Source organism: Streptomyces albus subsp. chlorinus (assembly GCF_013302895.1).
GTDB classification, from domain to species: Bacteria; Actinomycetota; Actinomycetes; order Streptomycetales; family Streptomycetaceae; genus Streptomyces; species Streptomyces chlorinus.
Genome location: NZ_VJOK01000001.1, coordinates 3468393 through 3526063, shown reverse-complemented (window position 1 = coordinate 3526063; position 57671 = coordinate 3468393). Strand labels below are relative to the sequence as shown.

34 protein-coding genes, 3 pseudogenes and 1 riboswitch (1 of these 38 only partly in view) are annotated in these 57671 nt (G+C 72.5%); of the genes and pseudogenes, 16 read left to right on the top strand and 21 right to left on the bottom strand.

Translation table 11 applies throughout. The features are described from left to right. Positions 1-529, bottom strand: the 5' portion of a protein-coding gene (locus tag FM076_RS15625) for a M28 family metallopeptidase (protein ID WP_345945036.1). 1139 nt of this gene lie to the left of the window's left edge; 529 of the gene's 1668 nt are visible here — the first part of the coding sequence; the start codon lies at positions 527-529; the stop codon falls past the left edge of the window. 468 nt (positions 530-997) lie between these two features. Here FM076_RS15625 and FM076_RS15620 point away from each other — a divergent pair, with 468 nt between their 5' ends. Beyond that, positions 998-2422 (top strand): VTT domain-containing protein, encoded by a 1425-nt coding sequence (locus FM076_RS15620; protein WP_173871263.1) that lies wholly within the window; start codon positions 998-1000, stop codon positions 2420-2422. A 98-nt stretch (positions 2423-2520) separates the two neighbouring features. On the opposite strand, the gene FM076_RS15615 is transcribed toward FM076_RS15620, so the two are convergent. The 5 genes from FM076_RS15615 to FM076_RS15595 all read right to left on the bottom strand — a co-directional run bounded on the left by FM076_RS15615 (position 2521) and on the right by FM076_RS15595 (position 7930). Next, complete coding sequence (locus tag FM076_RS15615; RefSeq protein ID WP_173874775.1) at positions 2521-3666, bottom strand: cation:proton antiporter; 1146 nt, start codon at positions 3664-3666, stop codon at positions 2521-2523. A gap of 526 nt (positions 3667-4192) precedes the next feature. Then, a complete protein-coding gene (locus FM076_RS15610; RefSeq protein ID WP_173871261.1) occupies positions 4193-5692 on the bottom strand; it encodes a tripartite tricarboxylate transporter permease in 1500 nt (499 codons plus the stop codon). Between the two features lie 31 nt (positions 5693-5723). Further along, positions 5724-6281, bottom strand: a complete 558-nt coding sequence (locus tag FM076_RS15605; RefSeq protein WP_428814871.1) for a tripartite tricarboxylate transporter TctB family protein — start codon at positions 6279-6281, stop codon at positions 5724-5726. Continuing rightward, complete coding sequence (locus FM076_RS15600) at positions 6278-7261, bottom strand: tripartite tricarboxylate transporter substrate-binding protein (RefSeq protein WP_173871259.1); 984 nt, start codon at positions 7259-7261, stop codon at positions 6278-6280. The genes FM076_RS15605 and FM076_RS15600 overlap by 4 nt, the downstream gene beginning before the upstream one ends. Positions 7262-7546: 285 nt before the next feature. After that, on the bottom strand, positions 7547-7930 hold the full coding sequence (locus FM076_RS15595) for an STAS domain-containing protein (protein ID WP_173871257.1): 384 nt from the start codon (positions 7928-7930) through the stop codon (positions 7547-7549). 501 nt (positions 7931-8431) lie between these two features. Here FM076_RS15595 and FM076_RS15590 point away from each other — a divergent pair. Both FM076_RS15590 and FM076_RS15585 read left to right on the top strand, forming a co-directional pair. Continuing rightward, positions 8432-8971: a cupin domain-containing protein gene (locus FM076_RS15590; RefSeq protein ID WP_173874773.1), complete on the top strand. Its 540-nt coding sequence runs from the start codon at positions 8432-8434 to the stop codon at positions 8969-8971. Positions 8972-8984: 13 nt separating this feature from the next. Then, positions 8985-9749 carry an SDR family NAD(P)-dependent oxidoreductase gene (locus tag FM076_RS15585; protein WP_345945035.1) on the top strand — a complete coding sequence of 255 codons (765 nt, stop codon included), beginning with the start codon at positions 8985-8987 and terminating at the stop codon, positions 9747-9749. A 113-nt stretch (positions 9750-9862) separates the two neighbouring features. On the opposite strand, the gene FM076_RS15580 is transcribed toward FM076_RS15585, so the two are convergent. The 5 genes and pseudogenes from FM076_RS15580 to FM076_RS15560 form a co-directional block, all read right to left on the bottom strand. Next, the gene (locus tag FM076_RS15580) at positions 9863-12166 is read right to left on the bottom strand and encodes an ATP-binding cassette domain-containing protein (protein ID WP_173871253.1); all 2304 of its coding nucleotides are present in this window, start codon (positions 12164-12166) and stop codon (positions 9863-9865) included. Between the two features lie 208 nt (positions 12167-12374). Next, positions 12375-13166, bottom strand: coding sequence for an alpha/beta fold hydrolase (locus FM076_RS15575; protein WP_173871251.1), 792 nt, complete (start codon positions 13164-13166; stop codon positions 12375-12377). Between the two features lie 51 nt (positions 13167-13217). After that, positions 13218-14210, bottom strand: coding sequence for an NAD(P)H-binding protein (locus FM076_RS15570; protein ID WP_173871249.1), 993 nt, complete (start codon positions 14208-14210; stop codon positions 13218-13220). A gap of 837 nt (positions 14211-15047) precedes the next feature. Then, a pseudogene (locus FM076_RS33845) lies at positions 15048-15575 on the bottom strand (sigma-70 family RNA polymerase sigma factor); the annotation flags it as partial. 35 nt (positions 15576-15610) lie between these two features. After that, positions 15611-16189 (bottom strand): RNA polymerase sigma factor, encoded by a 579-nt coding sequence (locus tag FM076_RS15560; RefSeq protein ID WP_173871247.1) that lies wholly within the window; start codon positions 16187-16189, stop codon positions 15611-15613. A 17-nt stretch (positions 16190-16206) separates the two neighbouring features. Here FM076_RS15560 and FM076_RS34985 point away from each other — a divergent pair, with 17 nt between their 5' ends. The 4 genes and pseudogenes from FM076_RS34985 to FM076_RS15535 all read left to right on the top strand — a co-directional run bounded on the left by FM076_RS34985 (position 16207) and on the right by FM076_RS15535 (position 23481). Further along, positions 16207-18711, top strand: a complete 2505-nt coding sequence (locus tag FM076_RS34985; RefSeq protein ID WP_202034920.1) for a protein kinase domain-containing protein — start codon at positions 16207-16209, stop codon at positions 18709-18711. A 487-nt stretch (positions 18712-19198) separates the two neighbouring features. Continuing rightward, on the top strand, positions 19199-19990 hold the full coding sequence (locus FM076_RS34660) for a DUF4232 domain-containing protein (protein ID WP_173871245.1): 792 nt from the start codon (positions 19199-19201) through the stop codon (positions 19988-19990). Positions 19991-20517: 527 nt separating this feature from the next. Next, positions 20518-20682, top strand: a riboswitch (cyclic di-AMP (ydaO/yuaA leader). A gap of 308 nt (positions 20683-20990) precedes the next feature. Continuing rightward, positions 20991-22430 (top strand): M23 family metallopeptidase, encoded by a 1440-nt coding sequence (locus FM076_RS15540; protein WP_243274941.1) that lies wholly within the window; start codon positions 20991-20993, stop codon positions 22428-22430. Positions 22431-22525: 95 nt separating this feature from the next. Beyond that, positions 22526-23481 (top strand): annotated as a pseudogene (locus tag FM076_RS15535) (aldo/keto reductase). 138 nt (positions 23482-23619) lie between these two features. Here the strand turns inward: FM076_RS15535 and FM076_RS15530 are convergent. Beyond that, complete coding sequence (locus FM076_RS15530) at positions 23620-24324, bottom strand: hypothetical protein (protein ID WP_173871243.1); 705 nt, start codon at positions 24322-24324, stop codon at positions 23620-23622. Positions 24325-24709: 385 nt separating this feature from the next. Here FM076_RS15530 and FM076_RS15525 point away from each other — a divergent pair, with 385 nt between their 5' ends. From FM076_RS15525 to FM076_RS15510, 4 genes are all read left to right on the top strand, one after another. Beyond that, complete coding sequence (locus FM076_RS15525; protein ID WP_173871241.1) at positions 24710-25408, top strand: hypothetical protein; 699 nt, start codon at positions 24710-24712, stop codon at positions 25406-25408. Positions 25409-25414: 6 nt separating this feature from the next. After that, positions 25415-26845 carry a hypothetical protein gene (locus FM076_RS15520; protein ID WP_173871239.1) on the top strand — a complete coding sequence of 477 codons (1431 nt, stop codon included), beginning with the start codon at positions 25415-25417 and terminating at the stop codon, positions 26843-26845. 41 nt (positions 26846-26886) lie between these two features. Continuing rightward, on the top strand, positions 26887-28677 hold the full coding sequence (locus FM076_RS15515) for a DEAD/DEAH box helicase (RefSeq protein ID WP_180218345.1): 1791 nt from the start codon (positions 26887-26889) through the stop codon (positions 28675-28677). Positions 28678-28873: 196 nt separating this feature from the next. Then, positions 28874-30151: a DNA cytosine methyltransferase gene (locus tag FM076_RS15510; protein WP_173871235.1), complete on the top strand. Its 1278-nt coding sequence runs from the start codon at positions 28874-28876 to the stop codon at positions 30149-30151. Here the strand turns inward: FM076_RS15510 and FM076_RS15505 are convergent. The 6 genes from FM076_RS15505 to FM076_RS34980 form a co-directional block, all read right to left on the bottom strand. Beyond that, positions 30092-30520 carry a very short patch repair endonuclease gene (locus FM076_RS15505; RefSeq protein WP_180218344.1) on the bottom strand — a complete coding sequence of 143 codons (429 nt, stop codon included), beginning with the start codon at positions 30518-30520 and terminating at the stop codon, positions 30092-30094. The two genes, FM076_RS15510 and FM076_RS15505, sit on opposite strands and share 60 nt — an antisense overlap. Positions 30521-30605: 85 nt before the next feature. Then, complete coding sequence (locus FM076_RS15500) at positions 30606-31850, bottom strand: PrsW family intramembrane metalloprotease (protein WP_243274520.1); 1245 nt, start codon at positions 31848-31850, stop codon at positions 30606-30608. 974 nt (positions 31851-32824) lie between these two features. Continuing rightward, positions 32825-33724, bottom strand: a complete 900-nt coding sequence (gene trmB, locus FM076_RS15495; protein ID WP_428814869.1) for a tRNA (guanosine(46)-N7)-methyltransferase TrmB — start codon at positions 33722-33724, stop codon at positions 32825-32827. A gap of 478 nt (positions 33725-34202) precedes the next feature. Beyond that, positions 34203-35483 (bottom strand): L-2-hydroxyglutarate oxidase, encoded by a 1281-nt coding sequence (gene lhgO, locus FM076_RS15490; protein WP_243274939.1) that lies wholly within the window; start codon positions 35481-35483, stop codon positions 34203-34205. Positions 35484-35921: 438 nt separating this feature from the next. Next, entirely contained in the window at positions 35922-37475 is a 1554-nt protein-coding gene (locus FM076_RS15485) for a sporulation protein (RefSeq protein ID WP_173871230.1), read from the bottom strand. A gap of 2415 nt (positions 37476-39890) precedes the next feature. Next, positions 39891-40049 (bottom strand): hypothetical protein, encoded by a 159-nt coding sequence (locus tag FM076_RS34980; protein WP_345945032.1) that lies wholly within the window; start codon positions 40047-40049, stop codon positions 39891-39893. An 88-nt stretch (positions 40050-40137) separates the two neighbouring features. Between FM076_RS34980 and FM076_RS15480 the strand changes: the two genes are divergently transcribed. Both FM076_RS15480 and FM076_RS15475 read left to right on the top strand, forming a co-directional pair. Next, positions 40138-42351 carry an asparagine synthase-related protein gene (locus FM076_RS15480; RefSeq protein ID WP_345945031.1) on the top strand — a complete coding sequence of 738 codons (2214 nt, stop codon included), beginning with the start codon at positions 40138-40140 and terminating at the stop codon, positions 42349-42351. Between the two features lie 326 nt (positions 42352-42677). Further along, entirely contained in the window at positions 42678-46997 is a 4320-nt protein-coding gene (locus FM076_RS15475) for a BTAD domain-containing putative transcriptional regulator (RefSeq protein ID WP_345945030.1), read from the top strand. An 857-nt stretch (positions 46998-47854) separates the two neighbouring features. On the opposite strand, the pseudogene FM076_RS33825 reads toward FM076_RS15475, so the two are convergent. Together FM076_RS33825 and FM076_RS15470 are read right to left on the bottom strand one after the other, a co-directional pair. Then, positions 47855-48370, bottom strand: a pseudogene (locus FM076_RS33825) (RNA polymerase sigma factor); the annotation flags it as partial. 1426 nt (positions 48371-49796) lie between these two features. Continuing rightward, entirely contained in the window at positions 49797-50666 is an 870-nt protein-coding gene (locus FM076_RS15470; RefSeq protein WP_428815156.1) for a TetR/AcrR family transcriptional regulator, read from the bottom strand. Positions 50667-51486: 820 nt separating this feature from the next. Between FM076_RS15470 and FM076_RS15465 the strand changes: the two genes are divergently transcribed. Further along, positions 51487-52977 carry an FAD-dependent oxidoreductase gene (locus FM076_RS15465; RefSeq protein ID WP_243274937.1) on the top strand — a complete coding sequence of 497 codons (1491 nt, stop codon included), beginning with the start codon at positions 51487-51489 and terminating at the stop codon, positions 52975-52977. Positions 52978-53710: 733 nt separating this feature from the next. Next, positions 53711-55513 (top strand): ATP-binding SpoIIE family protein phosphatase, encoded by a 1803-nt coding sequence (locus FM076_RS15460; RefSeq protein WP_243274936.1) that lies wholly within the window; start codon positions 53711-53713, stop codon positions 55511-55513. Positions 55514-55542: 29 nt separating this feature from the next. Here the strand turns inward: FM076_RS15460 and FM076_RS15455 are convergent, their stop codons facing one another. After that, positions 55543-56901: an MFS transporter gene (locus FM076_RS15455; protein WP_173874767.1), complete on the bottom strand. Its 1359-nt coding sequence runs from the start codon at positions 56899-56901 to the stop codon at positions 55543-55545. Between the two features lie 167 nt (positions 56902-57068). Here FM076_RS15455 and FM076_RS15450 point away from each other — a divergent pair, with 167 nt between their 5' ends. Continuing rightward, positions 57069-57605, top strand: coding sequence for a MarR family winged helix-turn-helix transcriptional regulator (locus FM076_RS15450; RefSeq protein WP_173871222.1), 537 nt, complete (start codon positions 57069-57071; stop codon positions 57603-57605). The last annotated feature ends 66 nt before the right edge of the window (positions 57606-57671 follow it).

Genomic DNA, 57671 nt, shown 5'->3' with positions numbered 1-57671 from the left:
CCGCGTCGACGGGGACGACGGCCACGGGCGCCTCGATGCCGCCCTCCGGCGTGCTCTTGGTGTACGTCATCAGCGTGAGCGGGACGTCACGCTGCTCGGGAGAGAGCACCGTGAGCTTCTCCGCGAGGGTCTCGCGGTAGGTGAAGTCGAACTTCTGGAAGGAGACCTTGTAGCCGGCCGCCTTGAGGAGGGCACCCGCGTACGCGGCGGAACGGTCGTGGCCCCGGGAACCCGCGCCCCGGTGGCCGTCACTGGCCCCGGCGATGGCGCTGAGCGCCTTCAGGTGCCGTGCGGCGCCCTTCGCGGTGGTGCGCCGCACCAGCTTCCTGGCGAGCTTGTCACCCTCCTGGACCCGCTTCCCGGCCTGGGCCGCGGCGCTGTCCCGGGCGGGGGAGGCGTGGGCGGCGGCCGCTTCGGTGGTGGCGGAGGCGAGGGCGAGCGGGGTGGCGAGGGCGGTCGCGGCGAGGGCCGCGACGGATCTCCTGCGGAAGGCGCGCAGACAGGAGGCGGAACGGAGCGGTACGGACACAGTCGTGGTCCTTTCGAGGAACGGCTGTTCGGCGTGTGGTGCTCCATGTCCGGGTGCGTCCGGTGACGGACCCGCGGACTCGGTGAGAGGGAAGCTAGCGGGCGCCCGGCCCCGAGGGAACGCCTGTGCGCGGTGCGTCCGCCCGGAGACGCCCGGGCGGACGCGGCGCGGATGCGGACCCGGGCACAGACGGGGACGCGAACTCCGGCAACAGACGCGGACGAGACGCGGGTGCGGGTACGGGTACGGGTACTGGGCGCGGACGCCCGGTGGGCGGACGGACGTGGACGGGACGTGGACGCGACGTGGACGGGACGGCCCGGTGCTCGTGGGCTCGGGAACGGTGGGCGGCGGGGGCACGTTGGTAGCGTGTAGCGTCCGATACAGCCTCACGTGCCGTCAGCGCACCCTCCCCAGCCCCCGGCCGGGAGGCACCCCCGACTCGCGCCCCTGCTCAGGAGCCCTTCTGTGACCAATCTCGCACTTGGACCCAGCTGGCTGGATCCGGACTTCCTGATCCAGACCTTCGGCCCCGTCGGGATCCTGGCGATCGTCTTCGCGGAGTCGGGCCTCCTGATCGGCTTCTTCCTGCCGGGCGACTCGCTGCTGTTCACCACGGGGCTGCTGATCGTCACCGACCAGCTGCACATGTCGCTGTGGCTGATGTGCCTGCTGATCGTGCTCGCGGCCGTCCTGGGCGACCAGGCGGGATATCTGTTCGGCAAGAAGGTGGGACCGGCGCTCTTCCGGCGGCCGGACTCGCGGTTCTTCAAGCAGGAGAACGTCGAGAAGGCGCACGAGTTCTTCGAGAAGCACGGCCCCAAGTCGCTGGTGCTGGCCCGGTTCGTGCCGATCGTGCGGACGTTCACCCCGATCATCGCCGGTGTCAGCGGCATGCGGTACCGGTCGTTCGTCCTCTTCAACATCATCGGCGGCACGCTGTGGGGAGCGGGCGTCACCTTGCTGGGCGCCGCGCTGGGACAGGTCGACTTCGTGCACAAGCACATCGAGATGATCCTGGTCGGCATCGTGCTGCTGTCGGTCGTCCCGATCGTGATCGAGTACCTGCGCAGCCGCCGCAAGAGCCCCGCCACGAGCGCCGACTCCTCGCACGGCCCCTCCGACGACGACAACACCCACCCCCCGACGCCGGGCAGCGCCCAGCACACCGCCTACGGCCCCGGCTACGGCACCCCTGGCGCACCGGGTGCCCCCGGTGCTCCCGGCGCCCCGGGCGGTGCCGGTGCCTACGGAATGCCGGGCACACCGGGCACCCCGCCCGCCCCTGGCACTGCGCACACTCCCGGCACCCATGGAGCCCCGGGCACCCATGGAGCACCGGGCACACCGGGCGCCCAGGGAGGCCCGGGCGGCAGCACCCCCGGCCCGTACGGCGAGCAGGCCCACGGCGGCCAGGCCCACGGCCATCCGGGACAGATGGGCCAGGGTTACCAGGGCCACGGCGGTCAGGGCGGGGCGGGCCAGGGTTACCAGGGCCAGGGTGGTCAGGGGCACGGCGGCGGCCAGGGATACGGGAACCACGCCCACGGCGGCCAGCACCACGGCCACCAGCACCACGGCGGCCAGAACTATGGAGGCGCCCTCCCCCCGGAGGGCATCGGCGCGCCCTACGGCGACGGCGGCCCCATACAGCCGGGCCCGTACGGAGGCGCCCGGCCCCAGCAGACACCCGCCCCGCAGGCACCGGACCCGTACGACGGCGGGCCGGCCCACCAGGGCGCGCACGGCGGCGCTCCGCAGGAGAGCCCCTACGGCGGGGAGGTGCCCGAGGCGCCGTACGGCGGTGACGAGGGCACATACCAGGGCCCGTCGGCGCCCCAGGACCCCTCGGACCAGAACCGGCCGGGCCGGGGCCGTCACGCCCGTCGCTGAGCGCTCCGGCCGCGGCCCCCTCCGGCAGACGACAGCTGACCCCCGCCCGATGTGAGGGCGGGGGTCAGCTGTACGAGGGACGGGGAGAAAGGGAGGCCCTAGACCGCCCGCACCGGGGCGAGGTGGCGGGTGAGGCGGTGGGTCTGGCCCGTGGCGAGGGGGGAGAGCACGGCGAGGATCAGCACATACCCCGCGATGAAGGGGGCCAGGCGGTGGTCGAGGCCGGCGGTCGCGGCCATGGTGGCGAGGACGAGGGCGAACTCGCCCCGGGCCAGCAGGGTGGTGGCCACGTTCGCCGTGGGCCCCGGGCCGAAACCGTAGATCCTGGCGGTGCCGATGCCCGCCAGCAGGTTCGTCACGAGGGTCAGCGCCACGGCCGCCAGTACGGGAACCAGTACCTCGGGCAGGTCCCCGGGGCCGATGGACAGGCCGAAGGCGAAGAAGAAGATGGCGCCGAACGCGTCCCGCAGGGGGTGGACGAGTTCGCGTATGCGGTCGGCGGAGGTGGTGTTGCCCAGCATCAGGCCGACCATGAAGGCGCCGATGGCGTCGGCGACGCCGAACTCCTCCGCGACGCCCGCGACCAGCACGGCGGCGCCCAGGAAGGAGATGACGAGCAGTTCGTTGTCCCGGGTGGCGAACAGCGTACCGATCAGGCGCGTGCCGAACCGTGCGGCCAGCCCCAGCACCACCAGGAAGGCGAAGGCCCTGGCGATGTGCCCGAGCGCGGTTCCCATGGTGTCGGCACCGGTCAGCACGGGCTGGAGCGCGGCCAGGTAGAGGGCGAGGAAGATGTCCTCGACGACGATGATGCCGAGGATCGGCTTGGTCTCGGGATTGCCCAGGCGTCCCAGGTCGACCAGGGTCTTGGTGACGATCGCCGAGGACGAGATGCCCAGGACCCCGGCGAGGACGAGGGCCTCCGAGGTGCCCCAGCCGAGGGCGAAGCCGAAGCCGAGGCCGGCGCCGACGTTCAGCGCGAGGTAGAGGCCACCGGCGAGCGCCATCTTCCGCCCGCCCGCCTTGAGGTCCTCCAGGTGGAACTCGAGGCCGAGGTAGAAGAGCAGCAGGACCAGTCCGAGCGCGGAGAGCATCTCCAACTGGTGCGGGTCGTCGACGAGGACGTAGCCGGGGGTGTGGGGGCCGAGGAGGATCCCGGCCAGGATGAACAGGGGGATGGTCGGCAGGCCGATGCGGTTGCCGAGGCGGGCGAGGACAGCGGCGGCGACGAACGCGCCGCCCATGGCGAGCAGGGTGTCGGCATGGCCCATCGTCACGGCCCCGGCGGCGCGACGAGCGGCAGGCCGCCGTCCCGCGCCCGACGACGGCGTTCCGTTCGGCACCCCCACCCGGGCTGAGTCCCGGGGCCGGGCCGGGGCCGGCGGTCGAGCTGGGGCCCGTCGGCGTGCGGTGCCAGGGGGGCGGGTTGGGGCCGGTGGCCGGGCCGGAATCGGTGGCCGTTCCGGGGCCGCTGCTCGGGGGGTGTGCGGTGGGTGGGTCGGGATATGCGGTCGGGCGTCGGCAGGCTGATGGCTCCTCCAGGCGTCCGGCCTCTTGTGCGCACTGCGGCAAAGAGGTGGTCAAGAAAACGTCAATAATTACTTTACCAAACCAATACTCCCGACCAATACTCCCGACCAATACTCCCGACCGATGCCCCGAACCGACGCCCCGGACCGACGCCCCGGACCGACGCCCCGGACCGACGCCCCGACCGACGCCCCAAGCCGTTTCCCGGACCAGTTCCGGAGCCCCGAAGGAGCGCGCGTCTCAGCCCTCGTTGCCCGCGCGTCCCCACGGCAGCACCCGCTTCAGCCACGGCCACACCAGCAGGCAGGCGATCACGGCGTAGACGGTGACGGCGAAGGGGGTGTCGACCAGCCCGGTGAGGCTGCCGTCGCTGATCTGGAGCGCCCGGCGGAGCTGCTGCTCGGCGTTGGGGCCGAGGATGACGCCGATGATCGCGGGCAGCACCGGCAGTCCGAACCGGCGCATCATCAGACCGAGGAGGCCGATGACCAGCAGGATCACCAGGTCGATGGCCTCGCCGCCGACGGCATAGGCGCCGACCGCGGCGAAGAACAGGATGCCCGCGTACAGGTAGGGGCGCGGCACGCGCAGCAGCTTCGACCAGACCGGGGCGAGCGGCAGGTTGAGGACGAGCAGCATCACCATGCCGACGAACAGGGAGGCGATCAGCCCCCACACCAGCTCGGGTTCGCGCTCGAACAGCAGGGGCCCCGGCTGGATGCCGTACTGCTGGAAGGCGGCGAGCATCACGGCGGCGACCGCCGTGGTCGGCAGGCCGAGCGTCAGCATCGAGACGAGGGTTCCGGCGGCGGAGGCCGAGGCGGCCGACTCCGGCCCGGCGACGCCCTCGATGGCGCCCTTGCCGAACTCCTTCTTGTGCTTCGAGAGCCGCTTCTCGGTGATGTACGAGAGGAAGGTGGGGATCTCGGCGCCGCCCGCCGGGATCGCGCCGAACGGGAAGCCGATCAGCGGTCCGCGCAGCCACGGCTTCCAGGTGCGCCGCAACTCGTCCCGGCCCAGCCACGGGCGGCCGACCGGAATGCTCTTGCTGCTGCCGCGCCGCTGGTGGGCGGCCACCCACAGGGCCTCACCGATCGCGAAGAGGCCGACGGCGACGATCACCACGTCGATGCCGTCGGAGAGTTGGAGGCTGCCGAACGTCAGCCGCTGCTGGCCCGTCATCTGGTCCAGGCCGACCAGTCCGAGGGTCAGGCCGATCAGCAGCGAGGCGAAGCCGCGGACGCGGGAGGAGCCGAGGACGGAGGTGACGGCGACGAAGGCCAGCACCATGATCGCGAAGTAGTCGGGTGCGCCGATGTCCACGGCCAGGCTCGCCACCGTCGGGGCGAGGACGACGAGCAGGACGGTGCCGATCATGCCGCCCGCGAAGTGGCCGATCGCGGCGGCGGCCAGCGCCTGCGAGCCGCGCCCCGCCTTCGCCATCGGGTTGCCCTCGACGGCGGCGATCACCGACGCGCTCTCCCCCGGGGTGTTGAGCAGGATCGAGGTCGTCGAGCCGCCGAACATGCCGCCGTAGTAGATCCCGGCGAACATGATGAAAGCGGCCGTGGGATCGAGCCCGTAGGTGACGGGCAGCAGCAGGGCGACGGCCATCGCGGGCCCGATGCCCGGCAGGACGCCGATGGCGGTCCCCAGCAGCACCCCGGTGGCGGCCCACAGCAGGTTGAGCGGGGTGAGGGCGGTACCGAAGCCGTCGAGCAGGGAGGTGACGGAGTCCATGGGTTACAGCACTCCCAACAGGTCCATGGGGTTACAGCACTCCCATCAGCGGGCCGCCCGGCAGGGGGACGCCGAGAAGCAGGTGGAAGACGGCATAGGTGGCCACGGACAGTCCGGCCGCGATCAGCGGGTCCCGGGTCAGCGCGTGGGTGCGGCTGCCCAGGGCATAGGCCGAGCCCCAGAACAGCAGGGCTCCGGCGACGGGGAAGCCGAGCGGGTCGATCAGCGCGGCGAAGGCCAGGAAGACGCCGGCGAGCAGCGCGACCGTACGCCAGTCGCCCGGCTCGGCGAGATCGACGTCCTCTCCGGCCTCGGCCTCGCCGCGTCCGCCCCGCAGCACGTCGAGGGCGAGCAGGACGGAGACGACGAGCAGCGCGACGCCCACCACGACGGGCACCGTGCGCGGGCCGACGGGTCCGCGCGCCGAGGCGACGGTCTCCATGGTCAGGGCGTCGGTCAGGACGAGGACGCCGACGGCCAGCAGCAGGGCGCAGACGCCGAGTTCGGAGCGGTCGCGCAGTCGGCCGCGCGGTCCTCGGTCCCGCCGCGGGGTCTCCTGCGCGTCGTCCGGGGCCGCGGGCGCGCTCACTGGCCCAGCTCCTTCAGGACGGAGTCGACGCGCCGGTCCTCGCGCGCCAGGAAGCGGCCGTACTTCTCACCGGGCAGCCACGCGTCGTCCCAGCCGTTGGTGCGCAGCGACCTCTTCCACTCCTTCGAGCGACGCAGCTCGCGCAGGAACCGGATCAGCTTGTCGCGCTCCGCCGAGGAGAGGCCGGGCGGGGCCATGATGCCGCGCCAGTTGGTGAACTCGACGTCGAGGCCGGACTCCTTGAGGGTGGGCGCGTCGAAGCCCTTGACGCGGCGCGGGCCGGTGACGGCGAGCAGCCGCAGCTCGCCCGACTCGATCTGGTCGCGGTACTCGCCCAGGCCGGAGACCCCGAACTTCACCTTGCCCCCGAGGACGGAGGCCAGCAGTTCGCCGCCGCCGTCGAACGGCACGTAGGTGACCGCCTTCGGCTCGATGCCCGCGGCCCGCGCCATCAGCATCGGCGCCAGATGGTCGGGGCCGCCCGCCGAGGAGCCGCCGCCGACGGGCAGGGCACGCGGGTTCTTCTTCCAGTCGGCGAGGAGCTGGCCGAAGGTCTTGTACTTCGACTTCTTGGAGACGACCACGATGTCCGGCTCCTCGGTGAGCCGGGCGAGCGGTGTCGCGTCGGCCAGTGTGGAGGGCGCGTGGTTGGTGTGGACGGCGCCGACGACGCCGAGGCCCATGGACATGGCCAGCTTGCCGTTGCCGCGCTCGTTCACCAGCCGGCTGAGGCCGACGGTGCCGCCGGCACCGGGCAGGTTGAAGACCTCGATGGTGTGGTTGAGCCCGGCCTCCTCGGCGTTCTTCGCCGCCGTGCGGGCGGTGATGTCGTAGCCGCCGCCGGGGGTGTTGGGGACCATGAAGCGCAGACCGGGGATGTTCGTGCCGCCGCCGGTGCCGCTGCCGGTGGTGATCAGCGGGGGGACGAGCAGCACGACCACCGCGGCTGCCAGGGGGGAGAGCAGGGCGCGCGTGCGCACGCGGGGACACCGCCTTTCGGAGCCGTACGCGGGGACGGGAGCGGGAGGCCCACATGCTGCCCGGCCCGTGCGGTGGTGTCTGCCCCTGGAGGGCAAGAAAAGTATTGGTCGTTGTGGTCGTTGTGGTCACGGCACCGGGGCAGGGGCGCAGGGGGGCAGGGGCCGGAGCCGGGGTAGGGGCGGAGCCGGGGCCGGGCCGTGAGAGCGCCGTCGGGCGGTCACATCCGGTCCCGCCCCCGCCTCTGCCCCATCCCGCCCCACCTCGCCGGCTGGGTGCTCGGCCGTTCAACAGCCGGCCCGGTGCCCACCGTTCGCCTCCCGGCAGCCGTCCCGTTCCGCGCGGGCCACCGCACCGGGGAGCGTGGGGTGCGCCGGGAGCCGGTGCGCCAGGTCCAGCCGCCGCAGCAGCGTGCCGACCGGCACCGGCCCGCAGACCAGCACCAGCCACCCGCCACGCGACAGCGCCGCCGTCCGGGCCCGCAGCAGGACGCGGACGACGAAGCAGTCCAGGAAGGTCACCTCGCGCATGTCCAGGACCAGACGGGGCGGCCCGGCGGGTGCGAGGGCCCGCACCAGGGAGGTCTCCAGTTCGGGCAGCGTCGCGATGTCCAGCTCACCCCGCGTGCGGACGAGCCGGAAGGCGGCGCCCTGGGCGTGCACGACGGCCATGCGGCGCCTTTCACTGTGGGCGGGGTACCGGGTCGGACGGGCACTCTACGGACGCCTCCGGAGAGGGTGGGGCGTGAGTGCGGACATCGAACCCTTCGGTGCGCGTATCTCACCCGTGCGAGTGAGCGGAGGGCGTGCGCCCGGCGCGAGAGCGCGCATGGCGACTCCGGAGAGAGGGGAGGGCTGGAGGGTGGACGTGACGTGAAGGGTGCGGCGCGAAGAGTGCCGTGCGAAGGGCGCGGTGCGAAGAGTGCGGCGCGAAGGGTGCGGCATGAGGGACGTGGCCTGCGTGAGGGAGGTGGCCTGAAGGCGCCAGGCGAAGAGTGCGGTGCGAAGAGAGCGCGGCGACCGCGGTGCGGAGAGAGCACGGGAGCGTGGTGTGGAGAGAGCGCGGGAGCGTGGTGTGGAGAGAGCGCGGGAGCGTGGTGTGGAGAGAGCGCGGCGGGTGTGACGCGAAGAGCGAGGCGTGAAGGGCGTGACGTGAAGGAGGAGTCCGGAGTGGTGGCGGAGAGCGCGGGCGGGCGGGAGCGGGCGGAGCCGGCGAGGACGGCCGAGGCGCTGGCCGCGCACTTCGGTCTGGAGCCGCTGCCCCGGGAGGGCGGCCGGTTCCGGCGGACGTGGGCGGGACCGGAGCGGGAGGACGGGCGCCCGGAGGGCTCCGCGATCGTGATGCTGCTGACCTCCGCCCCCGACGACTACTGCGCGCTGCACCGCCTGCCCACCGACGAGGTGTGGCACCACTACCTCGGCGACCCCCTGGAACTGCTTCTGCTCCCCGGCGACAGCACCGCCCCGGGACCGCACCCGGCCGGGACCCGCGTGCTCGGGCCCGACGTGCTCGGCGCCGGGCACCAGGTGCAGCTCACGGTGCCGGCCGGAACGTGGATGGGCGCACGGGTGGCCCCGGGCGGGGCCTGGACGCTGTTCGGCTGCACCATGGCACCCGGCTACACCGACGCCGGGTACGAGCACGGCGACGCCGAGGCGCTCGCCCGGCGGTTCCCCGAACACGCCGGAGCGATCCGCCGGCTGGGGCGGTGAGGGGGTGACGGCGGTGATCGAGCTGGACGATCCGCGGACCGTGCTGGTGACCGGCGCCTCCGGCGGCATCGGGCGAGGCATCGCGCTCCGGTTCGCCGCTGCGGGCGCGGCGGTCGCCGTGCACTACCGCGGCGACGGGCCCGGCGCACACGAGACGGTGGCGCTGGTCGAGCGGGAGGGCGGACGCGCGTATGCCGTGCACGGCGATCTGTCGACGGAGGAGGGCTGCCGTGCGGTCGTCGCCGAGGCGGCGGACTGGCGCGGCGAGGGGCTCGGCGCGGTGGTCAACAGCGCGGGCGCGCAGCCGGTGGCGGCGCTGCCGGGGATGACGGAGCGGCAGTGGCGTGCCGTGGTGGACACCAACCTGCTGAGCGTCTTCGCCTGCACGCAGGCGGCGGCCCCGCTGCTGGCGGAGGGCGGGGGCGGCAGCGTCACGCACCTCGCCTCCGTCGAGGCCGCGCGACCCGCGCCCGGCCACGCCCACTACGCCGTCTCCAAGGCCGCCGTCGTCACGCACGCGCGGGCCGCCGCCGTCGAGTACGGGCCCCTCGGGGTGCGCGTGAACACCGTCTCGCCGGGGCTGGTGCACAGGGACGGCATCGAGGAGCAGTGGCCCGAGGGGGTGGCGCGGTGGCGCCGGGCCGCCCCGGACGGGCGGCTCGGCACGGCCGAGGACGTCGGCAACGCCTGCGTCTTCCTCGCCTCCCCGCTGGCCCGCTGGATCAACGGCCACGACCTGGTGCTGGACGGCGGCATGACGGCCCGGCCCTCCTGGTGACACCGCCCCTTGCGGGCTTGCGGGCTTGCCGCCATGCCGTCTTGCACGCCGCCCTGTGGCACCGTTCCCGCGAAGCCCTGGTGGGGTCCGTCCGGCCCCGGCGGGCGGGGCGTTCAGCCCGCCGTTCGCGTGCCGTCCCCGCCCACGTAGGCGCGCAGGTGCCGGGCGGTGAGGGTGTCGGCCTCGGATATGAGCGCGGCGGGCGGGCCGGTGAAGACGACCTCGCCGCCGTCGTGCCCCCCTCCGGGGCCCATGTCGATGATCCAGTCGGCGTGCGCCATCACCGCGAGGTGGTGCTCGATGACGACGACCGAGTTGCCCTCCTCCACCAACTGGTCCAGCAGCGCCAGCAACTGGTCGACGTCGGCCATGTGCAGCCCGGTCGTCGGCTCGTCCAGCACATAGGTGGCGGCCTTCTCCGCCATGTGGATGGCCAGCTTGAGGCGCTGCCGCTCGCCGCCCGAGAGGGTGTTGAGCGGCTGGCCCAGACGCAGGTAACCCAGGCCGACATCGGCGAGCCGCCCCAGGATGGCGCGGGCCTGGCCCGTGGTGAAGAACTCGCGGGCCTCGGCCACCGACATGGCCAGCACCTCGCTGATGTTCTTGCCGCGCAGCGTGTAGCCGAGCACCTCGGGCGTGTAGCGCTTGCCCTCGCACTGCTCGCACACGGAGGCGACCCCGGCCATCATCGCCAGGTCGGTGTAGACCAGCCCGATGCCGTTGCACTTCGGGCAGGCCCCCGCCGAATTGGCGGAGAAGAGCGCGGCCTTGACGCCGTTGGCCTTGGCGAACGCCGTACGGATCGGGCCCAGCAGCCCCGTGTACGTCGCCGGGTTGCTGCGCCGGGAGCCGCGGATGGGGGACTGGTCGGCCACCAGCACTCCGTCCCGTCCGGCCAGGTAGCCGTGGACGAGGGAGCTCTTCCCGGACCCCGCCACGCCCGTCACCACGGTCAGGACGCCCAACGGCACGTCCACCTCGACGTCCTTGAGGTTGTGCAGGTTCGCGCCCCTGATCTCCATCGCGCCCTTGGGCTCGCGCACTGTCTCGCGCAGCCCCGCGCGGTGGCCCAGGTGGCGTCCGGTCAGGGTGCCGGAGGCGCGTAGGCCCGCCACATCGCCCTCGTAGCAGATCCGGCCGCCCTCGGTGCCCGCGCCGGGGCCCAGGTCCACCACGTGGTCGGCGATCGCGATGACCTCCGGCTTGTGCTCGACCACCAGCACCGTGTTGCCCTTGTCGCGCAGGAGCAGCAGCAGGTCGTTCATGCGCTGGATGTCGTGCGGGTGCAGTCCGACGGTGGGCTCGTCGAAGACGTAGGTGACATCGGTGATGCTGGAGCCGAGGTGGCGCACCATCTTGACCCGCTGCGCCTCACCGCCGGAGAGCGTGCCCGCGGGCCGGTCCAGGCTCAGGTAGCCCAGCCCGATGTCCACCAGGGAGTCGAGCGTCTGGCACAGCGCGTCGCGCAGCGGTGCCACGGACGGGTCGGCCAGGCCGCGCACGAACGGGGCCAGATCGCTGATCTGCATGCGCGCGCAGTCGGCGATGTTCAGTCCGTCGATCTTCGAGGCGAGCGCCTCCTGCCCGAGCCGGCTGCCGCCGCACGCGGGGCAGGCCGTGTAGACGACGGCCCGGTCGACGAACTCGCGGATGTGCGCCTGCATGGCGTCGCGGTCCTTGGCCAGGTACGTGCGCCGGATGCGGGTGACCACACCGTCGTAGGTCAGGTTGGTGGTGCCGATCTTCACCTTGGTGGTCGGCATGTGGAGCAGCGCGTCCCACTCCTCCTCGGTGAAGTCGCGCAGCTTCTTGTCCGGGTCGAAGAAGCCGGACCTGACCATGACCTCCCAGTACCAGGTGTCCACGGCGAAGCCCGGCGCGGTGACGGCGCCCTCCCGTACGGACAGGTCGCGGTCGACGAGCTGGTCGATGTCGATGGTCGTCGTCTCACCCAGCCCCTCGCACTCGGCGCACATGCCCTCGGCGCTGTTGAAGCTGAACGCGGTGGAGGTGCCGACGTGCGGGGTGCCCAGACGGCTGAAGATGATCCGCAGCATCGTGTAGGCGTCGGTGGCGGTGCCCACGGTGGAGCGGGAGTTGGCGCCCATCCGCTCCTGGTCGACGACGATGGCCGCGCTCAGGTTGCGCAGCGCGTCCACGTCGGGGCGGCCCAGGCTCGGCATGAACGACTGCACGAACGCCGTGTAGGTCTCGTTGATCAGCCGCTGCGACTCGGCGGCGACCGTACCGAAGACCAGCGACGACTTGCCCGAGCCGGAGACTCCGGTGAAGACGGTCAGCCTGCGCTTGGGGATGTCGAGGGAGACGTCGGCGAGGTTGTTCTCCCGCGCGCCGCGCACCTCGATGACGTTGTGGCTGTCAGCGGGGGTTAACGGGGCGGTGGTGCGGTGGGGCATTCCTGGCTCTCCTCCTCGACTCCGGCCGGGCGCGAGCGGGCGCGGCCCGCCCCTTCCGATTGACTTGCCGGCAAGCCTAGGCGGGGGGTCTGACAACGAGGAGCCGTCGCGGGATGGGCCGCCCGCCCCCGGCCGTCCCCCCTCGTCGTCCCCGTCCCCGGCCGTCCCCCTCGTCGTCCCCCCTCGACCTCCCCCTTGGACGGCCCCCTCAGCCGTCGCCCTCCAGGAGGAAGTCCCGTACCAGTGGGGTGGCCTGATCGGCGAACTCCTCGAAGTAGGCGTGCCGGCCGCCGGGTACCAGGTGCAGCCGGGCGCCGGGGATGCGGCCGGCGAGCAGCGGGGCGTTGGCGGTCGGGTTGAAGCGGTCGTCCGAGCCGTGCACGACGAGGGTGGGCGCCGAGATGCCGGGCAGGGCGTCCCAGGCGTCGTGCGCGGCGCTCGCCCGCAGGTGGCGGCGGCGCGCGTGGCCGGGCATCGAGGGGTCCCCCAGGGTGTGGAACGGGCCTGGGTGCCGGGCGGTGTGGGCGGGCGTGTACATCAGGTCCAGCAGCACCCGGCGGGCCGCCTCGGCGTCGGGCTGGGCGAGCGCGCGCCGGACCTCGGCGCTCCGCTCGATGCCGTGCGGGGCACCGGGGGAGGTGCAGCCCAGGACGAGCCGGCCGACGCGCCCGGGGTGCCGGGCGGCCAGCCACTGGGCGACCCGGCCGCCCATGGAGGTGCCGTAGACGTGGGCCCGGCCGATCCCGGCGTGGTCGAGCACGGCCAGCGCGTCCTGGGCGAAGCCCGGTGTGCTGTAGGTGTCGGTGTCGGGCCGGTCGCTGGAGCCGGTGCCGCGGTAGTCCATGACGATGGTGGTGAACGCGGTCTCGAAGCCGCCGCGCACGGCGTCCCACCACCGGTGGCTGTTGGACTGTCCGCTCAGCAGCAGCAGTGGCGGGCCGCCCGCTCCGTGCACTTCGTAGTACAGGGCGGCACCGTCGGCCGCGGTCGCGAAGGCCATGCCGTCACGTTCTCACGCCCTGGTGCGCCGCCCTGCGGCGAGGGCCGGAACCTACGGTTCCACCGTCGGGGAGCGGCGGTCGCCGGGACGGCTGCCGGAGGGGGTGTCGGGACGGTCGTGCGAATGGTTGCCGGAGGGGGTGTCGGGACGGTCGTGCGAACGGCTGCCGGAGGGGGCGTCGGGGCGCGTTCCGCGCGGCTCGCCGTACCGCGCGGCCAGGAACTCCTCGAACGTCCCCGTCCCCGTGGCATGCCCGGGTGCCAGGTTGCCGCCCTGCCGGAAGGCGCGGGCGGTCCGGCCGGGGAGCGGGAGGCCGACGACGCGGCCGGTGCGTCCCGTCGCCCGGAGCGTCAGCTCCGCCCACTCCCGCGCCGTACGCACCTCGGGCCCGCCCATGTCCGGTACGCGGCCCGCGGGCGGCCCCTGGACGAGTTCGGCGAGCCGGGCGGCGACCTCCGCCGCCTCCACCGGCTGGAAGCGGAAGCCGGACGGGACGAGGACGGCGGGCATCCGCCGCTGGGCGGTGGTCAGCCCTGCCACCAGGTCGTGGAACTGGGTGGCCCGCAGCACCGTCCACGGCACCCCCGACGCCTCCAGCGCCCGCTCGGCGGCGTGCTTCGCCTTGTAGTACGGGAACGGCACCCGGTCGACACCGACGATGGAGATGTAGACCAGGTGCGCGCTCCCCGCCCGCCGGGCCGCCCGCGCGAGGCGGGTGAGCACCCGTACCTCGCGCCACGGGTCGGTGGCGCAGTGCGCGATGGCCCGTACGCCCGAGACGGCGGCGGCCAGGCCGGTGCCGTCGGTCAGGTCGCACACCGCCCACTCGCACTCCCTCCCGTCCCCCGCCGGGCGCGGCCGCCTGCTCATGACGCGTACGGGGACGCCGTCCGCCAGCAGCCGGTCCACGAGCGGCCGGCCCAGCGTGCCGGTGCCGCCCGTCACCAGGACGGGGCCGGAGGAGGCGAGGGAGTCGGGTGAGGAGGGTGAGGCGGGTTCGGGGGCGGGGGCGGAGTGCGCGGCGGGGTCGGTCGAAGGTGCCATGGTGCGTGCCTCCCGGTGAGTCGGTGTGTTCTCTCACCCTGAGAACCGGACAGCGTCCGCGGATGTGACAGCGGAGAGCTGTCGGCCCGCGTACTCCAGCTTGTCCGGATTCACGCAGATCCACAGCGCGGAGACCCGTCCGCCGGTGACGTCCAGGGCCACCACGCCCAGCAACCGCCCGTCGACGAGCCCGACCAGCCCGGGCCCGCCATTCACCTCGCGGGGCACCAGGTCCACGCCGGCCGCGAAGCGCCCCAGGCCACCGGCCAGGTACCGCGCGACCCGGTCGGGGCCGAGGACCGGGCGGCGCGCGGTGTTGATCCTCCCGCCGCCGTCCGCGTACGAGACCACGTCGTCGGCCAGCAGCCGTTCCAGCCGCGCGAGATCGCCCTCGCGGGCCGCCGCGACGAACGACTCCACCAGTCCCGCCCACTGGCGCCGCACCCGGCCGTCTCCGCCCGCCCCGGGCCCGCTCTCCCGCTCCGTACCGCCGGACGCGCCACCGCCCCCGTGCGGGGCCCGCCTGTCGCCACCCCGCGCCTGCCTGCCGCCTGGTGCGGTGTGCTCACTGAAGGACGAAACCTGCCTGCCGGCGGGCGGTGTCTGCCTGTCGCCGGGTGCGGTGTGCTCACTCTCGGACGGGACCTGCCTGTCGTCGGACGGTGTCTGCCTGTCGTCGGGCGCGGTCCGCTCGCCGGCGGGCAGAACCTGCCCGCCGCCGGGCATCCTCAGCCCGCTCTCGGGCACGGCCCGCTTGGCGTCGGGTGCGGTCCGCTCACCGTGGTGCGCGCGCTTGGCGCTGTGTGCGGGCGTGCCGTTGTGCGCGGGATTGCTGTTTTCCGCGCTCTGCTTGCCGTCGTGCATGGCCTGCTTGGCCCGGCGGTAGATCTGGCGGGAGTTGGCCTCCGAGATCTCCAGCACTCCGGCGATCTCCCGATGCGGGTACCCGAACGCCTCCCGCAGCACAAAGACGGCGCGTTCCGGCGGGGTGAGGCGCTCCAGCAGGACGAGCAGCGCGAGAGAGACGGAATCGCGCTGCTCAGCCGTCTCCAGGGGCCCTGGCGGCGAGGCACCAGGGCCCGGTCCCACCGGGCCGGCGCCCGTGTCCGTGCCCGTCAGCACCGGTTCGGGCAGCCACTGGCCGACGTACCGCTCACGGCGTACGCGCGCCGACGCCAGCTCGTTGAGGCACAGATTGGTGACGATTTTCGCCAGCCAGGCCCCCGGGGCCGCGACGGCCGCCCGGTCGGTCCGCTCCCAGCGGACGTATGCCTCCTGCACGGCGTCCTCGGCGTCGGTCGCCGATCCCAGCATCCGGTACGCGAGGGAGAACAGCCGCGCACGGTGCGCCTCGAACGCGGCCACGGCGCTCCCGGCGTCGCCCTGGGGGCGCCCAAGGGTCACAGTTCGTGGCTGGTGAGCCAGGGGCGGATGTTGCGGCGGGCGTGGTGGAGGCGCGACTTAACGGTGCCCAGGGGGATGCCGAGACGGTCGACGATCTCGGCGTAGTCCATCTGGCACAGGTCCCGGTAGACCAGGGGCGCCACCAGGTGCGGGCTCTCCTGTTCGAGCCGCTCGATGGCTTCCAGGAGGTCCACGCGGGAGCCCGCGATCACGCTGGTGGTGCGCGGGTCCGGTCGGTTCTCGGGGGCGCTCGGCGCCTCGGGGACCGTGGGCTGCTCGGCCGAGCGCCGCTTCAGCTCACGGTACTTCTGGCGCGAGCAGTTCGCCACCACGGTGTGCAGCCAGGTGCTGAAGCGGCTGCGGCCTTCGAAGCGGTGGATGTTCCGTGCCACTTGCAGAAGCACATCCTGGGCCGCCTCTTCGGCGTCCTCCCGAAAGAGGAGAAATCGGCCACAACGACGCACCACATCGGGACGAATCGCGCGCAAAAGGGCGTCCAGCGACGCGCTGTCACCCCCCGCGGCACGGGTGGCGAGAGCTTCGACGTCGGCGTGGGCGGAGGTCGAGGGACGCATCCAGGCATCATAAGGGCATGCCCTCAGCTGATCAGATCGGCCGCTACCGCGTCGAGAAACGCCTCGGTTCCGGAGCCTTCGCCGTCGTGTGGCTCGCACACGACGACCGCCTGGAGGCCCCCGTGGCGGTCAAGGTGATGTCCGAGAACTGGGCCTACCGGATGGACATCCGGGAGAGATTCCTCGCCGAGGCACGCCTCTTGCGCAAGGCGTCCTCGGCCGGCGTGGTCCAGGTCTTCGACGTGGGGGAGCTGGAGGACGAGAGGCCGTACTTCGTCATGGAGTACGCGGACCAGGGCACCGTCGCCGACAGGATGGCCGCGGGGCCCCTGCCGGTGGCCGAGGCGCTGCACCTGACCGCCGAGGCGGCCCGCGGCGTGCGGGCCCTCCACGAGGCGGGCGTCGTCCACCGCGACATCAAGCCCTCGAACGTGCTGCTGGCCGGCGGCGGACGCGCCCGGGGGCGGGAACGGGTGCTGGTCGCCGACCTCGGGCTGGCGAAGAACCTCGCGCAGGCGTCCGGGCTGACCGTCGTCGCCGGGTCCGCCGGCTACATGGCCCCCGAACAGGCCGAGCCCTTCGAGGGCATCGACGGGCGGGCCGACGTCTACAGCCTGGGCGCCGTGCTCTACCACCTGGTGACCGGGGCCGTGCCGGGACCGCCCGGCCGGGTCGTGCCCCTGACCGAGCTGCGCCCCGGGCTGCCCGCCGCCCTGGAGGAGACCGTCGAGCGCGCGATGGAACCCTCCCGCGAACGCCGCTGGCCCACCGCTGGCGCCTTTGCGAACGCACTGGACCGGCTCGCGGAAACGGTCGCCGACGAATACCGATACGGGCCGGAACGAGACGGTCCGGATGATGGGGGGCGAGCTTTCGGCGCCGCCGCCGCATCAGTCGCGGGCTCGGCTCTCCCTGGCAGGAGCCGTGCCGGTGGAGACGACTCGTACCTGGACGAACTCGACCGGAGCGACGCCCACGAGACCGGTTTCCCCGGCCACGGGGCCGACCGGTCCTCCTTCGGCGTCTACGCCGACAGCGTGGTCGGCGGCAGCCACGAGGCGGGCGTCAGCAGCGGCATCACGGGCACGGACAGCGGCGAAACGGGCGGCTTCGGCAGCGGAACGGGCAGCGCCGACAGCGGAACGGACAAGGGCGAAGGCTCGGACGGGAGCCGGAGCGAGGTCCCGGACGAGGAGGCGCGTGAGCGCGCGGAAGAGCGCTCACGCGCCTCCCGCGCGTCCGGCTCCCTGTCCGCCCCGACGGGCCCTTCCCCCTCCCCGGCACCCGAACCGGGCGCCCCGTTGTCGCCCTCGTCCTCCTCATCCCCTGCGTCCTCTTCGTCCCCCTCGTCCCCTTCATCCTCTTCGGTGGCCGAACCGGGCGCGACACCCGGCCCGGCCTCCGGATCGGCATTCGGCCCGGCTTCAAGGACGGGCTCCGGCCCGACGCCGGAGTCGGCCTCCTCACCGGCTTCGGGGCCTGCCTCCGGACCGGCTCCAGGAGCGGGCTTCGGACCGGACTCGGGGTCGGACTCGGGGTCGGACTCCGGGGCGGAACCCGCGCCCGCGCCCGCCCCCGAGTCCGCCGCACCCGCCCCCGCGACCCCGTCCTCCTTCGGCGCCGGATCCCCGCACGACCCGGGGCAGGGCTCCGCGCCCTCACCCGTGCCGTCCCTCGATCCGGTACTCGGTCGCGTGCCGGAGCCGACGCCCGCGCCGTCCCGGCGGGGGCGGGGGCGCACCCTGCTGGCCCTCTGCGCCACAGTCGCCGTACTGGCGGGCGCGGGAGCGGCAGGGGTGGTGCTGACACAGAAGAGGGCGCCCGAGCCGGACGATGTGCGGGTACGTGACGAGAGCGGTCGCCTCAGCGTGCGGATACCGGTCGCCTGGGCGAAGGAGTCGATGGGCGCGGGCTGGAGCCCGGCCGCGCTGGGGCTGCCGGCCAAGCGCGCTCCCGGGCTGCTGGTGGCGCAGGACACGGGACGCTGGCAGGACCTGACCTCGGGCACCAGCGGGGTCTTCGTGGGGCTCGGTGCCTCACCGGGCGGGGGCGGGTCCAAAGGCGCCTCCGGAAAACCGTCGGGGAGCACGGACGGGAGCACGGCCAGGAACTCGGCCAGGAACTCGGACGAGAACGCAGCAGGAACCGGGGCAGGGGCCGCGACGGGAAACACGGCCGGCAACGCCTCCGGGGGCGCGGCCGACGGCAACGGCGCGAACACGGCGGCGGACGCGGAAGCGGATCCGACCAGCGGGAAACTGGCCGACATGGTCGCCGCGATCGACCACCGGGCCTGCGAGTACTCCGGCTCCCGTTCGTTCGAGGGCGGAGGCTGGCGGGGCCGTATCCGCGCGTGGTCGTCCTGCGACTCGCCCGGTCACTCGCTGGAGGAGATCGCTCTCACCCCGCGGAAGAAGGGCAAGCCGCCGGTGTACGTGCAGATCCGCTGCGACGAGGACTGCTCGGCCAGGACCGACAAGGTCCTCGGCAGTATCCGGGTCGACAACTCGCCAGGGGGCTGACGCCGGTCACAGGGGAGCTGAATCCGGCCGCGGGTGAACCGGACCCGGCCGCAAGGGAGCTGTTTCCGGCCGCAGCAGTGCTGTTGCAGGCCGGAAGGGATGACGCCGAGAAACGGCTGAAAGCCGACGGTGGCCGTGAACTTTCCCACAGGGGAGGCCATCGAACGGTATGTACGGCGTGAGTGCCGGGGATGCACGCTGAAGGAGGACGTGCGTGCCGATCCCGGGCAGCGCGGCAGGTGTGCCGACGCCGAAGGCGCCGACCATCGCGAGACAGGACGACCAGGAAGGGACGCCAGTCATCATGACACGGCGCCAGGAAACAACGGAAAAAGAGCGTAACGCACGGACGTCACGGACCGCGCGCCCTCTGCGGAATTCACCGGAACTTGCCGAACCCGGACCGGGAGCCGGACCCGGAGTCGCACCCGGATCCGGACCCGGACCCGGAGTCGGGCCCGCCCTCGGTGTCCGCCCCCGCCGCCGGATGACCCGTACCGCGGTGGCCGCGGCAGCTGCGGCGGTTGCCGGAGCGCTGCTGGTGAGCTGCGGCAACGCGGACTCCGGCGACTCGGGGCCGCACAAGGTCGAGGGAGAGGCCGCACCGGCCGGGGGCAGCGAGCACGCGGACAAGGACGGCGACGGCAAGGACGGCGGCAAGAACGACGGCAAGGGCGGCGGCGGTTCGAAGAACACCCGGGACGGCTCGCACGACGGCGCGTCCGAGGGCAAGGGCGGGGAGCCCGGTTCCGGGACCTCCGGCCCGGGCGGTTCCTCCGGTTCCGGTACGGCGTCGGGATCCTCAGGAGGGGGCTCCCCCTCGCCTGGTGACAGCGCGTCGGCTCCGGGCCCGGGCGGCGGGGGCCGCTGCGCCACGCCGGACCTGCGGGCGTCCTTCGGCCCCAACCACCCCGGCGCCGGGCAGAAGAACTTCTCCGTCGTCCTCACCAACGAATCCGGCCGTACCTGCACCGTGCACGGCTATCCGGGGCTCGCGTTCGTCAACGACGCGGGCGAGGAGGTCTCCATCGACCCGACCCGGGCCCCCGGGCAGTCGCAGACGATCACGCTGGAACCCGGCAGCAGCGCGTGGGCCCCGCTCTCGTACAGCAACCCCGAGATGACGGGCGTCACCACGGTGGACCCCGCCGCCGCGCGGATCACCCCGCCCGACGAGCGCGCCTCCCTCACCGCGCCCTGGGAGGGCGGCCCGGTCACCAACACCGGCAAGGCGTCCGTCCCCAAGATCGGCCCCCTGGCGCCCGGTACGGGTCCGTGAGCCGCACCACCGAGGGCGGCCGGCCCCCGCAGGCTCCCACCCGGGCGGCTGACCCCCGCCCACGGCACGGAGCGCGCCCACGGCGCGGCGCGCGCGGAGAGCACGGACGAACCGCCCGGCACGCACCAGTACATGCCGACGGCGGTGCCCGGCTCCACGGGAGGGTGCCGGACACCACCGTCCCGCTGTGACGTCCTGCCGCACCGCGCCAACTTGCCCGCGCTGGGAGGCGCTTCCGGCGTCCCGGTGCCCCGGTGCCCCTGGGAGGGTCCGGTTCGCGGGGCGGCACTGTCCCGTCGTCCACAACCGGCTCACCGCCCCGGCCACGCCTTCGCTCACCGCCCGGCCATCGCTCACCCGCCCCGGCCAACGTTCCGTCGGCTGTCGGCAATCTCGGGGAACGCTTGGACTCCCGGGCGCAGTTCTATTACCGTCCGATAACGAGCACGGTTGACACTGTCGTCACGGAAGACGGCACCGTGCGCTGTCGCCGAATCCCGTACACGGGGCAGACCGGAGCACCAGCACGGCTCAACTCGCCCGCACAGCACCATGGGAACCGGGGAACCACCCCTTCTCGTCGTAAAGGCGGGAAGGAAGGGGTGAATCGGGCGTCCTCGTACGAGGCGCCCGTAGGAGACCTTCCTGCTCCGAACCCGTCAGCTAACCCGGTAGGCGCGAAGGAAGGAAAGGAGAGGGCCCCGCCGTGGCGTCAAGATCCCAGGGCTCCGCCCCCGAGGTCGTCGGATACGACCCGCAGTTCGACAACACCGGCTCCACCGGTTCCCACGGTGGCGGCCCGCAGGGGGCGTTCGCCCCGCAGGCCCATGCCCCGACGCAGTCCCACGCCCGGGGGCAGGACCATGCCCCGGCACAGGGGCAGGCCCCGGCGCAGACCCCGGGCTCGCCCACGCCGACACCCGCACCGGCGCCGTCCCCGACTTCGCCGACGTCCTCCCCGGCACCACTGCCGTCCCCGGTTCCTCAGGCGCCCGTGAGCATGCCGCTGCCGCCGCAGGTGCCGTCGTCGCCGGAGCAGCCCCCGCCCGCCGCTCCGTGGGCGCCGGTGAACCCGGGCCCGTACGGGGACGCTCCGGAAAGCGGCGAGCCGTGGGAGGACGGGAACCCCACCGACGAGCCCACGCGCGCACTGCGCGGACGCCACCGGGTCGCCAAGCAGCGGGCCGGCGGAGTGGCACGCGGCGGTGCCGTGCTCGGCGTCGGCATGATCGCGGCGGTCGGCGCGGCCGGCATGGCGACGGCCCACGACAAGGACCCGGGTTCCATATCCGTACCCGACCTGGACTCCGTACCCGATCCGGACGCTGCCGCCGACACCGTACGGGACCTGTCCGACCGACTGCCCGACGCCGAGGACGTGCCCGGCCTCGGCGCCCTCGTCTCCGACAGCGCGGACGCGACGAACGGGCACGCGACGAACGGGCACGGCGTGCAGGGACAGCCCGCCGGGAAGGTCCCGCAGGTGCAGGCAGGCCAGCAGACGCAGGATGGCCAGCGGTTGACGGCCGGCCACCAGGCGCAGACCGGCCACCAGGCGCGGGCCGGGCAGCCGGTAGGAGCCGACCGGCAGGGAGGGCAGTCGGTCCCTAGCAGCCCGGGTGAGGCGTTGTTGACCCGCCTCCTCGCGCAGGCCGGGAACCGGGCGCAGGCGCAGGCCCCAGCGCGGGCCGAGGCGCAGGCCCATGCAGCCCCCGGGACCACGGCAGCCCCCGAAGACGGGGCAGTTGCCGGAGTCGGGGCACCAGCCGAGGACAAGACGGCGGAGACGGAACCGGAACGGGACGCGTCCGCGCCTGAAGAGGAGACGGCCGCACCCCAGCAAGGGGCGGCCGCAGCCGAACAGGCGGATGCCGCACCTGAACGGACGGTGGCCGCACCCCAGCGGAAGGCCGGCGCCCATGGGGAGGCCGTACCCGAGGGGCTGTCCGGCGCCGACGGGAAGGCCGGCGCCGAGGGGGAGACTCCCGAGGAGAAGGCCGGCGCCGAGGGGAAGGCCGGCGCCCATGGCGCCGAGCACGCTCGCGGCTACCAGGCACCACTGACCTCGTACCAGCTCGGTGCCGGCTTCGGGGAGTCGGGCGGGATGTGGCAGAACGACCACACCGGCCAGGACTTCACCGCGCCCAACGGCACCCCTGTCAAGGCCGCCGGCTCGGGCACCGTCAAGGAGGCGGGCTGGGCCGGCGCGCACGGCTACCGCGTCGTGCTGAGGCTGGAGGACGGCACCGAGCTGTGGTTCTGCCACCTCTCCTCCATGACCAAGTCGGCGGGTGACAAGGTCGCCACCGGTGACGTCATCGGCCGCGTCGGCTCCACCGGCAACTCCTCGGGGCCGCACCTGCACGTCGAGGTCCGGCCCGACGGCGGCGACCCGGTGGACCCGCTGCGGTGGCTCCGCGACAAGGGCGTCGACGCGTGAGGTGACGGCGCAGGCGGGTGCGGTGGCGCGCTGGGCGCAGCACTTGTGGACCCCGCCTCCCCTGGGGCGGGCGCCGGCCGCGTTACGGTCGCGGCATGCAGAGGAATGACGTCAGCAAAAAGATCGGCCGGTTGTCCGTCTCGCCGCTCGTACTGGGCGGGAACGTCTTCGGCTGGACGGCCGACCGGACCGCCTCCTTCGCCGTGCTGGACGCGTACACGGACGGCGGCGGCAACGCCGTCGACACGGCCGACTCCTACTCGGCGTGGGTGGAGGGCAACGTCGGCGGCGAGTCCGAGACCCTCATCGGCGAGTGGTTCGCCGCACGGGGCCCCGCTGTCCGCGACAGCGTCGTCCTGGCCACCAAGGTCGCCCGTCACCCCGACCACATGGGATTGGCACCGGCCACCATCAAGGCCGCCTGCGAGGACTCGCTGCGCCGCCTCCAGACCGACCGGATCGACCTGTACTACACCCACTTCGACGACGAGTCGCGCGACGTCTCCGAGATCATCGGCGCGCTGGACGAACTGGTGAAGGAGGGCAAGGTCCGGGAGATCGGGGCCTCGAACATCTCTCCGGAGCGCCTGGCGGCCTCCCTCGCCTTCAGCGACCGCGAGGGCCTCGCCCGGTACGTCGCCCTCCAGCCGCACTACACCTCGTCTCGCGCGACACGTACGAGGGAGAGCTGCGGGAGCTGGCAGAGCGGGAATCCCTCGCCGTGCTGCCGTACTACGCGCTGGCGTCCGGCTTCCTCACCGGCAAGTACCGGCCGGGCGAGCCGGCGCCGGAGGGCGCCCGCGCCGGGTCGGCCGCCCAGCATCTGGCCACCGAGCGCGGCCAGCGCGTCCTGGCGGCCCTCACCACGGTCGCCGACGCCCACCAGGTCTCCGAGGCCACCGTCGCCCTCGCCTGGCTCGCCTCCCGCCCCACCGTCGCCGCCCCCATCGCGAGCGCCCGCACCGTGGAACAACTCCCGGCCCTGATGGCCGTGGCCGACCTGCACCTCACCGAAGACGAACTCCGCATGCTCACGGACGCCTCGGCGTGATCCCGCCCCGGGACGGCTCGGCGTCGGCACGGACACTGCGGCAGCCAGTGCACTGTGCCCGGTGCCGAGCCGTCCCACTCGCCATCACCGCGATATGCCGCGTTGAGTCCCTCGCCGGTGGAAGACACCTGGCCATCACTACGTGTCGTCGGCAAGCCCTGACGACATTGACGCCGTTAGCAGTCTGGCCGCCAGGTTCGCCATGCCGTGGGGGTCGATGAGGTCGCGGGCTGCGTGGATCACACTGGGACGATCCTGCTCGCGCCCACAGATCTGAGCGAAGTCATCAGCCAGGGCACTTTCTCCACGGTGCCGAAGGCCAGCGAGGACTGTTGCCACCTCAGGCGGTCCGAGAACGTCTGCCCCGGCATTGAGGACGTCGAGAGTGGTCCTGCTGCCCGCTCCCTTATCTTCCAGGAGGGCCAGCAGGAAGCGTTCGGCCTGAGTGCGCACCCGCCGGTCCCCCCTCTCGGTGGGGACCGGCAGTGGAGACTCATCGTCTTTCAGCCGCTGCCGGGCCTTGGCACGCCGGAACTCTTTCTTGTAGCGCTCCGGGGAGCTGAAGACGGCCTCGTCATGCAGGTGAAGGAGCAGGTCGAGGCTGATCACCTCTTGGTCCGCGAGACGGGCGGAGACGGCATGCAGAGCTTTGGTGTGGCGGTAGAGCATCGCGGCACCAGATAGCAGCTTGGAGAACTGCGGTGCCTGGATGCCGAGTTCGCGGGCGAGAGCGCCGTCTGAGAGCCCTGACGCGTCAGCCAGCGCGCGGAGTTCGGTCAGGAAGAGGCGCACCTGCTCGGTGGCCTCGGGGCGGACAGGAAGCCGTTGTCCCCTTCTGCGCATGCTGTGCCTGCCTCCTTAAGCCAGTGACGGCAAGAACTCTGAGCGGTTACGTGTGTCCACAAGTCGCGAAATACCGCCTTTGTCCAGCTCGTTCCTGCTGCGCCTCACCAGTGAACCCTCATAGCTATCAGACGGCGAGATTTTTATCTACGCCTTCGAACTTCCGAGGAAACAGGAAAGTTTGACTCGGCGGGAAAGACTCACCTCGGAAACAGGAAACATTCCCGAGGAACAGGAAAGATTGATCCCCTGGTGAATTTCCCTGGACTTCCTCTCGGGTATTCAGGTAGAACTGCTCGCCGAGCCGGTGGCTTACGGCCCCAGAACGGCTTCCTGTCCGAGGGGGCCGGCTCTGTCGTCTGCGCGCACGATTGGAGAGTTGTGGATGCCGCTTCCTGACTGGCGGGACGCATCGAAGCACGGAACCATGATCCGGGCAGCCCTGTGGCTGGAGACAGAGGTAGGGGAGGGGAACGTCTTCACCAAGTCCAAGCTTCGGGAGGCGTTTGAGGGTGTCTCTCAGATCGACCGCCGTATTCGTGACCTTCGGGACCGGGGGTGGCAGATTGACACCCGGCGCGAGGACCCGACCCTCGAGCTGGATGAGCAGCGTTACGTGAAGAAGGGGCTCGAGGTCTGGATTCCGGGCCAGGCGAAGGCTAAGGCGAAGAGCAATCTTACGGCTTCCCAGCGCACCAGGACGATGCAGCAGGACAACTTCCTGTGCCGTTCCTGTGGAATTGGTTCCGGGGAGAGCTACGGCGATGGGGGCTCTGCCGCTCAGCTGGACATTGCCCGCCGGAAGGTGCGGCTCCCTGACGGAAGCATTGAGACTCAGTTGGTGACCGAGTGCAACAAGTGCCGGGTCGGCGGACGGGCCCGTGAAGAAGACGTTCCCGCGCTGCTGAGCGAGATCAAGGCGCTCTCCGGTATCGAACGGCAGGCACTGGCAGCCTGGATCAAGGCCGACCGGCGGGAGCGCAGCACCCTGGAGCGCCTGTGGGGGCACTACCGCACGTTGCCGGAGGAGTCGCGGGCGGTACTGGCGGCTGCGGTGAACGACGAGAGCGGACAGGAAGGCTGAGCCAGGATGACTACGGAGCCGGAGTTTCCGCTGCCTCCGCGCAGCGAAAAGTTCGAGGGGCTGCTGAAGCTGCGCCTGGACGAAGCCAGGAGCGGGGGCGGGACGCGCGAGACGGTGACTGTCGACTGGAACGGGCAGGCGCTACACGTCGATGTCATTGACCTACCGCTGGATGAGCTGCTCTACAACCCCGCCACTCACCGTATCCGGGCGCAGTGCAGCCATGACCGCGAGCGGGAGAAGACCCTTAAGGTTCAACCGTGGCTCGGGGAGAGTCAGGACTACTTGGGCTCCCTGTTGAAGGCCATGCCGACCAATCCGACCAAGAGGGACCCGGACTTCGACAAACTGAAGGAGGACCTGCGCCAGTACGGCCAGAACGAGCCGGGGCTTGTTACCCACCACGGAATCCTAGTCAACGGCAACACGCGTGCTGCCGCGCTGCGGGAACTCGGCGTCCCGAGCATGCGCGTAGGAGTGCTGCCGGCCTCCTTCACCTGGGCGGACATCACCGCGGTCGAGCTGTCGCTCCAGCTCCGGAACGACAGCCGCCGCGAGTACTCGTACATCAACAGGCTGCTCGCCATCGATGAACGGATCAGGCTTGGTATCTCCCGCGAGGCGATCGCCAAGGAGTTTCGGTGCGCGACGAAGACCGTCGATCAGAATGTATGGATTCTGCAGCTCATCCGGGACCAGATCGAGCGCAGTGAGTCGGAGGGCGTTTCTCTGCGGCTCGTTGACTTTGAGGGGATGCAGGAACGACTGAGGGAGCTTCATCGAGACTACGTCAGTCTGGCGAAGACCAACCCCGATGACGCTGAGGTGCTCAAGGAGTACCGGGTGGCCGCCTTGCTCCTCGGCTTCGCCAAAACAGACGTCCGGTGGATTGACGAGGGCTTCTTCGATGACTACCTCGCCAGGGAACTGCCTGCTCACTTGGCTCCGGCGCCCTCAGAGACTCCCTCTGGCCCGACTGTGATCCCTGGCCTGAACGTTTCTATGCCGGCCCCGCCGGACAAGGTCGAGACGGCGCGTAGCGTTGCCGAAACCGTGCTGCGGACGACGGCCCAGGTGCACGCACGTGAGATTGATGAAGATGTAAGGCGTGGCGCCAAGGACACGCTGGCGGAGACCAAGGACGCGTTCGACCAGGCAATCGACCACGCTGGCCGGACGGGTCGTCTCAAGAAGAAGAAGCGACTGGCGCAGGAGCGGCTCAAGGACGCCACGGCCTCTCTTGAGCTGTGCACCAGCGAGGTGGTGAAGGCCAAGGGGGCGCGGGCGTTCGATGTGGACGACTTCGACGAGGCCCTTCAGGAGTTCCGCGTGGCGGTACGACAGTTGGCGGAGCAAGTCAGCCGCGGCAACGACAACCCGGGTGCGGGTGTTTCCTGGCTGCTGAAGGCGGCGACGGCGAAGGAGGAAGACGAGTGACTTCCCCGGAGGCGGAGACCTCGTTGCGGCTGGGGTTCGACATGAGCCGCACTAAGGCGGAACTGCGAGCCTCGGAGGCGTACCGCTCTGATCTGGTCAAGCTGGTTGCCCGGTTCCGGACCGGCCGGCAACTGGGCCCCACCTCAGCGATCATCGATCTCGAAGATCTGCTTTCCGGCCTCAGCATGCTGGGAGGCTGGCCTGCTCCCGGCTCGGTGCAGTGGGATCCGGACCTCAGTTCGCTGGTCCTCTCCAGTCTGCAGGATGCGGAGACGGCGGAAAAACAGCTCAGTGCCCCCCAAGCGCACGCGGAAAGCCTGCTGACCGACCAGGAGCTCGACAATCTCCTCGGGTCGGCGTGGACAGCGCCGCTGACCACATTCCAGCGGCGCGATATCAGCAAGCTCCTGTCCCTCCAGCACGGAGCAAACTTCAGCGTGCCGGGCGCCGGCAAGACCAGGGCGGCTCTGGGCGTGTACGGCGCTATGCGGGCGAAGGGAGAGGCCCGGAGACTGCTCGTCGTCAGCCCGAAGTCGGCGTACGAATCATGGATCTATGAGTCGGGCATCTGCTTCTCTCCTGGCCTGCGCTACTGCAAGCTGGACAGTGGTCAGGACCCGCACGCCGAGGTGCTGATCGCCAACTACGAGCGGCTCGACCGGAACCTCGCGTATCTTGCGGCCTGGCTGAGGGAAGAGCCCGCGATGCTCATTCTCGATGAGGCCCACCGGATGAAGCTCGGGGCCAAGGGGACCTACGGTGCGGCGTGCATGGCGCTGGGGCCGCTGGCCAGGCGTCGGCTTATCCTGACCGGTACACCGGCGCCCAACGGGGCGAAGGACCTGGAGAACCTGCTGGGCTTCGTATGGCCGGGGCGCGGCCAGCGGGTGGTAACCCAGGCGGTTTCCGGCGGCGATCTCTCCCACGCGAGTTCGGTCCTCCGGCCGTTGTTCACCCGGACAACGAAGCAGGAGCTGGGGCTGCCGCCGGTGACAGCGCAGCTTCTGCCGGTCGAGCTTCCCCCACTGCACGATGAGATTTACCGCTCTTTGGTTGGCGATCTCTCCGCCCGGGCAGAGGCATCTGCTGACAAGTTCGCGGAGCTGGGGAAGTCGGCTCTGCGGATGCTGATGGCGGCGACCAGTCCCGCTCTGCTGCTGGAGGGGGCCAGCAGGCATGAACCGGTCGAGTACCGGCTGCCGCCGCTGGAGGTGCCGGAAGATGGTTCCCTGTACGACCTGCTGAAGAATCTTCCTGACTACGAGTTGTCGCCGAAGTACAAGGCAGCGCGGGACATCGTGAAGGAGAATGCTTTCCAGGGGCGGAAGACCCTTGTATGGACTACTTTTGTCCGCAGCCTCACCTCCATGGCCAAGCTGCTGGAAGATGAGGGCTATCCCTGCGCGGTGGTTTTCGGCGGGACGCCCGACCGGGAAGAGGAGATCCGGCGGTTCAGGAACGACTCCGACTGCATGGTTCTCGTCTCCAACCCGGCGACCCTCGGCGAAGGGATCAGCCTGCACCAGGTGTGCCATGACGCTGTCTACGTTGACCGCGACTTCATGGCCGGGCGGTACCTGCAGAGCCTGGACCGAATCCACAGGCTTGGTCTGGCGGATGATGCCGAGACGCGGGTCACGGTGATCGCCGCCCGGGACACCATCGACGAAGTAGTGCACGTCCGGCTCCAGGAGAAGCTGGAGTTCATGTCAAAGGTCCTGGACGATCCGGAGGTGCGGCAGCTCGCGGATCTTCAGGAGGCCCCCGCCGGGGTCGGCGGACTGGATACTGCTGACGAGCGGGCGGTGCTGAGGCACCTCGGGAAGAGGTAGCTGACTGGGCTGTCGCCCTCGCGGCCGGGGCATACGCTCCGTGCGGGCGGCAGCCCAGAGGCGGGGACGCCCCGGCGTGCTGCGAGACTTCATACGTAAAGGCGAGCACGATCATGTGCTCTGGCTCCTGGTGGTAGCAGAGATTTCTGCGAAACTTGGGCACCTGGTATGAGTCACGCTGGGAGGAACCACGCCGATGAGTGCGAGCGATCGCGGTGCACATGAGCCGCTGACCTCGGTCGAGATCTGCGCCGGGGCTGGCGGACAGGCGATCGGACTGCACCAGGCCGGCTTCCGGCACCTGGCTCTCGTGGAGATCGACAAGTACGCCTGCGCCACCTTGCGTGAGAACGTCCGCAAAGATCCGGAGTGGGCTGGCTGCGAAGTTCTCGAGGAAGACTTGAAAGAGTTCGGCCCCGGACATGTGATGGCTGCGCTGCGCAACCCGCGGGAGGAGAAAGGGCGCCCCCTAGTAGAGGGGGAACTCGACCTTCTTGCTGGAGGTGTTCCGTGCCCTCCGTTCTCCGTGGCGGGCATGCAACTCGGGGCGGATGACGACCGCGACCTGTTCCCGCAGATGCTCCATCTCGTGAGAACCCTTCGTCCGAAGGCGGTTCTTATCGAGAATGTCCGCGGCATCCTGGACAAAAAATTCGACGCTTACCGTGCGGGTATTATCTCGGAACTGCGCGACGAAAAATATGTCTTCTGTGGCTGGCGCCTGCTGGAAGCGCGGAATTACGGGGTGCCTCAGCTGAGGCCCAGGGCGATCCTCATCGCTGTCCGGGAAGACGTCATGAAGGGGACTGAGAAATTCCCGTGGCCTCTGGGGGTGTCAGAGCCGCCTGCTGATCTGTATGAGGAGCTCAGGCCGGAAATGCTACGGCGGCGCAATGTTCTCCGGAAGAGGTTCCCGGAACGCCAGGCTGACATCAACGAAGCGTACCGGCGGTGGCAGAAAAAGGCGAAGCTTCGGGCACGCGTGGCACCGACCCTGGTCGGGGGCTCGAAGAAGCATGGCGGCGCTGACCTCGGTCCTAATCGCGCCAAGGCCAGTTGGCGGCACTTCGGTGTAAACGCGATGGGGGTCGCTAACGAACCCGAGAAGACAACGGACCTCGCTCGTGACTTCCTGCGCCTGACTGGGCCGATGCTGACCGTCCAGCAAGCGGCAATTGTGCAGAGTTTCCCCAAGGACTGGCGTTTCGCGGGCGGGAAGACGGCAAAGTACCGACAGGTGGGGAATGCTTTTCCGCCGCCAGTCGCCCGTGCGCTGGGGCGGGCAATTGCGTCAGTCCTGCGTCCCGAGCAGAGAGACCAACTGCTCGAAAAGCTCGAAATCGAATACGCCAGCGTGGAGCAGGCCGACGAGGAAAGGTACGTCCAGCCGTCCTTCTATGATGAGGCAGACGTATCACCTGTCTCTACGCCTGCTCTTGACCACGGCGAGGATCTTGTCGGCGCAGGCATCTGAGTCCTCGTGCTCCCAGAAGCGGAGCACGAGCCAGCCAGCTTCCTGCAGTTTCTGGTCTGTGTCACGGTCGCGCGCGATGTTGCGCGCGACCTTGTCCGACCAGTACCCGGAGTTCGTCCTGGGCGGTACATAGTGCTCTGTACAGCCGTGCCAGTAGCAGCCGTCAATGAACACCGCTACTTTCGCGGGCCGGAAGACTAGATCAGCGGTGCGCCGGAGGCCGGGCAGGGGTCGGGCGCTTACCCGGTAGCGGGCGCCGCGGGCGTGAACCAGCTGGCGGATTTTCCGTTCCGGGGTGGTGTCGCGGCTCCTGATCGCTTGCATGTTCCGCCGACGTGCAGCGGAAGACGCCCAGGAACCTTCCGGCAGTGGCTCTGGCTTCACGACGTCGGATGAGGATGAGGACACAGAGCGAGCTTAAACAACGGGTGCGGGCGGGAGGCAGGCCCCCGCCTCACCCCACCGGATACCCCGGCCAAGCCGGGGGTGCCGGCGGTGTTGGGGGGTGGGGGCGGCTGAGGGCCAGGGCTGCGCTGGTGGTGGGTGGGCCGGCCAGGGGGCGGTTGGACCAGAGGGAGCGGAGGAGTTCGTGCTCGCGGGCGGCGAAGTCCGGGGCCGTGGCGCCGTTGTCGGCGCGGGCGCGGAGGAGCGCGAGGGCGGTCGCGTCGTGCTGGTAGGCGGCCAGGGTGCGGGCCGCGGCGGGGCCGTGGCTGCGGCGGGCCATGGCGCGGGCCATCGAGCGTGCCCGCATCGAGGAGAGGGACCAGGGCTCGGGCTCGCTGAACCAGCCCGCCGCGGCGTACGCGGGCAGGGTGTCCCGTACGACTCGCAGTTCGTGCAGCCGTGACCAGACGGCCAGCCACGTCAGGGCGCCGAACACGGGGAGCATGAAGAGGCCGTACACGGCGAGGAACGTGTAGTTGGCGAAGGACGCCGAGCCGTTCCATATCGCGTGGAGCAGCACCGCCGTGAACCAGCCCAGCAGCGGCAGCAGCGCGCGCAGCACCTTGCGGCGCCGCGGCAGGGCCGCGACCATGCCGAACGCGATCCCCGTCATCGCCGTGAAAAGGGGGTGCGCGAAGGGCGCGAAGATGATGCGGATGAGGAACGTACCCGCCGTCGCCGAGCCGGACAGGCTGTCCGGGTTCAGCGCGGAGTCCTCGTCGTACGCGGTGCCGAGGTAGAGGATGTTCTCCGTGAAGGCGAAGCCGGCCGCCGTGATGCCGGCCGCCGCTATGCCGGAGACGACGCTGTCGAGATGACGGCGCCGGAAGAGGAAGAGCAGCAGGATCGCCGCCGCCTTGGTCGTCTCCTCGACCACGGGTGCGATGACGGTGGCACCGAGCGTGTCCGCCTCGTCCGGTGAGTCGACGACGACGGACGAGGCCAGCCAGTCGGTCGCGAAGCCGTTCGCCAGGATCGCCACCAGCGTCGCCGCGCACGCCCCCCACGCGAAGGCGAACAGATGCGTGCGCCACGGTGCGGGCAGCGGCGCGCTCAGCCAGCGGAACGCCGCCAGCAGCAGCGGTACGGGGAAGAGCGCCAGCCCGAAGCCGACGAGCAGGCCGGTCGTGCCCGTCTGTTCGCGTACGAGGGCCAGGATCATCAGTCCGCACAGCGCCAGCAGCACGATTACCGCTGTGGCGCGCAGCTTGTGCCGGTGCCGCTGCCACCAGGACGGGACCGGGTGCGCGGCCATCGCGGCATGCGCTTGCTGCGCGCCCTGCACATCTCCGTACCCGTACCCGTGCCCATACCCCTGCTCGTGCTTGTGCCCGGGCTCGGACCCGTACCCCTGCTCGTGTCCGTACCCGGATCCGGGTTCACCCCCGTGTCGCTGGGTGGCCTGAGGTATGCCGGATGGTGCCCCCGGCGTGCTCCAGCCCGGGGGAGGGGAGGTGGCGGCAGGTGTCGCCGCTGTGGGGACGTGCGGGGCGGCGGCGTCCGGGACGGCGTCCGGCGTGCGGGCCGGGCCGCTTGAATGGTCCGGGTGTTGTGAAGGGTTCGGTTGTTTCGGATGGGCTGGGTAGCCTGGTTGGTTCGGATGGTTTGGATAGTTCGGGTGGCCTGGTCGGTCGGGATTGGTCTGGTTCCGCGGGGGTGGCGGGGATATCGGTCCCGACGGCGGTTTCCATGACGGTGCCGTTCCGGGAGCCGGCCCTTGTCGGCCGCCGTCCCCCTCCTGGCCCCCGTCCCCGTCCCCGTTTCCGTCTCTGTCCCGGTGCCGGCCCCCGCCCCTGCCCTGGCTCTCGGCGTTCTTCCGGTGGCTGTCCGCGTCGTGGCGGGCCGCCTCCGGGTGGGCAGGGCGTGCCGGAGGGACGGGCGTGGGAGCGCCGCCCGTGGACCGCCCGGGCGTCATCGGGTTCGGCGGCGCGCTCGGAGCGCCGGATGCCTCGTCATGCACGCATCGACAGTAACCAGTGTGGGTGACATGTGCTGCGTGACCGTCACAACCGGGGTCACAACCGGCGGGGGCGCGGTGTGTCGCGGTGTGGTGACGGTCACCGCCTCCGCCGGGGAGGGCGGTCCGCCGGGAGGGCGGTCACCCTCACGGCACCGGTGCCCAGCGGCGTCGGAGCTGCTCAGCGGCACCGGCGTCCTGCCCCCGGTGCTCACCGGCGCCGGCGTCCTGCCTCTCCGGTGTTCACCGGTACCGGCAGCTGCCCCCGCTGTTCACCTGCGCCGGAAGAGCAGGTCCCGTACCGCATGCCCCTTGTCCAGACCCTGGCCCTCGAAGCGGGTCAGCGGCCGGTTCGCGGGACGCGGTGCGAAACCGCCGTCCGGCTGGGTGTTCTCGTACTCGGGGTGCGCGGTGAAGACCTCCAGCATCTGCTCCGCGTAGTCCTCCCAGTCCGTGGCGCAGTGCACGAGCGCGCCCGACCGCAGCGGACCGGCCGCCAGGTCGAGGAACTCGGGCTGGATCAGCCGCCGCTTGTGGTGCCGCGCCTTCGGCCACGGGTCGGGGAAGTAGATCCGCAGCCCGGAGAGCGAGTCGGGGACGAGCATCTCCCGCAGGAGGATGATCGCGTCACCGTTGCCCACCCGGACGTTGTCGAGCCCCTTCTCGTCGGCGAGGCGGAGCAGATTGCCCTGGCCGGGGGTGTGCACGTCCACGGCGAGGATGCCGGTGTCCGGGTCGGCGGCCGCCATCCGGGCGGTCGCCTCGCCCATGCCGAAGCCGATCTCCAGGACGACGGGCAGGTCCGGGTCCCCGAACAGCTCACCGAGGTCGAGCTTGCGCAGCCCGTCCACGTCGAAGCCCCACCGGGGCCACAGGCGCTCCAGCGCCGCCCGCTGCCCCTTGGTCACCCTGCTGCGACGCGGCTGGAAGCTGCGGATACGGCGCTCGTGGTGCGACCCGGCCGGGTCGGGGGAGGGCCCGGCCCCCGGCGGGAACATCCGTGCCATCGGCCGCGACGCCCGACCGGCGTCCTGGCCGGAACCCCGGCCGGAGTCGGGCTCGGAGTCGCGGTCGTGGCCGGGGGCGCCGGCGGGACCGACGGCCCCGGGGCCGCCCTCGCGGAGGCCATGGGCGGGGTCGTCACTGCGGTGGAAGTTCTTGCTCTCGGACACGATGCTTCCGATTTTACGGGGCACGGGACGGCGCCCCGGCCGCCAGCCACCACCCGCCGGGTGCTGATCCCTTGCCGCGTGCTCGGTCCCCCGCCGAGCGCTGATCCCGTGCCGGGTGATGCCGGCCTCTCGTCGGGTGCCGGTCGGCGGTCCGCCGGCCCCCGCCCACGGCCGTCGGCTGTCGGCCCACGGGCGGCCGCCCACCCTCTCGCGGCTACCGGCTACCGGCTACCGGCTACCGGCCACTGCCTCCCGCCTCCCGGACACCAGCCATCGGCCCCCCGACCACCGGTCACTGGCCCACGGGCCCCTCCCACCCGTCGGTCCTCCATCGCGTGCGGCGCGTCATGAGCCCCACACACAGCGCACACGACACACAACACACACCGCACACAGCACGCTCAGCACGCTCGGCACGCACAAAGCCTCTGCCACACCCCGTGGGGCGGTCGGGGCGGTCGGGGGGCGCCTCTTGCCGTCATCCGTCCCCGAGGACGTCCGTGACCCGGCGGGCGATCTCTCTTCCGATCGGGAGGGAGGCCGTCGCCGCCGGGGAGGGGGCGTTGACGACGTGGACGGTGTGCGGGCCCTCGGCGAAGAGGAAGTCGTCGACGAGTGTGCCGTCCCGCAGCACCGCCTGGGCCCGTACGCCGGCGGGGGCGGGGCGCAGGTCGGCCTCCGTCACCTCGGGCAGCATGCGGCGGACCGCGGCGGTGAAGGCGGGCCGGGAGAGGGAGCGGCGTATCTCGCCCGCGCCGTACCGCCAGTGGCGGCGGGCGATCCGCCAGGTGCCGGGGTGTGCCAGCAGCCCGGCGGCCTCGGCGGGGCGGACGACGCGCCACCCGTAGCCCTCCCGGGCCAGCGCGGGGACCGCGTTGGGGCCCACGTGCACGCCGCCGTGCACGCCGCGCGTCAGGTGGACGCCCAGGAAGGGGAAGGCGGGGTCGGGCACCGGGTAGACCAGTCCGCGCACCAGGTGCTCGCGCTCCGGCACCAGCTCGGCGTACTCGCCCCGGAAGGGGAGGATGCGGGCGTGCGGGGTGTCCCCGGCGAGCCGGGCGACGCTGTCGGAGTGCAGCCCGGCGCAGTTGACGAGGGCGCGGGCCCGCACCACCGTCCCGTCGGCCGTACGGACGGCGACACCGCGTCCCGGGCGGCGGTCGACGGCCGTGACCCGGCCCGCGGCGCCGTACCGCACCTCGGCTCCCGCGTCCTGCGCCAGCTGGGAGAGCTGCCGCGCGACGGCGACGAAGTCGCACACCCCCGTGGTGCCGACGTGGATGGCCGCCAGCCCGCGGACGTGCGGCTCGTGCTCGGCGATCTGTGCGGGACCCAGCTCCCGCACCGGGATGCCGTGCTGTCGGCCGCGCTGGATGAGGGCGTGCAGCCGGGGCAGCTCCTCGTGCTCGGTGGCGACGATCAGCTTGCCGGTGACCTCGTGCGGAATCCCGTGCTCGGCGCAGAACTTGACCATCTCGGCCGCGCCGCTGACCGCGAACCGTGCCTTGAGGGAGCCGGGCGGGTAGTAGATCCCGCTGTGGATCACGCCGCTGTTGCGGCCCGTCTGGTGCCTGGCCGGGCCCGGCTCCTTCTCCAGGACGCTGACCCGGGTGCCGGGGGCGCGGCGTGTGAGGGCGTAGGCGGTGGACAAACCGACGACGCCCGCGCCGATCACGAGCACGTCGCAGTCGAGCCTGCCGGCACCTGCGCCGGCGGCTCCGCGGTCGGGTCTTCTCGACGTCGGGGTCACGCCCCCCATCATGAACCCCGCTGCTGACAGCCCGCTGCGGCACCCGTCACGCCGACGATCATGCCCATCCCACGGTCGGTCAACCCTTGCCCATGAAAGATCAACTCTGGATCGCGGACGATCGTCTCCGACCTGCGAGCGATCACCTCTCCCACCACCTCTCCCACCACCTCTCCCCGCCTCTCCCGCACGGCGATCACTTCTCCCAGCCGGGCGAACCCGGGCGGCGCCTCGCGCCGACATCGCCGTGCTGCCTCACGTGTGCCTCGTCGCGCCGCCCCACGTGTGCCTCGTCGCGCCGCCTCGCGCCGATGTTGTCGTGCCGCCCCATGTGTGCCTCGTCGTGCCGCCTCACGCCGACGTCGTCGTGCCGCCCCACACGTGTGTCAGCGCGCCGCCGCCTCACGTCCGCGCCGGCGCCCTCACGCACGCGGCGTCAGCGCCGGCTCATGCCGGGGCCATCAGCAGGGGCCGTGCCCTCTCGCGCAGCTCCGCGACGCGCGGCTCGTCCCCGTACGGTTCCAGGCGGTTGAGGAGATCGCGCACGTACTCCGTCGTCCGCGCGGAGGAGATGCGTCCCGCGACCTCCACGGCACGGGTGCCGGCGGCGCAGGCCGCGTCCAGGTTGCCCGACTCCAGTTCGGCGACCGCGGAGACGACCAGCCGCAGCCCGTGCGAGCGGACGAACTCCTCCTTCGGCTGGGAGAGCGCCTTCTCCGTGAAGCGGCGCACCTGGCGCGGCGCCTTGAGATCGCGGTAGCACTCGGCGGCGTCGGCGGCGAGCCGGTCGTAGGAGTAGAAGTCGAGCCAGGAGGGGTCGGGGTCGCCCTCGCGGGAGCGCTCCAGCCAGCTCTCGGCCGCGGCCAGTGCGGCGGCGCACGCCTGCGCGTCGTTCGCCTTCGCGTGGGCGCGGGCCTCGACGAGTTGGAAGAAGCTCATCGTCCGCGCCGTGGCCAGCCCGCGGTTGCGCTCCAGGGCGGCCTGGGCGAGGTCCACCCCTTCGTCGGCGAAGCCGCGGTAGGTGGCCTGGAGCGACATGGAGGCCAGGACGTAGCCGCCGAGCGGGACGTCGGCGGCGGCGCGGGCGAGCCGCAGTGCCTGGATGTAGTACCGCTGTGCCGCCTCCTGCTGGCCCGTGTCGAAGGCCATCCACCCGGCCAGCCGGGTCAGTTCGGCGGTCGCGCCGAAGAGGGAGCGGCCCACCTCGTCGGTGTAGGCGCCCAGCAGCAGGGGCGCGGCGTCCACGCGGAGGCACTCGGGGACCATGGACGAACGCCAGTCCCCGCCGCCGTACTTGGAGTCCCAGCGGCGGGCCTCGTCCGCGGCCTCGCGCAGCTTGGACACGTCCGTGTGCCCGACGCGCAGCGGGGTCCCGGTCCCGTCCTCCCCGCCCTGCGCCCGGTGCTTGGGCTGGCCCGCGGCGCCGTTCCCCGTGGGGTCGGCGCCGTTCCCGGTCCCGGCCCCCGCTCTGCCCGCCTCCGCTCTGGCCCCGTCGGCGGACGGGGCCACCCCCTCGAGGTATTCCACGTGGCGGGCGACCGAGCTGTCCGCCGGGGTTATGAGCCAGCGTGAGGCCGGGGTGGCGTAGGCGCTGACGGAGAACGAGCCCGCGAGGGACTGCCAGATGCTGCCGCCACCGCGCCGCCCGGCCAGGTCCAGCCGGTAGAGGTCGGTGGCCGATTTGACGGCGGCTCCGACATCGCGCGGGAAGGCGAGCCCGACCTCCGGGGTCGGGTCGGCATCCGCGAGGCCGATCTCGTGCAGCGGCACCGGACGGCCGAGCTTGCTGCCGATGGCAGCCGCGATCAAGTGGGGTGCCGCACCCTGCGGCACCATCCCCTTCGATACCCAGCGGGCCACCGACGTCTTGTCGTACCGGAGCGTGAGGCCCCTTTGAGCCCCGAGGTCGTTGACCCGTCGGGCGAGTCCGGCGTTGCTGATCCCTGCGAGGGCGAGGACGGTGCCGAGTTTCTCATTCGGCCCGCGTGACTCCCTGGACATGCGCACCCCTGACCACACCGACGACCGCCCCGCGGCTGGCGCGGGGCCCCCTCCCGTCACTGCGCACTGCGCGGCGCGGAAAGCACTGCGAACACAGCGTAGTTCGCCGCATGCCTACCGTTAAGGGGTGGCATGGCGGATGGCGGGATCTATGTCCGTACGCGTGTACGTGCGGGGGTCACGTGCCACCCTCATACTGCCCCGCTCGGAACGGCCGGAATCGTACGCGGCGCTTCCCGATCCGGGTGGTTTCACGGGGCCTCCCGCTGTGCCCCGGGCGTGTGGCCGTGCGCCCGCCCATGCGCCTGCCCGCCATGAGGAGGGAGCGTTTCCATGGGAGTCGCGTGGGTCGGCCCGCTGCCGAAGAACAGTGGGCTGGGGGACACCGCCGCCTCATTCCCCGCGGGCGGCGGTCCGGGCCGGGAGGAACGAACGCGCCTCCCGGCCCGGCCGACGTTCCGGTCGGTACAGCCCCGGCCCCGGCCTCGTCATGTCCCCGGTCCTGGCTCCGGGTTCCGGCCCCGGCTCGCCCGCCTCCGCCTCTGTCCCCCGCCTCTGCCTCTGCCTCCGCCTCCCGCCTCCCGCCGACGGTCCCGCCGGGACGTCCACAGGAGCTGCGGGCGCGCGAGTCCGACGGGACGCTCACCGCTCACCCGTCGTCTCCCCGAGTCCCACCCGACGTCGTCCGGCACCCCCTGCGCCGCCCGCCCCTCCGGCCGCCGACGCTCGGCGTTCGTTCGTCCGGCGTCGTGCCCGGCCGCACACCCCTGAGACCTCCGTCGGGCGCCCCGGGGGACGCCCGACGGGGCGCCAACCGGAATGCTGGGAAGGGCGCACCGGGCCGGTGCTCCGGGTCCTGGTGCCGGCCCGGTGCGAGACGGGCAGCCGGGGAAGTCCTCGCGGCGCAGAGGGGCCGGGGCCCGGTGCATGGAGAGGAGCACTGCCGCTGAGGGGCCGCCGCTTGTGCCCGTTGCCTTCGTGGCGCCTCCTCAAGTCGCGTGACTGACCAGGCGTTTTGTGACTGACGGGCGGGCGTCGGGAGGGCGTGCCGGGACGGGGCGGGAGCCCGTGAAGGCTCACGGGGGGACGGGAGGGGTGGTACGACGGGACGCTTCGAGGGGGGCGTCACGTTCCGCCTTGCGGGCGCCGCGGCCATTCGTCCGGTACGGCCTCGGAGCGGTCAAGCGGAATGTCGGGGTAGGGGCTCTTGCGGGGCGCGCGGCGAGTTGTCGTTCCGGTACTCGTGGAGGGTGTTGGGGCGGCTCCCCTGGTGGGGTGTCAGAGGGATTCCGGGGGTCGGGAGGGCTCCGGGGGCGGGGGACTCGGGGGGCGCCTGAAGGGCGTCGCAGGGGGTGGAATGCGGGCCCCTGGGAGGGGCGGCGGAGCGGGTCGGGAGCGGGTCGGGAGGGGTCGGAGGGGGTCGGGAGACTGGGCCCTGCGAGGGATGCCGGCAGGGTACAACTTTCGTCTGTCCACGGGCTGTTGAGCGGACGAGGGCGCGCGTGTCCGAGGGGTCGGGTGTGCTGGGCAGTCCGGGACATACCGGGCGTGGTCGGGAAGGGAGTCCCGGGGTGTTCCCTGGGCGTTATAAGGGGGTTTCCGTGCCGGCTCCGAGGCGTTCCCAGCTCTTTCGCGGGGTGTTCACGATCTGTCCCAAGGATGTTCGCGGGGGGACGGCCGCGCCTGCGTCCGTGCACCGCGCGTGCGACCGTGTCACGCGCTGGGCGTGCACGTCTTTGGCGCGTCGTTTCGAACGTCTCGGCTCACCCTCGCTGCCATCCGTACGCCGTCCGTTCCCTGTTGCGTGGCGGGGCGTCAAGACGGCCGTCCCCGTGCCGGGAGAACGCGCGAAATTTGGCCGAATGACATCGGTCGGGTGTGCGGTGCCGATGGATGAGGCCGCCGGAATATGCGCGACCCAACGGCGGTTCCACGCCATCCGCGTGGGGGCGCGACGGGGGAGCAGAGGGGAGGCGTGACCCACCGAGGTGTGCGCCCTCGTACGCCTCTCGCGCGCCACTCTCGTGGCACCATAGCCGCAACGGCAGCGGTCCCCAGGCGGCGCACACCCGCCGCTCCGGGTTCCCGCGCTCCGGCTCTCCGCGCCCCGGGTTCGCGGCGCGGAGGGCGGCGGAGTACGGCGAAGTGACGGTGAAGGCAGGCGGCGATGCGTTGGTTGGTGGGGTGGTGCAGTGCCGCGGCCGGGCCCGGCGGCCGGCGCGGCTCCGCCCGCGCCGCCCGCGGCGGCGCACGCTCCTCCGCCCGTCCGACGGGAAGCCCCGGTGCGTACGGCGACGGCATCCATGACGGCAACGGCGCGTACCCGCGCCCCTCTTACGACGGCCGCGGCCCCGGTCCCTATGGCGGCAGCTCCCACGATCCTTACGGCTCCTACGATCCATACGGCGGTGCCGCTTACGCCCCAGGGGACTCGTACGGCTCATACGGTTCGTACGGCGCGAACGGCCCGTCCCCGTCGTCCGCCTCCTCCCCGTCGTCCGCCTCCTCCCCGTCGTCCGCCTCCTCCACGGCGTCCGCCTCCTCCACGGCGTACACATCTTCCACCTCGTACACCTCTTCCACCTCGTACGACCTTGATGACTCTCTCGGTCCCCACGGCCACGCCCCCCACACCGCTCACGTCCCCGACGGGAGCGGCGGGGTGGACGGGGTGCTCCAGCCCATCGGCGCGCAGGTGCTGTGGGGGGATCCCGACCCGCTGTGGGCGGTCGGGGACTGGCGTCCCGACGAGATCCGCGTGGTCGAGGGCCAGCCGGGTCACCGGCTGGCGGTACTCGGCTGTTGCGGCGCCAGTGACGAGGAGCTGCGGCTCGGGCTGATCGCCGCACGCGGAGGAGCGTTTCGCCACCTGACCGCGTGGCCCGGCAGCTACACCGCCGTCGCCTGTGTGGGCCGCCGTCTCACCGTCACCGCCGACCTGGCCGGGGTCCGGCCCGTCTTCCATGCCCCCTGGGCGGGCGGCACCGCGTACGCGACGGCCGCCCTGCCGCTGGCCGACCTCATCGGTGCCGAACTCGACTTCGGGCACCTGGCCGCCCTGCTCGCCTGCCCCGACGCGCCCGAAGCCCTGGGCGACGGCACCCCCTACCGGGGCGTCAGCCGCGTGCCGCCGGGCCACGCGCTGATCGTGCGGGACGGGGGCAGCCGGGAGATCGCCGGGTACGAGTCGTCCGCGTCACTCGTCGTCGGCGCCCCGCCCGCCGACCCGGAGGAGGCGGTCGCGGGCGTGCGGGACGCGCTCGTGGAGGCCGTACGCGCCCGGCTCACCGCGCCCCGGCACGCGGCCGGACACGACCACGACGTACGCGATCCCGGCCCCGTCCCCGGTATGGGACCCGCCGACCGGCAGCGCGCCCGCGGCGGACCGGCGCCCGGCGTGGGCGCCGACCTGTCCGGCGGTCCCGCCTCGGGGACCCTCGCGCTGCTGGCCGCCGGGCTGCCCGGTACGCCCGGTACCGTCTTCGGCTCGGGCGCGGCGAGCGCGGGCGAGCGGCTGCTCGCCGTCACCTTCAACGACCTGACCCTCGGCGGACGGCACGGTTCCGGCGGGAACGGAGGCTCTGGCGGCTCCAGCGGACCCGGAGGTCCCGGTGGCTCCGGCGGCCACGCCGACCGCACCGACCGCGCCGGTACCGCCGACCGCGCCACGGACCACACGGCCGAACTGGAGCGGGCGCACGCCATGGCCGCCGATCCGCGGCTGCGGCACGTCGTCGTCACCGGCGACGAGAGCACGCTCCCTTACGCCGATCTGGCCGGCGGGCCCCTCACCGACGAGCCGGGGCCCTCCCTGGTCACCGCCGAACGTCACCGGTACCGCCTCTCGGCGGGCAGCGCCGACCATTTCGTGGGAACCGGCGCCCGCCAGGTCCTCGACGCGCACCCCGCCCGGCTGGCCGACCTGTTGCTCGACCGGCGCCGCCGCCACCTCGTCCGTCCCGTCGCCGCACTCGCCCGTGCCGAGGGGCAGCGCGGCGAGGGCCAGTTGGCGGGACGCTCGCTGCTGGTACCCGTCACCGTCTACCGTGCGGCACGCAGGCTGGCGCGAACGCCGTACCGGGACGGTGTCGAGGAGACGGCCGCGCTGATGCGGGACAGCGCGTTCACCGCCGCGGCCTTCGCGCCGTACCCGGAGGGCGGGGAGAGTGCGGCGGACGCCTCTGTGGCCGCGCTCACCTGGTGCCGCCCCGGCCCGGCGGCACGCTGGCTGACGGGGGAGGCGCTGGCGGAGGTGTCGCTGCGGCTGGAGGCCGCCGCCCGGTCGCGTCCCTCGGTCGAACGGCCCGGCGAGCGGCGGGCCCGCGCCGCCCTCGCCCGGTGCGCGGCCGACTACCGGGTCTTCGAACAGGCCGTGGAGATCCGCAATCAGCGGCTGCACGCCCCCTACTTCGACAACCAGGTCGTCCGCGCCGCCCGGGAGCTGCCCGAAGCGCTCCGCGTACGCCCAGGGGCGCGCGCGTCCATACTGCGCGCCGCGCTCGCCGGGGCGGGCGTCCACGACCTCCCGCCCGGCTGGGGCGCCCCCACCCAGGCCGCCCACCACGCCGCCCTCCGCGCGGGGATACGACTCGCCGCCGACCAGCTCCTCCAGCTCTTCCAGGCACCTCTGCTCGCGGAGGCCGGACTGGTCGAGGCCCGCGTCGTACGCCAGGCCGTCCAACGCGTGGCCCGGGGCGAACCCCTGCCCGTGGAAGGGATCGCGGACCTCGTCTCGATGGAACTGTGGCTCAGCCGCCTGCTGGCCCGACGCGGCACCTGCTGGACCGGGGCGGCGGCGTCCCGCCACCGGGCGGCGTCGGCCGGGGTCGCCCTGGACGCCCGCTACGAGAGGAGTTTGCCGCCGGCCGGCCGGTGATGGTCCGGCCGGTGATGGTCCGGTTGGCGACGGTCTGGCCGGTGACGGCCCGAGTGGTGACGGCCCGAGTGGTGACGGCCCGGGTGGTGACGGTTCAGCCGGTGAGGGTCGGTTGGTAGCTGGTTGGCCGGTTGCCGGTCGGTTGGCTGGTGACCGACCGGCCGACTCCGGGGTCGGTGGGCTGATGGCCGGCACCGGGTGGCACCGAAGACTGGAAACCGACCGGTCGGTACGGAGCGTCGGTCCGGTCGGCCGTGGGGCGTGTGCGGGGCGGTCCGTTCGAAAAAGCTCGGGGGTCTGTCAGGGGCTCCGGGGAGAATGGACGGGTGCGCTATCTGATCCTGGGGGCGAGCGAGGCCCGCGACGAGGCCGGACGGCCGGTACCGCTGGGCGGGCAGCGGCTGCGCGCGCTGCTCGCCGCGCTCGCGTTGCGAGCCCCCGGCCGTGCACCCGTCTCCCCGCAGACGCTCATCAGCGAAGTGTGGGCGGACACCGAGCCGGACGCCATGCCGGAGAACGCCCCGGCGGCGCTGCAGGCGTTGGTGGGCCGACTGCGCCGGGCCCTGGGCAAGGACGCCGTGGAGTCGCTGCACGGCGGCTACCGGCTGCGCGTCGATCCGGAGCGCGACGAGGTGGATCTGCTCCGCTTCGAACGCCTGGCCGCCGAGGGAGAGCACGCGCTGGAAGCGGGCGACGCGGAACGAGCCGCCACCGTGCTCCGCGAGGGCCTCGCGCTGTGGCGCGGCCCCGCACTCGCCGACCTGCCCGACCGGGCGCGGGCCGCTGCCCGCGCGGAGGCCCTGCGCCATGCGGCGCTCCACCGCCGTCTGACGGCCGACCTCGCCCTCGGCCGCGCCGAGCGGACGCTGCCGGAACTGCGCCAGCTCGCCCCCGAGAACCCGCTCGACGAGCCGTTGCAGGCCCTCTACCTACGCGCCCTGCACGAAAGCGGCCGTACGGCGGAGGCGCTGGCGGTCTACGAGTCCGTACGCAAGGGCATCGCCTCCCGCCTCGGGGCCGACCCCGGCGCCGAACTACGGGCCCTGCACGCGGAACTGCTCGCGGCGAGCGTCGCCCACGACGCGCCGGGCCACCCCGCGCGCAACGGCCCGCCCCAGGGAGCGGGAACCCGGGAGAGACGCGCCGGCGCCGTGGTACCTCCGGAGGCGAACCGGCCCCCGGCTCCTGGCACACCGCCGCTCGGAGACGCGCCGTCCGATCCGTCGCCCACCGATCCCGATCCTTCGGTCCCGGATCCCTCGGTCCCGGATCCCTCGCTCCCCGACGCTTCGGACCCTGCTCCTTCCGCGGCTGATCCCTCCGCAGCTGATCCCTCTGAGGCCGACCCTGCGACGCCCGGCCTTTCCGCGACCGGTCCTTCCGCCGGTGGCGCCGCTACGGCTGACTCGCCCGCCGCCGGCCGCTCGGCAGTCGGTACCCGGCCCGTCGGTACCCGGCCCCTCCATACCGGTCCCGTCGGTACCGGACCCCTCGGCTCCGGCCTTCCGACCACGGGCAACAACGCCCAGCCCGAGGACATCGGCGCGGGTTACCCCGGCCCCACGTTCGCGTCCCCGGGGGCCGCGCCCGCGCCACCGCCGTCCCCGCCCGGCAATCTCCGCGCCCGTCTGACCAGCTTCGTCGGACGCGAGACGGACATCGCCACCATCACCGACGACCTCGCCACCGCCCGTCTCGTCACGCTGACCGGACCCGGTGGCTCCGGGAAAACGCGGCTCGCTGAACAGGTGGCCGCCACTGTGGCGACGGCCGACCCTGCGGCGTACCCCGACGGCACCTGGCTGGTGGAACTGGCCTCCCTCGACCACCCGGCGGCCGTACCGGGCGTGGTCCTCAGCGCGCTGGGCCGCCGGGTCACCGCCCTGACGACGGCCGCCACCGAGGCGGCCCGCTCGTTGAACAGCGAGCAGGATGCCACCGCGCTGCTCATCGAGCACTTGGAGCACCGCAGTCCGCTGCTGATCCTGGACAACTGCGAGCACCTCATCCACGCGGCGGCCACCCTCGCTGAGACCCTGCTGGCGCACTGCCCCGGTCTCACGGTGCTGGCCACCAGCCGGGAGCCCCTCGGTGTGCCGGGTGAGACCGTGCGCTCGGTCGAGCCGTTGCCGCCCGCGCCCGCGCTCCGCCTCTTCGCCGACCGTGCCGCCGCCGCGCGCCCCGGGTTCCATACCAGCGAGGACCCGGAGGCCGTGGCCGAGATCTGCCGCCGCCTCGACGGACTCCCCCTCGCGATCGAACTGGCGGCCGCCCGGCTGCGGTCGCTCACCCCGCGCCAGATCGCGGACCGGCTGGACGACCGCTTCCGGCTGCTGACCAGCGGCAGCCGCACCGTACTGCCCCGCCAGCAGACCTTGCGGGCCGTCGTCGACTGGTCCTGGGATCTGCTGGACGAACGCGAACGGACCGTCGTACGCCGCCTGTCCGTATTCGCGGGCGGCTGCACTCTGTCCGCCGCCGAACACGTATGCGCGGACGAGCCGCCCGACACCGACCCCGATACCGCAGGCGGCCCCGATGCCGTAGTCGGCCCCGATACCAACGGCGGCCCCAACACCGCCCGCGGTCCCATCGCCGCCCGCTGTCCCGGTGAACACCCGCGCCCCGCCGAACCCACCCACCCCACCGGCCGCACCCGCCCTGAAGAGCCCATCCGCCCCGACGACGTGCTCGACCTGCTCTCCGCCCTCGTGGACAAGTCCATCCTCGTCGCCGACCAGCCCCCGGCGCTCACCGGCACCGGCGTGCGCTACCGCATGCTGGAGACGATCCACGACTACGCACGCGAACGCGCGGCCGAACACGAGGACGACCGGGAGGCGGCCGAGGCCCGGCACACCGCGCAGATCCTCCGCTTCGCCACCGCGGCCGAACCCCGCCTGCGCTCCGCCGAGCAGCTGTCCTGGCTGCCCCGTATCGAAGCCGACCTGGACAACATCCGCGCCGCCCTCTACCGCGCGCTCCTCGACCGGGACCGGGAGACGGTCGTGGCGCTGGTCCGTGCCGCCGGGTGGTTCTGGTGGCTGCGCAACTACCGTGACGAGGGAGCACGCTGGGTCCAGGCCGCTCTCTCGCTGCTCCCCGCCACACGTGCCGAGCGCGACGCGGAAGAGGAGTTGCTCTACCGCGAATTCCAGCTCCTGTGGTACTTCCTCCTCGCCGAACACCACACCCAGCAACTGCTCACCGACCCCCACCACCGGGCCGTCGCGCGGGAACTGATCGAGACCTTCCGCGAACCCGGCCCGGCCGCGGCGCGCTTCCCCGGCATGCTCTGGCCGTTCGCCGCCTACCTCGTCGAGGGCAGCAAGGGCGTCGCCGTCCTGATGGAGACGTCCGTCGCCAACTGCCGCCGCTACAGCGAACCCTGGGAACTGGCTCTCGCCCTGCTGTTCAGAACGCATGTCCGCATGGACGCGCCCGGCGGTCTGCACCACACCAAGGAGGACCTCCCCGAGATCAGTGCCCTGGCCGAGAGCACCGGCGACCGCTGGCTGCTGGGCCAGATGTGCGGACTCCGCGCGGAGGTCGCCCTCCAGGAAGGCCGCTACGACGACGCACGCGCCGAGTGCGAGACCGCCCTGCGCCACGCCCAGCAGCTCGGTGCCCTCACCGAGATGCCGGTGCTGCTCGCCCGCATCGCGGACATCTGGTTCCGCCGTGGCGACACGGAACAGGCCGAGCGGCTCGCCGCGCGCGCCATCGCGGACGCCGAACGCGTCGGCGTCCGCGACGCCCAGGCCCTCTCCCTGTACGTCCGCGCGGTGGCCGCCGCCGAAGCGGACGAGCCCGCGCGGGCCCGGCAGCTCTACCAGGAGGCCAGGAAGTCCTCCTCCGTCGGCACCCCGCCCGCCATGTTCGAGGTCATGCTGCGCGTCCTGGACGCCCGCATCACGGCCGGCGAGGGCGCGGCACACCTCCCCGAAGCCCTGCGCAAGATTCACGCCGCCCTGCTGACCGCGCTGGAATCAGCCATCCCGGAGCACCTCACCAGCCAGGCCCTGCTCACCGCCGGCTACGTCCTGCACCTGGCCGGCCACCACGCGCTCGCCGTCCGGTTCGCCGACGCGGCCCACGTACTGCGCGGCGACCTGCCCGCGAGCGTCCCCGAACTACGGCTCGACGGCACCATCCGCGCCTACGCGTCCGGCGCCCCGGACCCGGACCCGGCCGCGGACTCGGCCCAGGGCTCGGCCCCGGACCAGTTGACGGCCACCGAGGCTGCCGACTCCGCTCCCCCAACTGATGCCGTTCCCGGTCCCGTTCCCGCTCCCGATCACGGTTCCGGTCCCGTTCCCGCTCCCGATCACGGTTCCGTTCCCGGTCCCGCTCCCGATCACGGTTCCGCCGACGCGCCTGCTCCCGCTCCCGCCCGTGCCGAGGCCCCCGCTCCCGTCGGCGCGTCCGCTTCCGCCGCCGGACCGGTGCCCCGCGATCCGGGTGCCGCGCCGCTCACCGTCGACGAGGCGATCGCACGCCTCGACAAACTGTGCGCCCAACTCGTCGCCGAAAGCCCCGCCCCGGACGCGTCCGAACCCGGCCCGCCCGATCCGGAGGAGCCCGCTCCCGAGGGGCCCGATCCGGAGCGACTTGGTCCGGAGGGGCCCGGTACCGAGGTGGGATGACGTTTCACCACCAGCCGCACCGTGTGGCCATCGTTGGTGGAGCTGAGCACCACTTCGTCCTCCGCCACCCGCACGAAGTGCCCGTCGGCCGGGGGAAGGGGCGGCGGTGTGGGACGGGGCCTGTGGGGCGGTGCGGGCGGAGGAGCCGACACCGGGGGCGCGGGGCGCCGCACGGGCTCGTCGGGCGGTCCCGGTACGGGCTTCGGCGGTTCGGCCTCGGGCGGTGACGCCGACTCGCGCCGGGGCGGTGACGCCGACTCGCGCCGGGGCGGTGCCTCCGGCCGGGCCTTCGTCGGCGCGGGCGGCCTCTCACGGACGGGCCCGGGCCGTGGCGCCGGCTTCGGATCGCGCGGCTTGCCGGGAGGGGCGGGGGGAGCCGACGGCCGCGCCTGCGGCTTCTCGGGGGGCGCGTCGTCGCCCCCCGTCAGCGCGTACGCGAGCACAGCACCGGCCGCCGCCGCCACACCGAGCCCGATACCGACCTTCGCGGGTGTGCCGAGCCCCTCGGAGGCGGCCCCCGCGCCCGCTCCACCGGTGGCGGCACCCGCCCCACCGGCCGCCGCGGCCGCACCGCCGCCACCGATGAGCGCGGCGAACGCCTTCGCGCCACCCGCCGTACCGAACCACCCGATGATCGCCACCGGCACCAGCAGCCTGATGTGCTCGTTCAGGTCCTTGACCTCCGAGACGGCCTCGCTGCACGCGGAACACTCCTCCAGGTGCCGCGCCACCCCGCGCTCGGCGCGCATCCGCAACCCGCCCCGCGCGTAGGCGCCCAGCCGGTCCGCGAACCGCGCACACTCCCCCTCCGCCGTCAGCGCCGTGCTGACGTGCGCCTGGAGGTACGCCTGCTTGAGGTGCTCCCGTGCCCGGTGCGCCGCCGTGGCCGCCGCGCCACGCGAGGTGCCCAGGAGCAACGCCACCTCCTGCGGCTTGCTGCCCTCGACCGCCGTGTGCCACAGCAGCATCCGGTCGTACTCGGACAGGCTCTTGAACGCGCGTACCACCAGTGTGCGTTCGGCCTTCAGCATCGCCCGAACCTCGGCGCCCAGATCCAGGGTGTCCACGTCACGCGCCGCCGAGGCGGCCGCCGCCGACTGGACGAAGACGGCGAAGTCGTCCACCAGCCGTTCCCGTCGCCGCGTCCGCGCCCAGGCCGCCGCCACGTGCCGTACCGAGGCCAGCAGATAGGCGCGCACCGCCACCTGCGGCCCCTTGCCGCCCCGCACCGCCTGGAGGGTGCGCGCGAAGACCTCTCCCGTCAGGTCCTCCGCCGTGTCCGCGTCCCGGCAGCACGTACGCGCGTAACGGCGCACCGGCTCGGCGTGCCGCCGGTACAGCTCCTCGTACGCCCCGTCGTCCCCCTCCCGCATCCGTGCGACCAACTCCGTGTCGGCGGCCCCCGACGCTCCCGGCTCACCGGCCCCGGACCGCCGCCGGCCCCCCGGGCGCCGGCCACCCGGCCCGTGCTCGCCCTCGGCACGGTGCCGCCGCCCGGCCCGCCGACCCGGCCCCCACTGATTCCCGTTCCTGTCCCCGCCACCATCCCCGTCCCCGCCACCATCCCCGTCCCCGCCACCATCCCCGTGCTCGTCCTCGGCGCGGCGCTCGCCCTCGGCGCGGTGCCGGCCACCCGACGGCCGGAGCGTGGCACGGGCGCTGTGCGGACCGGCGTCCTCCTTCCGCTCCCCGGCGTCGTCACGCCGAGCGTGCGTACCTGCATGCGGACCTGCATGCGGACCTGCGTGCGGGCCCGCGTGCGGACCGACGCACTTGCCCACCTGCGTCTGCCCTGGTTCCGGGCTCCCGTGCCCGTCACCCCGCATTCGTGCACTGCTCGGACGACCCTCTGCCGTCCCGTCGGCCGGAGGCTCACCCTCTCCCGGCCCGCCGGTGGCGGGCCCGCCTTCCGCCGACCCGCTTGCCGCAGCGGTCTGGCTCTCGGAACCGTCCGGGCCCTGCCCACCTGGCCCGTGACGGCGCGGGCTCGACTCGCACGGGCCCGGCCCACCGTGGCCGACCTCCTCACCCCGGCCGACGCCACCCTGTCCCGCCTCACCCCGGTCAGCCTCACCCCGGAGCGGTCCGGCCGAGCCCTGCTCGGCCGCGGTCTCTTCGGGAGGCGTGCCGTGCCGTCCGTCCCGACCGTGTTTCCTCTGGACGTCCCTGCGCCGACGCTGTTCGGGGATCTTTTCCGAGGGGTCCTGCGCGTTCGAAGGGTCCTGCGGGTCCAAGGGGCCCTGCGGGGGAACCTGCCCGGCGGAGGCGGGAAGGTGTTCCCCGTGCTCCTGGCGCGGCTCCTCCTCGGGGCCCTGCTCGCCCCGCTGTCCGTCACCACCCATAGCTACGACTTCCGTGCACACACTGCCTACGGAACATCGCGTCAGCGTGGCACGGCGCCACCGAGGGGGGACCCGACAAGCAGACCAATCACCCCCACGGGTGAACCCCACCCGCACGTGCGGGGCAGAGCGCAACACCCACTCCGCCCCCAGGCTCGCCCTGGGCCACCAACGACGGCCCAGGGGAACCCACGACACGACGAACGAACGGGAGCACCCACGACGTCAGACCCCGGCCTCCAGCAGACGTCAGCACGACAACCACCAGCGACCGGCCCGCAACGCTCCCAGCACGCCGCTTGCTCCAGCGCGGCACGAACTCCAGCGCCCCGCACGCTCGCTCAGCGCACGCTCCCTCAGCGGCCTGCACTCCCTCAGCGGCCCGCACTTCTTCAGTGCCTGCGCTCCCTCGGTGCAAGACCTCCTCGGTGCAAGACCTCCTCAGCGCGTGAGCCCCTCAGTGCGTGCCGCGAGAGCGGAGCCCCTCCAGCAGGATGTCGAGCAGCCGGGTGGAGGCGGCGGCCTGTTGTGCCGCGTCCGGGAGCGAGGGGGCGGCCGTCGCTATCACGAGGAGCACGTCGCCCACCGTCACATCCGGCCGCAGCTCACCCGCGGCCCGTGCCCGCTCGACCAGTTGGCCGACGACCCGGAGCAGTTCCACGGCCCCCGGGTCGTCCTCCAGCCCCTCGTACCCGGAGGGAGCGGCGGTCTCGGACGGTGCGGAGTTCTCCACCAGCCGCAGCTCGGGCGGCGTGCTCCCGTCGGGGAGCCCGGCGGCTCCGGAGGGACCGGTTTCGCCGTGCTCCGTCTGCGCGGGAGCGCGCTGCGGGGGCACCCGCGGCGAGGAATCCGCCCAGCCCTCGGCGCGCAGTATGCGAGGCGGCAGCAGCCGTCCGGCGCCCGAGGCGACGGAGGTGCGCAGGAAGCGGGAGAGCGCCGACCAGGGTTCCTCCTCCTGGCCGAGCGCGGCCCGCGCCTGTTCCGTCAGCCGTGCCGTCTCCTCCTCGGCTATCCGCCTGACCAGCACGTCCTTGCTGGGGAAGCGACGGTAGACCGTACCGACGCCGACCCTGGCACGGCGGGCGACGTCTTCCATCGGGGCTCCGTAGCCCAGTTCGCCGAAGACCTCACGGGCGGCCCGCAGCACGTGCTCGAGGTTGCGCTGTGCGTCCACCCGCAGCGGCGTCGTGCGCGGCGCACCGCCCGCGGCGGTTGTGGTGGTGTTCGCGGCCGTGGCGGCGTCGGTGGTGACCTGGCTCCCCGGAACGGCGGAGACCGCCGTGGCCGCCGTGGCGGCATGAGAGCCGTGCGTACCCTGAATGCGCATCATTGTTCCCCCGGTAAATCCCTGTCTCCCCCCGGAGACCCCCGCGTCTGCGGGGTCTGGGATGCGACGCAATGGTCCACATGTCGCACCCCGCTGGGATACGAACATAGTTGAGCCCAGGTCGTGAGAGAAGAGGGCATCCGCGCACGGCCCTCACACCGATCGGATCCCGTCCTCCCCTCCCCCGCCCTCGTCTCCCCGCACGCCCCCGTCACGTCCTGGCTGACCTGCGGGGTCCCGACCCGACCGGGTTCCGGCAGCACGGGTGGCGCCCGGCGCATGCCGGTCATACGAATCGCGTGGGCTGTGGACAAACGAGGGGCTGAGGGTGCGTCATGGACGAGTGACGAAGGACACGAAGGACCCTGCGGAACCCACACGCATCCTCGTGGTCGGCGGCGGCTACGTCGGCATGTACACCGCGCTGCGGCTCCAGCGCAGACTCAAGCACCGGCTCAGCCGAGCCCCCCGCCCCTTCCCCGACGAGGGCCCTTCCGTCCAGGAACCCGGAGCCTTCCAGGGCCTCCAGGCACCCGAAGCCCTCCAGGGAGCTGGAGCCCCCCAGGTATCCGGGGCCTCCCAGCCATCCGGAGGCTCACAGGTCCCCGGACCCTCTCAGCGAGCCGGCTCCTCCTCGGAACCAGGAGCCACTGCGGCCCCACGTGCCGCCCGGGAACCGTCCTCCCCTGGGGCACTGGACTCCCCTGGGGCACTGGGCTCCTCCGGGAAGCCGGACTCCCCCCCGGCACCGGACGGCGGCGCGGGCACCGGCGCCGTGCCGGGGGAAATCACCGTCACGATCCTCGACCCCGACCCGTACATGACGTATCAGCCGTTCCTGCCGGAGGCCGCCGCCGGTTCGATCTCCCCCCGTCACGTCGTCGTCCCGCTCCGTCGCGTCCTGCCGCACTGCCAGGTCATCGTGGGCGAGGCCCGCAGCATCGACCACGAGCGCCGGGTCGCCCACATCACCACGCTGGCCACGGCCGAGGCCGACGCCGCGCGAGCCGCCCAGGCTCCTCCCGGCCGGCGCCCGGAGCCGCGCACGCTGGAACTGCCCTACACCGAACTGGTGCTGGCCCCCGGTTCCGTCTCGCGCACCCTCCCCGTACCCGGGCTCGCCGAGCACGGCATCGGTTTCAAGACCGTCGAGGAGGCCATCGGGCTCCGCAACCACGTGCTCGAACAGCTCGACATCGCCTCCTCCACCCGCGACCCGGCCGTCCGCGACGCCGCCCTCACCTTCGTGTTCGTGGGCGGTGGGTACGCGGGGGTCGAGGCGCTGGCCGAACTGGAGGACATGGCCCGCTACGCCTGCCGCTATTACCACAACATCTCGCCCGAGGACCTGCGCTTCCTCCTGGTGGAGGCCAGCGACCGCATCCTGCCCGAGGTCGGCGAGGAGATGGGCCGTTACGCACTGCGCGAGCTGCGGGCCCGCAACATCGACGTGCGTCTGGAGACCCGCCTCGACTCGTGCGAGAACCGTGTCGCCGTCCTCAGCGACGGCTCCCGTCACCCCACCCGCACTCTCGTGTGGACGGCAGGCGTCAAACCGCACCCCCTGCTGGCCCGCACCGGACTGCCTCTCAACGACCGCGGGCGGCTCAGGTGCGACGCAACCCTCCGCGTCCAGGGCACGGAGCACGCCTGGTCGGCCGGCGACGCGGCAGCCGTACCCGATCTGGCTGCACTCGCCACCGCCCAGCAGGACGCGAAACTCGCCACCGCCCAGCAGGACGCGAAGAAGGCCGAAACGGCGACGCAGACGCACACCGGGAGGTCGGACACCACGCAGTCGCACGCAGCAGCACAGACGGACGCAGCAGCACAGACGGCCGCAGCGCGGCGTATGGGCGTGCGGCGTATGGACGCGCGACGTAAAGGGGGGCGGCGTGAGGGCGTACAGCCCGTGATCGGGAGCGTCGGGGAGCCGCCGTTGTGTGCCCCCAACGCCCAGCACGCCGTACGTCAGGCGCGCCGCCTCGCCGACAACATCGTGGCGGTCCTCGACGGCCGGGAACCGACGCCCTACCGCCACTCCTACGCGGGTTCCGTGGCCTCTCTCGGACTGCACAAAGGGGTCGCGCACGTGTACGGGCGGAAGCTCAAGGGCTACCCTGCCTGGTTCATGCACCGCGCCTACCACCTCAGCCGCGTGCCGACGTTCAACCGCAAGGCCCGCGTCCTGGCCGAATGGGTGCTCTCCGGGCTCTTCAAGAGAGAGATCGTCTCGCTCGGTTCGCTGGAACATCCCCGCGCCGAGTTCGAACTGGCGGCGGGCCCCGTACGGCGTCCCGACGCGAACTGACGTATCACGGGGCGCTGGTGGCCGGCGGCGGCCGCCGACCCTCGCGGCAGCGAATGTCGGCACGGTGGGTCACACTGGGCGTGTGACCATGGGTGGGCCCGCGTCTGCGAAGAGTGATCCCTGAGCGGTCCCTGAGAGCCCGAGCGAACAACACAGCGAACCACACAAGGAATCGGACGACGTGAACTTCACGCGCTGGAGCGCCCGACTGTCCGGCACACGGCGAACCGCCGCACAGGCCGCCATAAGGGCGCGAGCGAAGTCGTCCGGAACCGGTGACCGCCGCCCGGACGTCGGCACCAGCAGCGGTGACGGCACCAGCAGCGGTGGCGGTACCCCGGGCGCGGACGGTGAGGGCGCCGAGGAGGGCGGCCCGGACACCACCCGGACCGACCTCGACCGGAACCCGCCGCACCCGCAGGAGCGCGGAACCGCTCGGGACAGCACCACATGCCAGGACAGCGGTACGGGCCGGCGCAGCACCACCGGTGGGAACAGCACCACCGGTGTGAACAGCACGACCGGTCAGGACGTACCGCACGCGCAGGACGGCAGTCACGACGCCCAAGGAAGCATCCCTGGAGGAGCCGCCGGATCCCAGGGACCGCATGCGCCGCAAGGGCGACCGGAGTCCCAGGAACGACCGGTGGCACAGGGGCAGCGGCGGGCCCGGCGGTGGCCGGGACGCCGGGAGACGGACGAAGGGCCGGTTGAGGCGTCACTCGAACCGGTCATGGACCCGTCGCACCCGGAGAACGCCACCGCCGCCACAGGGGCCACCGGTACCACAACACCCACCGCTGCCGCGCCGGCCGTGCTTCCCACGGTGCCGGGTGCACGCGGGCGCCCCCGCCCGGAGACGGACTCCGGCAGCAGAACCGGCACCAGGACCGGCAGCGGGGCTGACAGCAGGACCGGCAGCGGAGCCGACAGCGGAACCGGCACCGGAGCCGGCGGCGGTACGGGTGGTGCCCGTCCGCGCCGCCAGGGCGGCATCGACACGCTCCCCGTACGCGACCTGCTCGGCCAGGTGCCGGCGCTCGCCGCGGTCGTCCAGGGCCCGGAACACCGCATCGCGTTCGTCAACGACGCCTACACCCGTGTCTTCGGCCCCCGGCCCCTCGGTGCCGCGGCCCGCGAGGCACTGCCCGAACTGGTCGAGCTGGGCCTGCTTCCGCTGATGGACCAGGTACGGCGCAGCGGCAGGCCCCGTACGGTCAAGTCGCGCCGGGTACCGCAGCGCCAGGACACAGCGGAGGCCGCCGTGAGCCGGGCCGGCGGCCCCAGGCGACGTACCGCGCGTTACTACACCTTCACGTGCACCCCCATCACCACATCGGATGACAACGGTGTACTGATCTTCGCCGCCGACGTCACCGACCAGGTGGAGGCCGTCGAGAGACTCCGCGCCAGCGAACGCCGCCAGCGCGAGGCCGCCGTCACCCTCCAGCGCAGCCTGCTGCCCCAGGAGTTGGAGCAGCCCGACGACCTGCGGGTCGCGGCCATCTACCAGCCGGGCGGCACCGACGCCGCTGTCGGCGGCGACTGGTACGACGTCATCACCCTGGGCGCCGGCCGCACCGCGCTGGTGATCGGCGACGTGATGGGCCGCGGTGTGCGCGCCGCCGCCGTCATGGGCCAGCTCCGCACGGCCGTACGCGCCTACGCACGGCTCGACCTGCCGCCGCACGAAGTCCTGCAGCTCCTCGACGGGCTCGCCGCGGAGATCGACGCGAACCAGATCGCCACCTGCGTCTACGCGGTGCACGACCCCAACGAGGGCCGCCTCAGCTACGCCTCCGCGGGACACGTGCCCATTCTCGTACGCGAACCCGACGGCACCGTCCTGTGCGGCACCGACCACACCGGACCGCCGCTGGGCACCGGCGGCTGGCTGCACACCTCCGGCAGCCTCCCGCTGCCCCCGGGCGCGACGGCCGTCCTCTACACCGACGGACTGATCGAACGCAGGGACGCCGACATCGACGACGGCGTGACCGCGCTCGAACAGGCCCTCGCCGGTGCCACCGGCTCGCCCGACATCATGTGCGACCGCCTGCTGCGCGCCCTGGGCATCACCGAGGACCACGACGACGATGTCGCCGTTCTCGTCTGCCAGCACCCCGAGCGCACCGGGCCGGATGCCGAGCTGTTCCACAACGCCGTACTCGACCTGCTGGGCGGCACCGAAGCGGCCCCGCGCGCCCGCGCCTTCGCGTCCGGAGTGCTGGCCTCCTGGCGCTTCCCGGCGGAACTCCGCGACATGGGCGTGCTGGCCGCCAGCGAGCTGGTCGCCAACTCTCTCCAGCACGGCACCCCGCCCATGCGGCTGCGGCTGCGCCGCACCGACCGCAGGCTGATCATCGAGGTCACCGACGGCGACGAGCACCTGCCCCGCCGCAGGATCGCCGAGCCGGCCGACGAGACCGGCCGTGGCATCTCGATCGTCGCCACGATCGCCTCCGCGTGGGGCTGCCGCAGGACGCCGGGCGGTGGAAAGTCCGTCTGGTGCGAGTTCGTCCTGCCGGGCAGGTGACCGCCGGTTGCCGTGTGAGGGGGGACCCCTCACACGCCGCCGGACATCCGCACGTCCGTGCGCTCCGGGGCTGCCCCCGCGTTCCTGGCGGTCTGGCCCGCGCTGCTGGTGGTCTCGCCCGTGCCCTCGGTGGACGAGCCGCCACGGGCGACGACGACCGACCCGGGCCGGTCCGCGCGGTCGGACAGCCGCCGCCCCAGCAGCAGTGCCAGCCCGGCGACCCCGACGCAGCACAGCACCATCATCACGATGTACGCGGACCATGCCCCGGCCGCGGCGAGGGCACCGCCCACGGCGGGCCCTACGGCCAGCGCGAGCTGCTTCACCAAGGCGAAGGCCGAGTTGTACTGCCCGACGAGACGCGCGGGCGCCAGGTCGGCGACCAGCGGGGCGACGGTCGGCGACAGCATGGTCTCGCCGACACCGAACAGCGCGTAGGTCGCGATGAGCAGCGCGGTGGCCACCGCCTGCGCCCCCTGCACGAGCCCCGACGCCCCGGCAGCCAACCACGCGACCGTCCAGATCACCCCGACGAGGGCGATCACCCGGCTGCGTCGCCGCCGCTCGACGAGCCGCAGCACCACGAACTGCGCCAGCACGATCATCGCGGTGTTGGCGGCCAGAGCCGTGCCCAGGGTGGCGGTCGAGATCCGTGTGACCTCGACGGCGTACGCCGACAGGCCGGACTCGAACTGTCCGTAGCACGCGAAGAAGATCACGAACCCGAGGACGCACAGCAGCACCATCGGCCGGTCCCGCAGCAGGACGCCCCACCCGGAACCGCGCACGGCACCACTGTCCCGGCCCTCCCCGCTCATCGCCGTCTCGGCGGGCCGGCTCACCCGGACCGTCACCAGCACGGCGAGCAGCACGAGGAACATCGTCGCCTCGATGCCGAACAGCAGGGTGAAGCTGGCGGGGTCGTGCTCGTCGACGAGCAGGCCGCCCAGCAGACCGCCCACGCCGAGGCCCAGGTTGTTGAGGAAGAACTGGGTGGCGAAGGCACGCGAGCGCGAGCCGGGCGTCGAGCACCACACGATCATCGTCGCGAGCGCGGGCTGCAGTACGGCGATGCCGGCACCCATCACCGCGGAGGCGGTCAGCACGGCGGGTGCGCTGGTCGCCAGCCCGAAACACAACGCACCGGACGCCGCCGCCACGGCGCCCGCGACGACCGTCACCAGCGGCCCCCTCCGGTCGATCACGCGGCCCGTGAAGGGCAGCACGATCAGCGCGGCCGCGGCGAACACGGCGAGCACCGCACCAGCGGTGCCGTCACCGAGATCGCGCACCCGCGCGACGTACACGAAGAGGAACGGCACCGTGAAGCCGTTGCCGAACGCTGCCAGCGCGTTACCGAGCTGGATCCGCCGCAGCGCGGCGGCCATCGCCGTGGTCACACTCACCTGCCTGAATCGAGCGCCCACGAAGGGGCGAGGGGTCATGGGGAAGAGGAAGAAGCTTCGACCGGTAGACTTCGAAGCTAAAGTTCGATGCTAAAGAATACACAGAGCAAGGGTTTAGGGCGAACGCGTTGCCATGGGATACTGACCACATGCCGGACCGACAGCCGACCCTCGACGAGCAGATCGCCATCTACCAGCGGGAGTACCGCGACCTGGACCCCCAGGTGGAGAAGGTGGTCAACGCACTGAGCCGGCTGGACCGCCGGATGAACGTGGCCTACGGCCGCCAGCTGGCGACCCTCGGACTGAGCAGCCCGGAATGGGAGGTCCTCAAGGAGCTGGTCATGGCCGGCAGCCCCTACCAGCTGTGGCCCGGCACCATCGCCAAGCGCCTCGGCCTCACCCCGGCCGCCATGACCCACCGCATCGACCGCATGCTCGGCCAGGGCCTCGTCACCCGCGAACGCGACCCCGACAACCGGGTCCGCGTCATCATCGGCCTCACCGACACCGGCCGCGAGAAGTGGCTGGAGGTCATGCGCATGGCCTCCGTCTTCGAGGAGGACCTCCTCCAGGACCTCTCCACGGAAGAGCGCGCCCACCTGGGCGAGCTGCTGACCAGGCTCCTGCGCCGCGTCGAGCACGCCCAGCCGGACGCGGGCGGCCGCCTGACCGACCTCGACTGACCGACGAGGCAGGCGAGTTGACCGCGGAGCAAGTTTGAACCTCCCTCGGTTGACAGTACGACGAGT

Excerpts from the sequence above, each read along its gene's own strand:
- FM076_RS15615 (WP_173874775.1), bottom strand. The coding sequence starts at position 3,666 with ATGGGCGGCGCGTTCGTCGCCGCCGCTGTCCTCGCCCGCCTCGGCAAC.
- FM076_RS15610 (WP_173871261.1), bottom strand. The coding sequence starts at position 5,692 with ATGGACTCCGTCACCTCCCTGCTCGACGGCTTCGGTACCGCCCTCACC.
- FM076_RS15595 (WP_173871257.1), bottom strand. The coding sequence starts at position 7,930 with ATGGCCGTCGTGCACGCCCAGGGCGCCGCCTTCCGGCTCGTCCGCACG.
- FM076_RS15580 (WP_173871253.1), bottom strand. The coding sequence starts at position 12,166 with ATGCCCCACCGCACCACCGCCCCGTTAACCCCCGCTGACAGCCACAAC.
- FM076_RS15575 (WP_173871251.1), bottom strand. The coding sequence starts at position 13,166 with ATGGCCTTCGCGACCGCGGCCGACGGTGCCGCCCTGTACTACGAAGTG.
- FM076_RS15570 (WP_173871249.1), bottom strand. The coding sequence starts at position 14,210 with ATGGCACCTTCGACCGACCCCGCCGCGCACTCCGCCCCCGCCCCCGAA.
- FM076_RS15560 (WP_173871247.1), bottom strand. The coding sequence starts at position 16,189 with ATGCGTCCCTCGACCTCCGCCCACGCCGACGTCGAAGCTCTCGCCACC.
- FM076_RS34985 (WP_202034920.1), top strand. The coding sequence starts at position 16,207 with ATGCCCTCAGCTGATCAGATCGGCCGCTACCGCGTCGAGAAACGCCTC.
- FM076_RS34660 (WP_173871245.1), top strand. The coding sequence starts at position 19,199 with ATGACCCGTACCGCGGTGGCCGCGGCAGCTGCGGCGGTTGCCGGAGCG.
- FM076_RS15540 (WP_243274941.1), top strand. The coding sequence starts at position 20,991 with ATGCCGCTGCCGCCGCAGGTGCCGTCGTCGCCGGAGCAGCCCCCGCCC.
- FM076_RS15530 (WP_173871243.1), bottom strand. The coding sequence starts at position 24,324 with ATGCGCAGAAGGGGACAACGGCTTCCTGTCCGCCCCGAGGCCACCGAG.
- FM076_RS15525 (WP_173871241.1), top strand. The coding sequence starts at position 24,710 with ATGCCGCTTCCTGACTGGCGGGACGCATCGAAGCACGGAACCATGATC.
- FM076_RS15520 (WP_173871239.1), top strand. The coding sequence starts at position 25,415 with ATGACTACGGAGCCGGAGTTTCCGCTGCCTCCGCGCAGCGAAAAGTTC.
- FM076_RS15515 (WP_180218345.1), top strand. The coding sequence starts at position 26,887 with ATGAGCCGCACTAAGGCGGAACTGCGAGCCTCGGAGGCGTACCGCTCT.
- FM076_RS15510 (WP_173871235.1), top strand. The coding sequence starts at position 28,874 with ATGAGTGCGAGCGATCGCGGTGCACATGAGCCGCTGACCTCGGTCGAG.
- FM076_RS15500 (WP_243274520.1), bottom strand. The coding sequence starts at position 31,850 with ATGGCCGCGCACCCGGTCCCGTCCTGGTGGCAGCGGCACCGGCACAAG.
- lhgO (WP_243274939.1), bottom strand. The coding sequence starts at position 35,483 with ATGGGGGGCGTGACCCCGACGTCGAGAAGACCCGACCGCGGAGCCGCC.
- FM076_RS15485 (WP_173871230.1), bottom strand. The coding sequence starts at position 37,475 with ATGTCCAGGGAGTCACGCGGGCCGAATGAGAAACTCGGCACCGTCCTC.
- FM076_RS15470 (WP_428815156.1), bottom strand. The coding sequence starts at position 50,666 with ATGCGCATTCAGGGTACGCACGGCTCTCATGCCGCCACGGCGGCCACG.
- FM076_RS15465 (WP_243274937.1), top strand. The coding sequence starts at position 51,487 with ATGACGTATCAGCCGTTCCTGCCGGAGGCCGCCGCCGGTTCGATCTCC.
- FM076_RS15460 (WP_243274936.1), top strand. The coding sequence starts at position 53,711 with ATGGACCCGTCGCACCCGGAGAACGCCACCGCCGCCACAGGGGCCACC.
- FM076_RS15455 (WP_173874767.1), bottom strand. The coding sequence starts at position 56,901 with ATGGCCGCCGCGCTGCGGCGGATCCAGCTCGGTAACGCGCTGGCAGCG.
- FM076_RS15450 (WP_173871222.1), top strand. The coding sequence starts at position 57,069 with ATGCCGGACCGACAGCCGACCCTCGACGAGCAGATCGCCATCTACCAG.